This window comes from Sphingomonas sp. PP-CE-1A-559 (assembly GCF_004340965.1).
GTDB lineage: Bacteria > Pseudomonadota > Alphaproteobacteria > Sphingomonadales > Sphingomonadaceae > Sphingomonas.
Genome location: NZ_SLYA01000005.1, coordinates 1 through 54460 on the forward strand (window position 1 = coordinate 1; position 54460 = coordinate 54460).

General features: G+C 65.6%; 59 protein-coding genes and 1 tRNA gene (1 of these 60 cut by a window edge). 26 read left to right on the forward strand and 34 right to left on the reverse strand.

What is annotated here, in order from left to right; genetic code table 11:
• Window positions 1-106 precede the first annotated feature (106 nt).
• Window positions 107-838 (reverse strand): NAD-dependent deacylase, encoded by a 732-nt coding sequence (locus C8J42_RS15110; RefSeq protein ID WP_133020729.1) that lies wholly within the window; start codon window positions 836-838, stop codon window positions 107-109.
• Window positions 839-1009: 171 nt separating this feature from the next.
• On the opposite strand from C8J42_RS15110, the gene C8J42_RS15115 reads away from it, so the two are divergent.
• The 5 genes from C8J42_RS15115 to C8J42_RS15135 all read left to right on the forward strand — a co-directional run bounded on the left by C8J42_RS15115 (window position 1010) and on the right by C8J42_RS15135 (window position 5410).
• Window positions 1010-1423 (forward strand): hypothetical protein, encoded by a 414-nt coding sequence (locus C8J42_RS15115; protein ID WP_133020730.1) that lies wholly within the window; start codon window positions 1010-1012, stop codon window positions 1421-1423.
• Window positions 1424-1662: 239 nt separating this feature from the next.
• Window positions 1663-2457, forward strand: a complete 795-nt coding sequence (locus C8J42_RS15120) for a hypothetical protein (protein ID WP_207897150.1) — start codon at window positions 1663-1665, stop codon at window positions 2455-2457.
• Window positions 2458-2674: 217 nt separating this feature from the next.
• Window positions 2675-4192 (forward strand): fumarate hydratase, encoded by a 1518-nt coding sequence (locus C8J42_RS15125; protein ID WP_133020731.1) that lies wholly within the window; start codon window positions 2675-2677, stop codon window positions 4190-4192.
• A gap of 44 nt (window positions 4193-4236) precedes the next feature.
• Window positions 4237-4863 carry a hypothetical protein gene (locus tag C8J42_RS15130; RefSeq protein ID WP_243644486.1) on the forward strand — a complete coding sequence of 209 codons (627 nt, stop codon included), beginning with the start codon at window positions 4237-4239 and terminating at the stop codon, window positions 4861-4863.
• Between the two features lie 70 nt (window positions 4864-4933).
• Window positions 4934-5410: a DUF2501 domain-containing protein gene (locus tag C8J42_RS15135; protein WP_133020733.1), complete on the forward strand. Its 477-nt coding sequence runs from the start codon at window positions 4934-4936 to the stop codon at window positions 5408-5410.
• Window positions 5411-6095: 685 nt separating this feature from the next.
• Here C8J42_RS15135 and C8J42_RS15140 read toward each other — a convergent pair.
• Window positions 6096-6677, reverse strand: coding sequence for a hypothetical protein (locus tag C8J42_RS15140; protein ID WP_243644487.1), 582 nt, complete (start codon window positions 6675-6677; stop codon window positions 6096-6098).
• Between the two features lie 112 nt (window positions 6678-6789).
• On the opposite strand from C8J42_RS15140, the gene C8J42_RS15145 reads away from it, so the two are divergent.
• On the forward strand, window positions 6790-7167 hold the full coding sequence (locus C8J42_RS15145) for a PRC-barrel domain-containing protein (protein ID WP_056065550.1): 378 nt from the start codon (window positions 6790-6792) through the stop codon (window positions 7165-7167).
• Window positions 7168-7218: 51 nt separating this feature from the next.
• On the opposite strand, the gene uvrB is transcribed toward C8J42_RS15145, so the two are convergent.
• The gene (uvrB, locus tag C8J42_RS15150) at window positions 7219-9417 is read right to left on the reverse strand and encodes an excinuclease ABC subunit UvrB (RefSeq protein ID WP_056065553.1); all 2199 of its coding nucleotides are present in this window, start codon (window positions 9415-9417) and stop codon (window positions 7219-7221) included.
• Window positions 9418-9583: 166 nt separating this feature from the next.
• Between uvrB and C8J42_RS15155 the strand changes: the two genes are divergently transcribed.
• Window positions 9584-10414, forward strand: coding sequence for a ferredoxin--NADP reductase (locus C8J42_RS15155; protein WP_133020734.1), 831 nt, complete (start codon window positions 9584-9586; stop codon window positions 10412-10414).
• 167 nt (window positions 10415-10581) lie between these two features.
• Window positions 10582-10968 (forward strand): VOC family protein, encoded by a 387-nt coding sequence (locus C8J42_RS15160; protein WP_133020735.1) that lies wholly within the window; start codon window positions 10582-10584, stop codon window positions 10966-10968.
• A 301-nt stretch (window positions 10969-11269) separates the two neighbouring features.
• On the opposite strand, the gene C8J42_RS15165 is transcribed toward C8J42_RS15160, so the two are convergent.
• From C8J42_RS15165 to C8J42_RS15195, 7 genes are all read right to left on the reverse strand, one after another.
• The gene (locus C8J42_RS15165; RefSeq protein ID WP_133020736.1) at window positions 11270-12448 is read right to left on the reverse strand and encodes an MBL fold metallo-hydrolase; all 1179 of its coding nucleotides are present in this window, start codon (window positions 12446-12448) and stop codon (window positions 11270-11272) included.
• 62 nt (window positions 12449-12510) lie between these two features.
• Window positions 12511-12933 carry a DUF4345 domain-containing protein gene (locus tag C8J42_RS15170; protein WP_120301262.1) on the reverse strand — a complete coding sequence of 141 codons (423 nt, stop codon included), beginning with the start codon at window positions 12931-12933 and terminating at the stop codon, window positions 12511-12513.
• The gene (locus C8J42_RS15175; protein ID WP_056065567.1) at window positions 12930-13388 is read right to left on the reverse strand and encodes a DUF2721 domain-containing protein; all 459 of its coding nucleotides are present in this window, start codon (window positions 13386-13388) and stop codon (window positions 12930-12932) included. Before C8J42_RS15175 ends, C8J42_RS15170 begins: the two co-directional genes overlap by 4 nt.
• Before the next feature lie 111 nt (window positions 13389-13499).
• On the reverse strand, window positions 13500-15839 hold the full coding sequence (locus tag C8J42_RS15180) for a TonB-dependent receptor (protein WP_133020737.1): 2340 nt from the start codon (window positions 15837-15839) through the stop codon (window positions 13500-13502).
• A gap of 88 nt (window positions 15840-15927) precedes the next feature.
• Window positions 15928-17175 (reverse strand): MFS transporter, encoded by a 1248-nt coding sequence (locus C8J42_RS15185; protein WP_133020738.1) that lies wholly within the window; start codon window positions 17173-17175, stop codon window positions 15928-15930.
• Between the two features lie 347 nt (window positions 17176-17522).
• On the reverse strand, window positions 17523-18590 hold the full coding sequence (locus C8J42_RS15190) for an LLM class flavin-dependent oxidoreductase (RefSeq protein ID WP_133020739.1): 1068 nt from the start codon (window positions 18588-18590) through the stop codon (window positions 17523-17525).
• On the reverse strand, window positions 18587-19480 hold the full coding sequence (locus C8J42_RS15195; protein WP_133020740.1) for an aldo/keto reductase: 894 nt from the start codon (window positions 19478-19480) through the stop codon (window positions 18587-18589). The genes C8J42_RS15190 and C8J42_RS15195 overlap by 4 nt, the downstream gene beginning before the upstream one ends.
• 30 nt (window positions 19481-19510) lie before the next feature.
• Between C8J42_RS15195 and C8J42_RS15200 the strand changes: the two genes are divergently transcribed.
• From C8J42_RS15200 to C8J42_RS15210, 3 genes are all read left to right on the forward strand, one after another.
• A complete protein-coding gene (locus C8J42_RS15200) occupies window positions 19511-20599 on the forward strand; it encodes a Gfo/Idh/MocA family oxidoreductase (RefSeq protein WP_279388754.1) in 1089 nt (362 codons plus the stop codon).
• Window positions 20600-20641: 42 nt separating this feature from the next.
• Window positions 20642-21655 carry a zinc-binding alcohol dehydrogenase family protein gene (locus tag C8J42_RS15205; RefSeq protein WP_133020741.1) on the forward strand — a complete coding sequence of 338 codons (1014 nt, stop codon included), beginning with the start codon at window positions 20642-20644 and terminating at the stop codon, window positions 21653-21655.
• Window positions 21656-21768: 113 nt separating this feature from the next.
• A complete protein-coding gene (locus C8J42_RS15210) occupies window positions 21769-22758 on the forward strand; it encodes an aldo/keto reductase (RefSeq protein ID WP_243644489.1) in 990 nt (329 codons plus the stop codon).
• A 102-nt stretch (window positions 22759-22860) separates the two neighbouring features.
• On the opposite strand, the gene C8J42_RS15215 is transcribed toward C8J42_RS15210, so the two are convergent.
• Window positions 22861-22935, reverse strand: a tRNA-Thr gene (locus C8J42_RS15215).
• Window positions 22936-23024: 89 nt separating this feature from the next.
• Between C8J42_RS15215 and C8J42_RS20185 the strand changes: the two genes are divergently transcribed.
• Complete coding sequence (locus C8J42_RS20185; RefSeq protein WP_165895508.1) at window positions 23025-23162, forward strand: hypothetical protein; 138 nt, start codon at window positions 23025-23027, stop codon at window positions 23160-23162.
• Between the two features lie 6 nt (window positions 23163-23168).
• Here C8J42_RS20185 and C8J42_RS15220 read toward each other — a convergent pair whose 3' ends face one another.
• The gene (locus tag C8J42_RS15220) at window positions 23169-24968 is read right to left on the reverse strand and encodes an aminopeptidase P family protein (RefSeq protein ID WP_133020743.1); all 1800 of its coding nucleotides are present in this window, start codon (window positions 24966-24968) and stop codon (window positions 23169-23171) included.
• A 467-nt stretch (window positions 24969-25435) separates the two neighbouring features.
• Here C8J42_RS15220 and C8J42_RS15230 point away from each other — a divergent pair, with 467 nt between their 5' ends.
• Window positions 25436-27490 carry a S9 family peptidase gene (locus tag C8J42_RS15230; protein WP_133020745.1) on the forward strand — a complete coding sequence of 685 codons (2055 nt, stop codon included), beginning with the start codon at window positions 25436-25438 and terminating at the stop codon, window positions 27488-27490.
• Window positions 27487-27876 carry an acyl-CoA thioesterase gene (locus C8J42_RS15235; protein ID WP_165895509.1) on the forward strand — a complete coding sequence of 130 codons (390 nt, stop codon included), beginning with the start codon at window positions 27487-27489 and terminating at the stop codon, window positions 27874-27876. Before C8J42_RS15230 ends, C8J42_RS15235 begins: the two co-directional genes overlap by 4 nt.
• 151 nt (window positions 27877-28027) lie before the next feature.
• Here the strand turns inward: C8J42_RS15235 and ppc are convergent, their stop codons facing one another.
• The 3 genes from ppc to C8J42_RS15250 form a co-directional block, all read right to left on the reverse strand.
• A complete protein-coding gene (gene ppc, locus C8J42_RS15240; RefSeq protein WP_133020748.1) occupies window positions 28028-30703 on the reverse strand; it encodes a phosphoenolpyruvate carboxylase in 2676 nt (891 codons plus the stop codon).
• Between the two features lie 93 nt (window positions 30704-30796).
• On the reverse strand, window positions 30797-31171 hold the full coding sequence (locus C8J42_RS15245) for an EF-hand domain-containing protein (RefSeq protein ID WP_133020750.1): 375 nt from the start codon (window positions 31169-31171) through the stop codon (window positions 30797-30799).
• 25 nt (window positions 31172-31196) lie between these two features.
• Window positions 31197-31763, reverse strand: a complete 567-nt coding sequence (locus C8J42_RS15250; RefSeq protein WP_056052248.1) for an HNH endonuclease — start codon at window positions 31761-31763, stop codon at window positions 31197-31199.
• Between the two features lie 89 nt (window positions 31764-31852).
• Between C8J42_RS15250 and gluQRS the strand changes: the two genes are divergently transcribed.
• On the forward strand, window positions 31853-32707 hold the full coding sequence (gene gluQRS, locus C8J42_RS15255) for a tRNA glutamyl-Q(34) synthetase GluQRS (RefSeq protein WP_133020751.1): 855 nt from the start codon (window positions 31853-31855) through the stop codon (window positions 32705-32707).
• Between the two features lie 269 nt (window positions 32708-32976).
• On the opposite strand, the gene C8J42_RS15260 is transcribed toward gluQRS, so the two are convergent.
• Window positions 32977-33327: a DUF3147 family protein gene (locus C8J42_RS15260; protein ID WP_133020753.1), complete on the reverse strand. Its 351-nt coding sequence runs from the start codon at window positions 33325-33327 to the stop codon at window positions 32977-32979.
• A gap of 83 nt (window positions 33328-33410) precedes the next feature.
• Here C8J42_RS15260 and C8J42_RS15265 point away from each other — a divergent pair, with 83 nt between their 5' ends.
• The 4 genes from C8J42_RS15265 to egtD all read left to right on the forward strand — a co-directional run bounded on the left by C8J42_RS15265 (window position 33411) and on the right by egtD (window position 36680).
• On the forward strand, window positions 33411-33641 hold the full coding sequence (locus C8J42_RS15265) for a twin transmembrane helix small protein (RefSeq protein ID WP_056052241.1): 231 nt from the start codon (window positions 33411-33413) through the stop codon (window positions 33639-33641).
• A 160-nt stretch (window positions 33642-33801) separates the two neighbouring features.
• A complete protein-coding gene (locus tag C8J42_RS15270) occupies window positions 33802-34386 on the forward strand; it encodes a cob(I)yrinic acid a,c-diamide adenosyltransferase (protein ID WP_133020755.1) in 585 nt (194 codons plus the stop codon).
• Between the two features lie 48 nt (window positions 34387-34434).
• On the forward strand, window positions 34435-35703 hold the full coding sequence (egtB, locus tag C8J42_RS15275; RefSeq protein ID WP_133020756.1) for an ergothioneine biosynthesis protein EgtB: 1269 nt from the start codon (window positions 34435-34437) through the stop codon (window positions 35701-35703).
• Window positions 35703-36680 (forward strand): L-histidine N(alpha)-methyltransferase, encoded by a 978-nt coding sequence (gene egtD / locus C8J42_RS15280; protein WP_133020757.1) that lies wholly within the window; start codon window positions 35703-35705, stop codon window positions 36678-36680. Before egtB ends, egtD begins: the two co-directional genes overlap by 1 nt.
• Window positions 36681-36719: 39 nt before the next feature.
• Here egtD and C8J42_RS15285 read toward each other — a convergent pair whose 3' ends face one another.
• The 4 genes from C8J42_RS15285 to C8J42_RS15300 form a co-directional block, all read right to left on the reverse strand.
• Window positions 36720-36941 (reverse strand): hypothetical protein, encoded by a 222-nt coding sequence (locus C8J42_RS15285; protein ID WP_132833634.1) that lies wholly within the window; start codon window positions 36939-36941, stop codon window positions 36720-36722.
• 82 nt (window positions 36942-37023) lie between these two features.
• The gene (locus tag C8J42_RS15290; RefSeq protein ID WP_132833633.1) at window positions 37024-37263 is read right to left on the reverse strand and encodes a hypothetical protein; all 240 of its coding nucleotides are present in this window, start codon (window positions 37261-37263) and stop codon (window positions 37024-37026) included.
• A 209-nt stretch (window positions 37264-37472) separates the two neighbouring features.
• Complete coding sequence (locus C8J42_RS15295) at window positions 37473-37844, reverse strand: hypothetical protein (protein WP_120301281.1); 372 nt, start codon at window positions 37842-37844, stop codon at window positions 37473-37475.
• Window positions 37841-38530, reverse strand: a complete 690-nt coding sequence (locus C8J42_RS15300; protein WP_133020758.1) for an EI24 domain-containing protein — start codon at window positions 38528-38530, stop codon at window positions 37841-37843. Before C8J42_RS15300 ends, C8J42_RS15295 begins: the two co-directional genes overlap by 4 nt.
• 485 nt (window positions 38531-39015) lie before the next feature.
• Between C8J42_RS15300 and C8J42_RS15305 the strand changes: the two genes are divergently transcribed.
• On the forward strand, window positions 39016-40014 hold the full coding sequence (locus C8J42_RS15305) for an adenosine kinase (protein WP_133020759.1): 999 nt from the start codon (window positions 39016-39018) through the stop codon (window positions 40012-40014).
• A gap of 128 nt (window positions 40015-40142) precedes the next feature.
• Here C8J42_RS15305 and C8J42_RS15310 read toward each other — a convergent pair whose 3' ends face one another.
• The 8 genes from C8J42_RS15310 to hisB form a co-directional block, all read right to left on the reverse strand.
• A complete protein-coding gene (locus C8J42_RS15310) occupies window positions 40143-41753 on the reverse strand; it encodes an amino acid permease (protein WP_133020760.1) in 1611 nt (536 codons plus the stop codon).
• A gap of 111 nt (window positions 41754-41864) precedes the next feature.
• A complete protein-coding gene (locus C8J42_RS15315; protein WP_133020761.1) occupies window positions 41865-42242 on the reverse strand; it encodes a histidine triad nucleotide-binding protein in 378 nt (125 codons plus the stop codon).
• A 114-nt stretch (window positions 42243-42356) separates the two neighbouring features.
• Window positions 42357-42674, reverse strand: coding sequence for a phosphoribosyl-ATP diphosphatase (locus C8J42_RS15320; RefSeq protein ID WP_133020762.1), 318 nt, complete (start codon window positions 42672-42674; stop codon window positions 42357-42359).
• A gap of 32 nt (window positions 42675-42706) precedes the next feature.
• Window positions 42707-42883, reverse strand: coding sequence for a hypothetical protein (locus C8J42_RS20190; RefSeq protein ID WP_165895510.1), 177 nt, complete (start codon window positions 42881-42883; stop codon window positions 42707-42709).
• A gap of 4 nt (window positions 42884-42887) precedes the next feature.
• Window positions 42888-43661, reverse strand: a complete 774-nt coding sequence (gene hisF, locus C8J42_RS15325; RefSeq protein ID WP_133020764.1) for an imidazole glycerol phosphate synthase subunit HisF — start codon at window positions 43659-43661, stop codon at window positions 42888-42890.
• 220 nt (window positions 43662-43881) lie between these two features.
• Window positions 43882-44616: a 1-(5-phosphoribosyl)-5-[(5-phosphoribosylamino)methylideneamino]imidazole-4-carboxamide isomerase gene (gene hisA / locus C8J42_RS15330; RefSeq protein WP_133020765.1), complete on the reverse strand. Its 735-nt coding sequence runs from the start codon at window positions 44614-44616 to the stop codon at window positions 43882-43884.
• Complete coding sequence (gene hisH, locus C8J42_RS15335) at window positions 44613-45218, reverse strand: imidazole glycerol phosphate synthase subunit HisH (RefSeq protein WP_133020767.1); 606 nt, start codon at window positions 45216-45218, stop codon at window positions 44613-44615. The genes hisA and hisH overlap by 4 nt, the downstream gene beginning before the upstream one ends.
• Before the next feature lie 109 nt (window positions 45219-45327).
• Window positions 45328-45915, reverse strand: coding sequence for an imidazoleglycerol-phosphate dehydratase HisB (gene hisB, locus C8J42_RS15340; protein ID WP_133020768.1), 588 nt, complete (start codon window positions 45913-45915; stop codon window positions 45328-45330).
• A gap of 71 nt (window positions 45916-45986) precedes the next feature.
• Here hisB and C8J42_RS15345 point away from each other — a divergent pair, with 71 nt between their 5' ends.
• The 5 genes from C8J42_RS15345 (at window position 45987) to gmk (ending at window position 49335) form a co-directional block, all read left to right on the forward strand.
• The gene (locus C8J42_RS15345) at window positions 45987-46472 is read left to right on the forward strand and encodes a ClpXP protease specificity-enhancing factor SspB (protein WP_056489744.1); all 486 of its coding nucleotides are present in this window, start codon (window positions 45987-45989) and stop codon (window positions 46470-46472) included.
• A gap of 184 nt (window positions 46473-46656) precedes the next feature.
• Window positions 46657-48045 carry a class II fumarate hydratase gene (gene fumC / locus C8J42_RS15350; RefSeq protein ID WP_133020769.1) on the forward strand — a complete coding sequence of 463 codons (1389 nt, stop codon included), beginning with the start codon at window positions 46657-46659 and terminating at the stop codon, window positions 48043-48045.
• Window positions 48046-48202: 157 nt separating this feature from the next.
• Window positions 48203-48415: a hypothetical protein gene (locus C8J42_RS15355; protein ID WP_056052081.1), complete on the forward strand. Its 213-nt coding sequence runs from the start codon at window positions 48203-48205 to the stop codon at window positions 48413-48415.
• Window positions 48412-48612 (forward strand): hypothetical protein, encoded by a 201-nt coding sequence (locus tag C8J42_RS15360; protein ID WP_056052077.1) that lies wholly within the window; start codon window positions 48412-48414, stop codon window positions 48610-48612. The genes C8J42_RS15355 and C8J42_RS15360 overlap by 4 nt, the downstream gene beginning before the upstream one ends.
• A gap of 72 nt (window positions 48613-48684) precedes the next feature.
• On the forward strand, window positions 48685-49335 hold the full coding sequence (gene gmk / locus C8J42_RS15365) for a guanylate kinase (protein ID WP_056489738.1): 651 nt from the start codon (window positions 48685-48687) through the stop codon (window positions 49333-49335).
• 111 nt (window positions 49336-49446) lie between these two features.
• Here gmk and C8J42_RS15370 read toward each other — a convergent pair whose 3' ends face one another.
• Genes C8J42_RS15370 through C8J42_RS15380 form a run of 3 tightly spaced genes read right to left on the reverse strand, consistent with a single transcriptional unit; the run spans window position 49447 to window position 50998 of the window.
• Window positions 49447-50127, reverse strand: a complete 681-nt coding sequence (locus C8J42_RS15370) for an ATP12 family protein (RefSeq protein WP_133020770.1) — start codon at window positions 50125-50127, stop codon at window positions 49447-49449.
• Window positions 50124-50342 carry a hypothetical protein gene (locus C8J42_RS15375; RefSeq protein ID WP_133020771.1) on the reverse strand — a complete coding sequence of 73 codons (219 nt, stop codon included), beginning with the start codon at window positions 50340-50342 and terminating at the stop codon, window positions 50124-50126. The genes C8J42_RS15370 and C8J42_RS15375 overlap by 4 nt, the downstream gene beginning before the upstream one ends.
• Entirely contained in the window at window positions 50339-50998 is a 660-nt protein-coding gene (locus C8J42_RS15380; RefSeq protein ID WP_133020772.1) for an HAD-IA family hydrolase, read from the reverse strand. The genes C8J42_RS15375 and C8J42_RS15380 overlap by 4 nt, the downstream gene beginning before the upstream one ends.
• A 114-nt stretch (window positions 50999-51112) precedes the next feature.
• Here C8J42_RS15380 and C8J42_RS15385 point away from each other — a divergent pair, with 114 nt between their 5' ends.
• Complete coding sequence (locus tag C8J42_RS15385; RefSeq protein ID WP_133020773.1) at window positions 51113-51607, forward strand: DUF1440 domain-containing protein; 495 nt, start codon at window positions 51113-51115, stop codon at window positions 51605-51607.
• A gap of 363 nt (window positions 51608-51970) precedes the next feature.
• Here C8J42_RS15385 and C8J42_RS15390 read toward each other — a convergent pair whose 3' ends face one another.
• The 3 genes from C8J42_RS15390 to C8J42_RS15400 form a co-directional block, all read right to left on the reverse strand.
• Window positions 51971-53266, reverse strand: coding sequence for an RluA family pseudouridine synthase (locus tag C8J42_RS15390; RefSeq protein ID WP_133020774.1), 1296 nt, complete (start codon window positions 53264-53266; stop codon window positions 51971-51973).
• Complete coding sequence (crcB, locus tag C8J42_RS15395) at window positions 53263-53637, reverse strand: fluoride efflux transporter CrcB (RefSeq protein WP_056489728.1); 375 nt, start codon at window positions 53635-53637, stop codon at window positions 53263-53265. Before crcB ends, C8J42_RS15390 begins: the two co-directional genes overlap by 4 nt.
• 334 nt (window positions 53638-53971) lie before the next feature.
• On the reverse strand, window positions 53972-54460 hold the 3' portion of the coding sequence (locus C8J42_RS15400; RefSeq protein ID WP_243644491.1) for a hypothetical protein. Its footprint extends 243 nt past the window's final position; 489 of the gene's 732 nt are visible here — the last part of the coding sequence; its start codon lies beyond the right edge, outside the window; the stop codon is at window positions 53972-53974.

A 54460-nucleotide genomic window follows, 5' to 3' on the forward strand; every position in this document is an offset into this window, starting at 1 on the left:
CACGAGGTCAGGTCGACCCCGATCCAGGCATCGTACGTGAAGGGGCTGCAAATCTCATCTGCTGTCGAAATGCAGCCGCCGCGATACACCATCTTAGGGAACAAGCTTAGGACAGAAGCTCGTCCACCCAAGCCGGCACCAAGACCCCCGCCGCACCGATCCGCGTCTGCTCGAAGAACACGCTCCCCATCGACGGATCGAGGTTCAACTCGAGCGTCCGCGCCCCATGATACGCCGCGGTCTGCACGAACCCCGCCGCCGGATACACAGCGCCCGAAGTCCCGATCGAAACGAACAGATCGGCTTTCGCCAACGCCGCCTCGATCCGCTCCATCTGGTACGGCATCTCGCCAAAGAACACGATGTCCGGCCGCAACGCCGCCGCCCCGCACGCGCCGCACACCGACCCCTCCGGCAACGCCCCGGACCAAGGCTCGCGCGCCCCACAAACGGCACACAGCGCCGACAGCAACTCGCCATGCATATGCAGCATCCGCGTCGCCCCCGCCCGCTCGTGCAGGTCATCGACATTCTGCGTGACGATCAGCAACTCGCCCTCCCAAGCCGCATCCAACCGCGCCAGCGCGTGGTGCGCGGCGTTAGGCTCGACCGTCGCCAGAGCCGCGCGTCGCAGATCGTAGAACCGGTGCACCAGTTCCGGATCCGCCGCGAGCGCCTCGGGCGTGCAGACATCCTCGACCCGATAGCTTTTTGGAGCCAGATCATTTTCGTAAACATCCCAATAGGTTACGCCGCCCTTAGAGCGAAATGTCGGGACGCCGGACTCGGCGGAAACGCCCGCGCCCGTCAGGATTACAATGTTCTGGATATCACGCATGGCGACAGAATAGGCGAGTGACGGAATGTCGGAAAGTGGTGGAAAGCAGCCTTTCCGCTTTGGAGCGGGGCAATACCAAGTCTCGCCAACTCGGCGGCGGCAATACGCAAGTATTGTCGATAGCCCGCAATCAGGATAAGCTGAAAATATAAAATGTTCAGGGGAGAAGAAATGCGTAGAGTCCTGCTTGGTATGATTGTCTCAATCATCGCATCGGCGGCCGGAGTACAGGCTCAACAAGGGGGCGCGGGAGCGGGGCCGAACAACAGCGGTCCCGGAGACTTAAACCGTCAGCGGGTTTTCGAAGAGTTCCAAGTAGGCGTTGCCGACTCCAATCGATTGACGACGCGGCCTGTTCCGACTCTGCCGGGAGAAGTTAGGCAGGGGCTGGAAGTCCATGACTCAAAGGGATTGGTGATCGGCAAAGTCGAGTCCGTCGGTAAAAGCTTTGCGACGGTGTCGAGCGCGATCGGTAGCGTCGAGGTAGACTTCACCTCCTTTGCAAAAAACAAGAACGGGCTCTTGATCAATATGCCCAAGAGCAAGATCGACGTGCTGATGGCGCGGGGTCATCCGGCATCGTGAGGGGCCGATAGGCTCAGCCCCGGCCGTCGCCTCTTCACAGGGCCAAGTGTCCCCCGCCGCGCTGACGTTCGACTTTGTAAAAGCGGACCGGCCGCAATCGCGTGATCCGATCGGACCGATGCGTCCGGTTTCCCCCATCGGACGTTGAGCAGCATCGACCACGCCACCATGGCCGTGCGCGACCCGTTCGCAGGTGCCATGTCGGCGTCTAGGCCGGTAGAACTGAAGGATCCGATGCGATGTTGACGAAGAAACTGGTGCTGCTGAGCGGCGTGGTCGCGGTCCTTGGCGGCTGTGGTCAGACGACTTCGACCGACTCGAACACCTCGACCGTAAACATCGCCATGGGCAACACCAGCGCCGCGGCGAGTGCGACCCCGGCCGTAAACCGCGTCCGCGGCGTCATCACCGCGATCGGCACCGACGCGCTGACCGTCCAGACCTATGACGGCAAGTCGGCCACCGTGCCGCTCGACGCCACCACCAAGTTCGCCTGGGTGGTGAAGTCGGACCTGTCGACGCTCAAGGACGGCGACTTCATCGGCACCGCGACGACTGGTCCCGACAATGCGTTGCGCGCGGTCGAACTGGTCATCTTCCCCGAGGCGATGCGCGGCACTGGCGAGGGGCATTATCCCTGGGACGTCCCCGGCGCGGTAGCGGCTGCAGGCGGCGGCATGAGCGGGTCGAGCGCCATGACCAACGGCACCATCGACGGGCAGAGCGCGATGACCAACGGCACCGTCGATGGCCAGAGCGCGATGACGAACGGCACGGTGGCGCAGCAGAGCGGCATGACCAACGGCACCGTTACCGGCGGCGCAGGCAAGCCCGGCGAGACCAAGCTGAGCATCTCGTACAAGGGCGGCAAGGCCCAGGTCGTCGTTCCCGTCGGCACGCCGATCGTCCGGTTCGAGCCGGCCGAGCGCACCGTCCTCGCCAAGGGCCAGAAGCTGTTCGCGATCGTTGCGACCGACTCCAAGGGCGCCAAGTCGGTCGCCGTTGGCAAGGACGGCCTGACGCCACCGATGTAATCGCACTAACGCTTTGAGATAACTAGAAAAGGTTGGGGTGGCGCCAACGCCATCCCGGCCTTTTCCGTTTGGGGGCATCGGATACGCGAGGGCACGTTGGTGTGACCTTATCGTAACCTTTGGCCGTTTGCGCGCCGATCACCGCAACGGCCCCGTCTTCAAAAATCGCACGATCGCCGCTAAGACGCTTGCAAACCTGTATCCGTAAAGGCGCTGCATGACCGTCATCACCGAAGCCGACCTGATCGAAAGCGTCGCCGACGCACTCCAGTTCATCAGCTACTACCACCCGATGGACTATATCCGCGCGCTGGGCGTCGCGTACGAGGCCGAGCAGAGCCCCGCCGCCAAGGATGCGATCGCACAGATCCTCACCAACAGCCGGATGTGCGCGGAGGGCCATCGCCCGATCTGCCAGGACACCGGGATCGTCACGATCTTCGTCAAATGGGGCCAGGATTGCCGCCTCGAGTCGACCCGCAGCTTGCAGGAAGTCGTCGATGAAGGCGTGCGGAAAGCCTATCTCAACCCCGAGAACAAGCTGCGCGCGTCGATCCTCGCCGACCCCGCCTTCACCAGGCGGAACACCAAGGACAACACGCCGAGCGTGATGCATGTCGAGATGGTGCCCGGCAACACCGTCTCGATCGACGTCGCGGCGAAGGGCGGTGGCAGCGAGAACAAGTCGAAGTTCAAGATGATGAACCCGAGCGACTCGATCGTCGACTGGGTGCTCGAGATGATCCCGCAGATGGGCGCCGGCTGGTGCCCGCCCGGCATGCTCGGCATCGGCATCGGCGGCACCGCCGAGAAATCGATGATCCTCGCCAAGCAGTCGCTGATGGGCTCGATCGACATGGCGCAGCTGAAGGCGCGCGGGCCGAAGAACGACATCGAGGCGCTGCGGATCGAGATCTACGACAAGGTCAACGCGCTCGGCATCGGCGCGCAAGGCTTGGGCGGGTTGTCCACCATCCTCGACGTGAAGATCTTCGACTGGCCGACGCACGCCGCATCGAAGCCGGTCGCGATGATCCCCAACTGCGCCGCCACCCGCCACGCGCATTTCGTGCTCGACGGCTCGGGCCCGGTGTATCTGGAAGCGCCGAAGCTGGAGGAATGGCCCGACGTCAACTGGACGCCCGACAAGGCCGCGATCCGCGTCGACCTCGACACGCTGACGCCCGACGTCGTGCAGACGTGGAAGCACGGCGACCGCCTGCTGCTCAACGGCAAGATGCTGACCGGGCGCGATGCGGCGCACAAGCGGATCAAGGACATGCTCGATGCGGGCGAGCCGCTCCCGGTCGATTTCAAGGGTCGTGTGATCTATTACGTCGGGCCTGTCGATCCGGTCGGGGAGGAAGTTGTCGGCCCGGCGGGACCCACTACGGCGACGCGCATGGACAAGTTCACGCGGATGATGCTCGACCAAGGCCTTCTGGCGATGGTCGGCAAGGCGGAGCGCGGCGGCGATGCGACCAAGGCGATCGCCGAGGCCAAGTCCGCGTATCTGATGGCGGTCGGCGGCGCGGCGTATCTGGTCGCGCGCGCGATCAAGGGATCGAAGGTCGTTGGCTTCGCGGATCTCGGGATGGAAGCGATCTACGAGTTCGAAGTCAGCGACTTCCCGGTGACGGTCGCGGTCGATTCCGCGGGCGAGAACGTCCACCAGCTTGCACCGCTGGTTTGGCGCGAGAAGATCGCGCGTGAAGGCTTGCTGACGCCGGCATGACGACGCGCGCACGCAGAAGGGGGCAGGGCCCCGTCCGGTGGGTCGTGGCCATCTTCCTTCTGCTTGTCGTCGCGGTCGTCTACGCGCCGCAGTTGCTCGCGTTTCCGTATAAGCAGCAGATCGGCACCGTCACCGTCTATGCCGAGCGTCCGATCGATCCTCGGATCGCCAGCGAACTGGCGCGTGCCGAGGGCTTGTTGCGCACCAGTCCGCTCTACACCGGTCCGCTCGATCGCTCGCTGTTCCTGACGGACGGTGGCTGGCGCTGGAGGCTTCTGGCGATCCAGTCGCCGGGCGCCTTCGCGTTCCGCCGGCCGTTCAGTTCGGCGATCGTTTTCAACCGCAGCGACGTCACCACCGACCGCGTGACGAACGGTCGTGCGATCGGTGGTACCCGGACGCTGTCCGGCGTGATCGCGCACGAGACGACGCACATCATGATCGCCAACCATCTTGGCGAAGTGCGCAGTGCTATGCTCCCGACCTGGCAGCAGGAGGGGTATGCGGATCATGTCGCGCGCGAGAGCAGCCTGACGGACGCGGAGGCCGCACGCCTTCGCAAGACCGATCCGGTCGCGCCGGCGCTGGTATATTACGATGCTCGCCGACGGGTGACGGCGGCGTTGGGCGCCAAGCGCGGATCGGTCGACGCGTTCTTTGCGGGCGGCTGAACGACGCCGAGTTCGGAACGCACCCCGGCCAGTCCTGTTGGTAATACGACCTTATCGGAGCACGCTCATCATGCCCAAGACCGCAATCGCCCTCGTCGCCGCCTTCGCCCTTGCGACCACAGCCTCGGCCCAGACCACCGCGCCACAATCGGCGTCGACTCAGGGTGGCCTCGGGGGACTCGGCGGTCTGCTAGGTGGCGCGTTGCCGAACGTCGGATCGATCGGCGCGGGCAATGCTGCCGGGTTGCTCGGCTATTGCCTGAAGAACAATCTGCTCGGGCAAAGTGGTGCACTTAGCGCCTTAACCGGCGGGCGGAATGCAGCGTCACGAACGGGCAGCGCGAAGGCCCCGGCCACCGGCGCGCAGTCGATCCTCCAGCGTCTGACCGGACGTCAGGGCGTGCAGACGTCGCCGGGCTATGCCGCGGGACAGGAAGGCGAAGTGCAGGCGCCGAACGGCCAGGCGTTTTCGCTCGACGACCTCGGCGGGCAGGTGAAGACGCGGATGTGCAGCATCGTCCTCAATCGGGCGAAGTCGTTCCTGTAGGGCGGCGGTCTTGGGCAGTCGGCGTCTCTACGGGGCAAAGCGCAGCGTGTGTACCTGAACCAGCATGTTTCCCCACGAAGGCGGGGACCCAGACTGGGCTCCCGCCTTTGCGGGAGAACAAAGACGTGAACTGCCCCTTCGATCTGTCACGGACGGCGGCGTGCCAAACGTCCCGGAATCTCTGGATAGTTTCGGCCATACAATGCCGCAAAACTTAACCGATCAAGTACGTAGCGCTGTGGAGTCTGGAACTGGTCTCACATTAGGCGGCGCGGGCCGGGCAATGGGTTTGCCCCCGAGCGCAGCATGCCAACACGCCCCGTAGTTTTCACAAACGAAAAGAGGCTGCCGGATCGTCTCCCGACGAACCGACAGCCTCCTGACATGGTCAGCGGCCGGAGAGCTCCAGCCCGGAGGACCATGCGTACCGCTTATCCTGTGACACACGCGTTGACTGGGAGAGGATACTCCCCACGCACGTCGGCGGCGTTAGCGGTGCGTCCCCCGAACGAACCGAACCGAACTCACTGCTGAACCATGAGACATCGGATCACCTCCTTTCGCTTGTTGAAACAACGCGGCCAAGCCTGACCGCAACGCCAATGTGTGCCGACCGCGCCTGCGATACAAGCCTTGTTTTACGGAAGTTTTCGGTCAATCCTGTCCGACTGCCGGTTCGTCGAAATCAGCCGCGGCAATCCTCGGTGACGCGCTCGATCTCGGCCCAGGCGGGCACGACGAGCGGCGGCAGTCCGGCCTGCTGGACGACGAACCGCCCGCGACTGAACCCCATCGCCTCCAGCAACGAATCGTTCGGCATCAGCGCAGCCGCGACATAGGGCGGCGTGCCCCCGGTCGGTTGTACGGACACGGCGCGCGTGACACTCGACGTGCGGATCGTGAGCGGCGTCGCCGTGCTCCCCGCGCGCGACAGGTAGACCTGGCGCGCCGCGGTGTCGCACCGCACCGTCAGCGAGGCGTCGGCATTGGCAGGCCCGAACAACGCGATCGAACCGCGCGCATCGCGGCGATACACCCACGTCCCCGGCGAATACGGCCAGTCGCGCCAGTCGGCAGCGATCGGTGCCGGACGCGGCTCCGGGGCAGGGGCCGGGGCGACGGTGCGCGGCGGGGGCGGCGCTTCCGCACGCGGAGGCGGCACGCAGCCCGCGATCGACGCGAGCGTCGCCAGACCGGCAAGCCGCGCCAGGACCAGAGGGCGGGCAAGCGATCGCAAGCCGACGAGGTGAGGGGACGGAGTGCGCATCGCATCGCTATGCGGCACGCCCGGCGGTCGCTCAAGTACGACGAAGCGCGCCCGGCGGGAACCGCCGCACGGTGATACCGGTTCAACGACGGAAGAAATCAGGAGAACGTCCATGTCCGATACCGCCGCCCAGACGCCAACCCAGCTGCTCGTCCAGTCGAACATCTCCGGCACGATGAAGGTCGAGAGCCGCGACGGCGACAATGTCGGCTCGGTCCACGCGTTCATGGTCCACAAGGGCACCGGCCGCGTCACCCACGCCGTCCTCAGCCTCGGTGGCTTCCTCGGCATGGGCAAGAGCTTCTACCCGCTGCCGTTCGCGCTCCTCCAGTTCGACGCGGTCCGCGACCTCTACGTCGTCACGATCGACAAGCGCGTCCTCGAAGGCGGCCCGAGCTGGGCGAACAACGCGCCGGTGTTCGACCAGGCCTATGCCGACCGCGTCGCAAGCTATTACGGGTCGAGCAGCGAGGACCTTGTCGTCGGCTAAGCTCCATGTCGACCGGTGCGGGTAAGTTGCCTGCACCGGTGACGTCCGCGATCACCGCGACCGCGATCCCCCCATCCGCATTTTCTGGCTCTTGCCGTAACGCGTTTTCCGCGTGCCGGGCTTGCCCTCGTTCGAACGTCCCATGACCGGCGCCTTCTGCTGGTCGACCGGCAGGCCCAGTTCCTCGTTCTCCAACTGCCGGATCTCGTCGCGAAGTCGCCCGGCGGTCTCGAACTCGAGATCGCTAGCAGCCTTGCGCATCTGCTTTTCGAGGTCCTCGATATACGCGCGCAGGTTGTGGCCGACCATGTGCGGGCGGTCCTCGTCGATCGGGATCGTCACCTGATCCTGGCTCGCCACGTGCGCGATGATGTCGCCGATGTTGCGGCGGATCGTCGTCGGGGTGATGCCGTGTTCGGTGTTGTACGCGACCTGTTTCTCGCGGCGGCGCGACGTCTCGTTCATCGCGCGTTCCATGGATCCGGTGACGCGGTCGGCGTACAGGATCACGCGGCCGTCGACGTTGCGTGCCGCGCGACCGATCGTCTGGATCAGCGACGTCTCGGAGCGCAGGAAGCCCTCCTTGTCCGCATCGAGGATCGCGACCAGCCCGCATTCGGGGATATCCAATCCCTCGCGCAACAGGTTGATGCCGATCAGCACGTCGTACACGCCGAGCCGTAGGTCGCGGATCAGCTCGATGCGCTCCAGCGTCTCGACGTCGCTGTGCATGTAGCGGACCTTGATCCCCGCCTCGTGCATGTACTCTGTGAGATCTTCGGCCATCCGCTTGGTCAGGGTGGTGACTAGGGTGCGGTAGCCGAGCGCGGTCGTCTTGCCGACTTCGACGATCAGATCCTGGACTTGTTCCTCGACCGGCTTGATCTCGACGGGCGGATCGATAAGTCCGGTCGGGCGGATGACCTGTTCGGCGAACACGCCGCCGGTCTGCTCCATCTCCCAGCTGCCGGGGGTCGCCGAGACATAGGTCGTCGGCGGGCGCATCGCGTCCCATTCGTTGAAGCGCAGCGGGCGGTTGTCGATCGCGGACGGCAGGCGGAAGCCATACTCCGCGAGCGTCAGTTTGCGACGGTGATCGCCGCGCGACATGCCGTTGATCTGACCGATCGTGACGTGACTCTCGTCGACGAACAGCAAAGCGTTGTCCGGGAGATATTCGAACAAAGTGGGCGGAGGCTCGCCCGGCATGCGGCCGGTGAGGAAGCGCGAGTAATTCTCGATCCCGGCGCAGGAGCCAGTCGCGGCGATCATCTCGAGATCGAAGTTCGTCCGCTGCTCAAGCCGCTGCGCCTCCAGCAGCTTGCCCTCCAGCACCAGCTCCTTCAGGCGCTCGGCCAGCTCGTGCTTGATCGCCTCGCCCGCCTGCTTGAGCGTCGGACCGGGCGTCACGTAATGCGAGTTCGCGTACACGCGCACCGAGTTCAGCGACGCGACCTTCTTGCCAGTCAGCGGATCGAACTCGATGATCTCCTCGATATCGTCGCCGAAGAACGAGATGCGCCATGCGCTGTCCTCGTAATGCGACGGGAAGATCTCGAGCGTGTCGCCCTTCACGCGGAAATTGCCGCGCTGGAAGGCCGCGTCGTTTCGCTTGTACTGGAGCGCGACGAGTTTGCGCACGATCTCGCGCTGGTCGACGGTCGTGCCCTTCTTGAGGTCGAAGATCATCGCCGAATAGGTCTCGACCGAGCCGATGCCATACAGGCACGACACCGACGCGACGATGATGACGTCGTCGCGTTCGAGCAATGCGCGGGTGGCCGAATGTCGCATTCGGTCGATCGACTCGTTGGTCGACGACTCCTTCTCGATGTAAGTGTCGGAGCGCGCGACATACGCCTCGGGCTGGTAATAATCGTAATAGCTGACGAAATATTCGACCGCGTTGTCGGGGAAGAACGACTTCATCTCGCCGTATAGCTGTGCGGCCAGGATCTTGTTCGGCGCGAGGATGAGCGCGGGGCGTTGGACGCGGTTGATGACGCTGGCCATCGTGAAGGTCTTGCCCGAGCCGGTGACGCCGAGCAGCACCTGGTCCTTCTCGCCGTCGCCGATCGCGGAGACGAGTTCGGCGATCGCGGTGGGCTGGTCGCCCGCGGGTTCGTACTCGCTGACGAGGTTGAACCGCTTGCCGCCCTCGACCTTGTCGGGGCGCGCGGTCGGGCGGTGCGGGACGAAGCTTTCGCCGGTTTCAGGCTCGGCGAGGCTGGTGCGGATCTGAATGGCCATCGAGGGGGAATATGGGGAACATGGCCTGAGTCGGCAACGGCCACGGGACCTGTTTGGCCGATGCCAAGTTTAGCTGTTGTTGACCCGTCCGGCTCGCGCCCATAATGCGACCGTTTCGCAAGCCATCGATCCGCCAGCGCCCGCGCGTAGGCCAAGGAATAGACGCATGACCGCCCCGACCGTCGAAGCAACCCGCGCGCCCGCGCTGATCCCCGAGACCCCCGCGTTCCTGAACGCCAAGGTGCTGTGGGTGCGTCACTGGAACGAACATCTGTTCAGCTTCGCGATCGAGCGGCCCTCGACTTTCCGCTTCCGCTCGGGCGAGTTCGTGATGATCGGCCTGCCGCAGGAAGGCGGCAAGCCGATCATGCGCGCCTATTCGATCGCGTCCCCGCATTATTCGGAGGAACTGGAGTTCCTGTCGATCAAGGTCGAGGACGGCCCCCTGACCTCGAAGCTCCAGCTGATCCGGCCCGGCGACGAAGTGTATCTCGGCAAGAAGCCGACGGGCACTTTAGTGCTCGACGCGCTGCTGCCGGGGAAGCGGTTGTTCATGTTCTCGACCGGCACCGGCCTCGCGCCGTTCCTCAGCCTGATGCGCGATCCCGACGTCTATGCTGCGTATGAGCAGGTGATCGTCGTGCACAGCGTGCGGCGCGTGAGCGATCTCGCCTATCACGACGAGATGGTCGGGCTGCTGGCGGAGGACCCGCTGATCGCCGACGAGGCGCAGACTCAGTTCCACTACATCCCGACCGTGACGCGCGAGCCGTTCCGCACCACGCGGCGGATCGGCGCGCTGATCGAGGATGCGTCGCTGTTCGGCCACCCGGTCCGCGGCGAGCAGAAGCTCAACCCCGAGACCGACCGCGCGATGCTGTGCGGATCGACCGAGATGATCAAGGAATTCGCGGTGATGCTCGAAGCGCAGGGCTTCGAGGAGGGCGCGAATTCGAAGCCGGGTACGTTCGTGATCGAGCGCGCCTTCGTCGGCTGATGGCGTTGCGCTTTGGGTTCCCCCGCGAACGCGGGGGCCCAGGGATTACTGCACCGTCGCATGCCGGGAGGGTTCGGGCCTGGGCCCCCGCCTTCGCGGGGGGACAGCTAGTCGCGTCCCCCGCGTAACCCGCCGATATCGCTCCTTATTCATAAGAGGAGAGACCCATGATCGGTTACGCGACGCTCGGCACCAACCACATCGACTCAGCGCTTGCGTTCTACGATGCGCTATTTGCGACGGTGGGCGGCAAGCGCCTCATGCAAATGCCCGACGCCCGCCAGCTCACCTTCTACGGCGCGGGCCCCGACAAGCCGATGCTGGTGATCGGCAAACCCTATGACGGCGCGGCCGCCACCGCGGGCAATGGTACGATGGTCGCGCTAGCGGCGGATTCGCGCGAGCAGGTCGACCAGGTCTACGCCAAGGCGATCGAACTCGGCGGCGCGGACGAAGGCGCTGCCGGCACGCGTGGACCCGAGGAGATGGGCTTCTACGGCGCGTATTTCCGCGATCCCGACGGCAACAAGCTCTGCGTATTCAAGATGGGGTGAAGCGCCCCCGGTCACTCCGGCAGTGTTCGGCACCTATCGCGTCCTAGCAGGTACACCTCCCCGGCGAAGGCCGGGGCCTAGTTGGGGAACGTCGCTAACTGAACGCCGTCTTTCGTTACTTCGACCTTCCAACTGGGCCCCGGCCTTCGCGGGGGTGGTAGTGTGCAGATTCGGCGTTACTCTTCTCTCTCGTTGTTCTCCCGCGAAGGCGGGAGCCCAGTCTGGATCCCCGCCTTCGCGGGGAAACAGGCTTACTCGCTCGAAGAGAATACACGTCGAACAGCCCGAGGTGATCGAAAATCTAGCGTAAAGCCCGAACCGCCGGCGTATCGAGACACTTTAGCAGCGCCTCCCGCGACATCGTCACACCCGCCGCCGGCTTCACATACCCCGCAACCTCCGTTGGCCGCCCGAGCGTCACCGGCGCAAACCCAGTCTGCCCCGTACACCGCATCGCCGCCGCGAGCAGCTTCGGCGGCGTGTCATACCCTTCGAACGACAGCCGAAACGTTCCCCAGTGGATCGGGATCCCGTGTGCCGCGCCTAGCCGTCGATAGACCTCGACGGCGTCGACCGGCCCGATATGGCTGCCCGACTCCATCTGCCCATCGACGAACCGGAACGCACCGATCGGGATCAGCGCCAGCCGGACCGGCCCGAGCGCCGCCGCTTCGACCGGCCATTGGCCGTCACCCATCCCGGTATCGCCCGCAAAGAACACGTTCCCGCCCGGCAGCGTCACGACGAAGCTCGACCACAGCGTGCGATTGCGATCGGTGAACCAGCGGCTGCCCCAATGATGGTTTCGCGTCACGGTGACAGCAACGCCTGGCTTGATCGCCACCCGCTGCCCCCAGTCGAGCGCGGTCGCCTCCGCACCGGTCTGGCCGATCACGCTGTCGTTGCCCAAGCTGGTGACGATCCGCGGCCGATCGCGCTCCCAAAGTCGTTTCAGCGTCGCCTCGTCGAGATGATCGTAATGATTGTGGCTGACCAGAACGACGTCGATCTTCGGCAACGCATCGAACGCGATCCCCGGCGCGGCGACACGACGCGGACCCGTGCCGAGCGGCCCGGCCTTCTCCGCCCAGACCGGATCGGTGAGGATGTTGAGCCCCTGCGTCTGGATCAGCACGCTGGCATGGCCGACCCACGTCACGACCATCCGCTCGCCCTCGACGCGGGCGGGCGGCGCGATGCGGTTCACCGCGACCGACTTGGGCCACGCAGGCCGGCCATCGCTGCCGGTGAAATACTTCCAGAAGAAGCTCGCCCGACCACCGCCGCTGCCCTTGGGCTGGATCTGCTTGATATCCGCGTCGCCGTCAGGATTGAAGAACCGCGCACCGTCGAAATGGCTCGACGTCGACCCACGATAATAGATCCGGTCGAGGAATTGCGGCACGATCGTCACGATCAGCGCACCGATCACGACCAGCAACAGGATGGCACCGCCGACGATCTTCAATAGTCTCGTCACGGCGTTCCTGTCTGCACGGGATTGGATGTCGCCCTAACGCACGCTGGCGATCATCGTTCAGATCAAGCGCGCAATGCGGTCCGCCGCGCGAAATTCCGCCGCGCGAAATTCCATTGCCACAGCATCAGCAACGGCACGACGATCGTCTCCATGCCCAAGCCAAGGACATGACCCTGCGATGGCACGCCGACCGCGATCAACGATATAAGCCGTGATACGCCCCCGACGAAGATCAGCCCGCCGAGCAGCCGGAACCGCGGTCCCTTGCGCTCGATATTCGGGATGCAGCTGACGAACCCGAGCCCGGTCGCGAAGAATATCCCCGAGATATACCGGAAATGGCTGTCAAGATCCCTCGGCACATCGGCCAGATGCCCGAATGGCGCAGGTCCGTGCAGGACGCCCTGGCCGCCGACGATCAGCGGCAACAGGCACGCCACCGCAATCACGGCCTGCAACAGGCGCTTCTCGATCGAGCTGGTCATGGCAAGGGCCTCAGCAATTCTGGGCGGATACGAAATGCGCGGAGCGAAATCCGCACCTCGAAGATGAACGAGATCAGCGCCGCGATCAGCAGGATCATCGCCAGGATGAAGCACACCGCGACGTAGGTCCCGAAGTGCAGCTTCGCGAGTTCGGCGATGAACAGCAGCGCGATCAGGATACACGTCATGATCGCACTGGAGACCGCGAGGAACAGCGCAGCGTTGATGATCGTCATCCGGCGGTCGAGCAGGCGCAGTTCCCAGACGAAGCGGACATGCTCTGGCCCGGTGCTGCTCGCGTGCAAATGTTCCAGTTTCCGCGCGCGGTCGATCACTCGAGACAGGCGGCCGGCCAGCACGTTGAGCAACTGGCCGATACCCGCCAGCATGAACACGGGCGCTAGCGAAAGCTGGATCGTCTGGGCGATCGTCGAGACGGCGGGGATCGTCGGCATGCGGGCACCATGTGGTAAAACGCGCTCGATAGGAAGAACGCGCGTACCGCATGGCGCCGCAATTACAGCGGCTTGCCGCTGCTTGCCTCGCGCAGGCCTCCAGGGCGGCGGTCAGAAGTCCTTGCGCAGCAGCAGCCCGGCATAGCGCTTGTCGTCGCGCGGCACGAACCGCACCGTGCCCGCAAACGTGCCCGCGGTGAGGAACGACGAATAGGACGTGTTCGTCAGGTTCTTCACATACGCGCGCAGCTGCCAGCCGGAGGTATCGCTCAGCACCGCGACGCTCGCGTTCCAGATCGCGTAGGATGGCTGGACCGTGCTCGGCGTCTCGGCGAGCGAATATTGCACCTTGCTGCTGAACGTCACGTCGGTCTGCAACTCAAGCGCCAGCGTGTCGGTCAGCCCGAACTTGTACGCCGCATTCTCGTACAACTTGATCTTCGGCGCATAGGGGAGCGGCTGGCCGTTGATGTTGCAGCTCGTCGGCGCGCCGGTCGGGCAGAGGAAGTTGCGCACCGTCGCGTCGGTATAGGCGGCGGAGATGTCGAGCGTCAGGCCCTTGGTCGGGCGCAAGGTCACATCCGCCTCGACCCCGCGCGAGCGGACCGATCCGGCGTTGATCAGCCGGCTGACCTGCGCCCCCGCGACGACGTCGTTGAAGCTCGCCTGATACCCGTCGAAATTGGTCGTGAACGCCGCCAGACTGTAGCTCAGCGCACGGTTCGCAGTGCTGCCCTTCAGCCCGATCTCATAGGAATTGGACGTCTCCGGGCTCAACGGCACTTCGTCGAGCGGCGTCGTCGCGTTGAGCGAGCGCATGTTGAAATACACGTTGTACGCCGGGCCCTTATAGCCGTGCGAATAGGTGAAATAGGTCTGCGCATGCTCGCCGAGATCGTACTGGAGCCCGAGGCGATAGCTGTCGCCGCGCTTGTCGATCCCGCCGGTCGCGTTGTGATAGGCGCGAACGCCGGGCCGATCGAGCGCCGCCGCGCCGGTGTTGAGCGGATCCGCGGTCGACGTGCGGACGTGGTAGAAATCCAGGCTGTCCCAGGTCGAGCGATAGCCCGCGATACCGCGGAATTTCGGCGTGAAATTGACGTTGGCCTCACCGAACAGCGCGTAATTGTCGTTGGTGATGCCGTAGTTTGCAACGCCCGTGGTCGTCGTTTGCGCGCCGCCGGCCGCGAGCGACGTCAGCGTGCGCTGATACTGCTCGTCGGTCGTCGCGTGCAAATAATAGGCGCCGACGACGTAGTCGATGAGGCCACCCTTGGGCGACGTCAGCCGCAGTTCCTCGGAGAATTGCTTGGTGTTGACGCTACCTGCATCTTGCCCCGACGGGAACGCGGTCGAGAGCGCGGCGACGCTGTCGTAATCCTGGCGCTGGTTGTTGAGCCATTGCCGCCAGCCGGTGATCGAGGTGATGTGGTAGTCGCCAAGCGCGAGTTCGCCGGTGAACGACCCGCCGTAATTCTCGTCCTTCACGTCGGTGATCGAATTGTTGTTGGTCCGGCGATTGCTCGGTCCGGCGACGATCCCGCTTGCCCCCAGCGCGGCGGCGAGGTCGGGCGAATTGGTGACGACACCGGTCGGATACGCGGTGCGGCTGGTGGCGGCGTAGACGCTGGTCGGGGTGGTATCGTGTGAGTTGAGGTAATCGCCGATGATCGTGAACTTCAGGGCGTCGGACGGCGTCACGACCAGCTTGCCGCGCGCGCCATAACGCCGGTAGCCGTTGACGTCCTGGTTGCGTGCGACGTTGCGGACGTTGCCCTGATAGTCGTCGTACAGCCCGCCGATCAGGGCTTGCACCTTGCCGGGGACGAGCGCGCCAGAGATGCCGGCCTTGATCCGGTATTCCTCGTCGGAGGTGATGCCGGCCTCGCCGAACGCGCGGAATTCGTCGGTCGGGTTGCGGGTGACGATGTTGACCACGCCCGCCGAGGCGTTCTTGCCGAACAACGTGCCCTGCGGTCCGCGCAACACCTCGATCCGCTCGACTTCGCCGAGGTCGAGCGTCGATTGGCCGGGGCGGGTGAGGACGACGCCATCGAGCACGGTCGACACCGATGGCTCGACGCCCGGCGAGGTCGTGATCGTGCCGACGCCGCGGATGAAGATCGTGCGATCCTTGTTCGACGCGCCGCTGCGGAAGCCGACCGACGGAATCGTCGCGGCGATGTTCTCGACCGTGTTCAACTGGCGCTCGGCGAGCGACTGACCGCTGACCGCGGTGATCGCGATCGGCACCGACTGGAGCGTCTCGTTGCGATAGCGCGCGGTGACGATGACCTCGTCGCTCTGGGCAGCCGGGGCGGGCGCGGTTGTCGACGCCGTTGCCGGTGTCGTCGCGGGAATATCCTGCGCAGTCGCCGGAGTGGCGAGCGCAACGAGTGCGGTGCCGGCGAACAACGCGACATGGCGCCGCTGGATGCGTGGGTCGATCATGGGTTCCCTCCCCGAAATTGATGCCGCCTTGTAAATCCCATTCGCGCGATGGGTATAAAGAACGATATGCAGGTGCGTCGTGTCAGCTTTAGCGCGGCTCGACTGGTCGCAGCACCGGCAGCAGCAGCTGGATCCACCCGATCGCGAGCAGGTACGATACGCTGGCGAACAGGAACAACGGGAGATACCCGAGCCCTGCGGTCAGCACGAGCCCCGCAACTTTGGCGATCACCATGCCGCCGACATTGCCGCTGAACGATCCGAACGCGGTCACCCGGCCGAGTTTGTCCTGTGGCACGACGTCGGCGATCAGCGCGAAGAGATTGGTCGAAAATGCCTGATGTGCGGCGAGCGTGAGCGCCATGAGCCCGATCGTGACCGCGTAATTGCCCGCGTAGAGCACCAGCGGGATCGGCAGAACGCAAAGCGCGGCGACCAGCAAGATGCCTTTGCGCACCGCATTGATGCTGTAGCCAAGACTTAGCAACCGCGTTGAAACGCCGCCGCCGAGCAACGACCCGACCGCCGCGCCACCATAGGCAATGGCGAGCGGCACGCCGAGTGCGACGCCGGTCAGCCCATATTGCCGGTGGAAGAAGTCGGGGAGCCAGAACAGCAACAGCCACCACGTCGCATCCGACAGTATCTTGGCGACCGCGATCGCCCAGGTCTGGCGGTTGCGCAGGATCGGGCCGTAGTCGGTCGGTGGCGCCGCGTCGATCTCGACCGGACGGGGCGGCGAGAACGTCACGCGTCGCGTCGCGATCAGCCAGACCGCCGCCCACACCAGCCCGAGCGCGCCCGCCGCGACGAACGTCCCGCGCCACCCGACCAGCAGTGCCACACCCGGGATCGCCAGCGGCGCCAGAATCGCGCCGATGCTGTTGGCGGCATTGGTCGCGCCGAATCCGCTCGATCGCCAGTTCTTCGGCAACACCGACGCGATCGTCTTGATCCCGGTCGGCGTCCCCATCGCCTCGGTCGCGCCGAGGCTGACGCGGATCATCACGAACTCGGTCATCGACCGCGCCCAACCATGCGCCATCGCCGCGATGCTCCACGCCGCGACGCCGATCGGGTTCGCCCATTTGACGCCGAGCTTGTCAACGATCCACCCGGTGAACAGGAACGCGAACGCCGCGCCGCCCTGGAACCACGCGGCGAGCGTGCCGTAGTCGTCATCACTCCAGCCGAGGTCGGTGGCGATGATCGGCTTCAGGACGGAGATGATCTGGCGGTCGACGAGGTTGAGGATGCCGGCAGTGACGACGAGCGCGAACAACAGCGCGCGCGCACGAGCGCTGAGTTGCGCGACGGTCTTGGTAGGCTTGGTCATACGCGCTTAGCATGGACGAGGCGCGCGCGGTGGCCAGCCAGTTTCTCTTCGCGGAGCCGGTTATTTGGTTGCAGGGGGTGGGGCTCACTCCGGATTGGCTTGGCAGCCATCTCCTTCGAGCACCCTTGGATCCCCGCCAAGGCGGGGATCCAGACTGGGCTCCCGCCTTCGCGGGAGAACAAGGAAGGGGACGGGGAAAGGGCATCGCCAACCCAATGCCACCCCGGCGGAGGCCGGGGCCCAATTGGAACGTCCCCAGTAACGACAGACCTTCCTACGTTACTACCGTCCCCCAATTGGACCCCGGCCTTCGCCGGGGTGGTCGATTGTTGGAGGGGTCGAGTTGCTCAGATCACCAAAGGCCCATGCGCGATCCGCGGCAACACATGCCGCGCAAACAGATCCGCCTCAGCCGCATGTGGATAGCCGGAGAGAATAAACGCATCGATCCCCTCCGCCCGATACGCGTTCAGTTTCGCCAGTACCTGATCCGGATCGCCGACGATCGCCGCGCCGCAGCCCGAGCGGCCTCGGCCGATCCCGGTCCAGAGGTTCGCCTCCGCGTAGCCGTCGTCCGATCCTTCGCGCAGCTCGGCCTGGCGGCGGACGCCCGCGGATTGCGAATCGAGCGAGCGTTCGCGGATCGCACGACCTTCGGCGTCGTCGAGCTTCGACAACAGCCGGTCAGCCGCTGCCCGTGCCTCCGCCTCGGTCTCGCGCACGACGACATGGACGCGGTAGCCGAACTTCAGCGTCCGACCATGCTTAGCCGCCCGCGACCGCAGATCCGCAATGATCGCCCGCACCGCGTCCATCGTATCCGGCCACATCAGATAAACGTCGGCATTGGTCGCCGCCGCATCGCGCGCAGCCTCCGAAAGCCCGCCGAAATACAACGCCGGGCAGCGTCCCGACACCGTCGTAACCCGAGGCGGATCGACCTTCAGCTTCCAGAATTCGCCGTCATGATCGAGCGGCTTCCCGTCGAGCAACGTCCGCAGGATGTGCATCGCTTCGACCGTGCGCGCGTATCGCGGCGCGCTTTCCAGCTTCTCGCCCGGCAGGTCGCTCGAGATGATGTTGATCGCCAGCCGCCCGCCCAACATCCGGTCGATCGTCGCGATCTGGCGCGCGAGCTGCGGCGGCCAGCTCTCGCCGATCCGCACTGCCATCAGCAACCGCAACCGCTTGAGCATCGGCGCGATCCCCGCAGCGAACGCGGTCGTGTCGATCCCCAGCGCATAGCCCGACGGCAGCAGGATATTGTCATACCCCGCGGTCTCCGCCTGCATCACGATGTCGCGACAATGCTCCCAGCTCGATTTCAGCGCCGCATCGGGCAAACCGAGAAACTCGTAATCGTCGTCGCACAGCGCGGAGAACCAGCTGATCTCGCAAGGGGGCAGGACCGTCATGGCAAATTCTCACCCATCCCGGCCTGCAGAACCGCATACCATTCGGCCCGCGTCCACTCGACCTTGTAAGCATCCGCCGACGCAGCGATCCGCGCCGGATTCTGCGACCCGACGATCGGGATGATCCGCGCGGGATGCGCCATGATCCACGCCAGCGTAGCGGTCGCCGCATCGACGCCGTAGCGTGCGCCATGCTCGGCGAGCAGCTTGGCCGCCGGATGATCGCCCTGCGCCAGCCGACCGCCATCGAGCGGCGACCACGCCATCACCGCGACGTCGAGCCGCATCGCGTGGTCGAGCGTCCCGTCGAACAGCGGCGCAGTGCGCAGCGGCGAAAACTCGGGCTGCGTGCTGACGATCGGCTGGCCCAGGAAGGCCTGCAACGCGTCGAACTCGTCCACGCTGTAGTTCGACACGCCGATGCTGCGGATCTTGCCCGCCTCGACCATCCGGGTCAGCGTCTCGGCGACCTCGTGCGGATGCGTGAGAAAGTCGCGACGGTGGATCTGGTACAGGTCGACCTGCTCCACACCGATCCGCGTCAGCGACGCGTCGAGCGCATCGGCAAGATACGTCGCGCTCGAATTATACGGGATGCCCGGACGGATGCCCGCCTTGGTCGCGATCACCATTTTCGCACGCAACGACCGGTCTTCGGCCAGCGCACGCCCGAACAGTTCCTCCGCCGAGCCAAACCCGGCGGGCACGTCGCAGCCATAGATGTCGGCGGTGTCGAAGAAGTTGATCCCGGCCGACAGCGCGGCTTCGATCATCGCGTGAACCGGCGCGACCTCTCCGGCCAGCCGCCACATGCCCCAGGCTATCGGCGAAACAAGGATTTCGCTCTTGCCGAGCGGGCGAAGGTCGTTGGAAAGGCGGATCGTCGTCATGCAGGCGGCCATGGCATAGGGAATGACAGCTTGGTAGCCACGATCAGATACGGCGTCGTCGGAACGGGCATGATGGGCGTCGAACACCTTCGCAACCTGGCGATCCTGCCGGATGCGGAGATCGTCGCGATCGCTGATCCGGTCGCGACCTCGATCGATTGGGCGACCGATGCGCTTGGCGACCGCGCCGCCAATGTCGCACGGTTCGACAGCGTCGAGGCCTTCGCAAAAGGCGCCGACGTAGACGCGATCGTCATCGCCTCGCCCAACAACACGCACCGCGACGTGCTGGAACGGCTGTTCACCATGGACGCGGCGATCCTGTGCGAGAAGCCGCTGGCGACGACGATCGACGATGCGCGCTGGATCGTCGAGCGCGCTGCCACTCACGCAAAGCCGTTCTGGACGGGGATGGAGTATCGCTTCATGCCGCCCGCCGCCGCGTTCATCGAACAGGTCCACGCAGGCCGCATCGGCCGGCTCCAGATGCTCTCGATCCGCGAACACCGCTTCCCGTTCCTCCCCAAGGTCGGCGACTGGAACCGCTTCTCCGCCAATACCGGCGGCACGATGGTCGAGAAATGCTGCCATTTCTTCGACCTGATGCGACTGATCGTCGGCTCCGAAGCGGTCCGCGTATATTGCTCGGGCGCGATGGACGTGAACCATCTCGACGAACGTTATGACGGCCAGCGGCCCGACATCATCGACAACAGCTTCACGACCGTCGACTTCGCCAACGGCGTGCGCGCGATGCTCGACCTTAGCATGTTCGCCGACGGTGCCGAGAACCAGGAGGAGATGTCCGCCACCGGCGATGCCGCCCGCCTCGACGTGCTGATCCCCGCAGGCGAACTGGTCTACTCCCCCCGCGTCGGTTTCCTGAACCCGAAGCAGGTCGAGCGTGCCCACGTTGCTGTAGACCCCGCTGCCAAGGCCGCCGGCTCGCACGAAGGCGCGACCTATTACCAGCACGCTGCGTTCGCCGCAGCGGTCCGCGGGGAGGGGCCGGTCCAGGTCACCGCGGAGGATGGCCTGCGCGCCGTCGCGATCGGCACTGCCGCCGAGATCAGCGCACGCGAGCACCGCGTCGTGCAAATGACCGAACTGGGGCTATAGGATCTACTCCGACAAACCATCGCCACGCCGAGGAAGACCGTCATGAAATCGTTGGTTTGCGCCGCGCCGGGATCGCTCATCGTCACCGACCGGCCAATGCCCCGTCGCGAGGAGGGCGACGTCCTGATCAGGATGCGCCGTGCCGGGCTCTGCGGGACGGACTATCACATCTATGCCGGGACGCAGCCTTATCTGTCCTATCCGCGCCTGATCGGCCACGAGCTGGCGGGCGAAGTCGTCGAAGCACCGACCGGCTCCCGCTTCACGCCCGGACAGATCGTTACGGTCAATCCGTACGGGGCTTGCGGTCACTGCATCGCCTGCCGCCGCAACCGACCGAATTGCTGCGTCAACATCGCGGTGCTTGGCGTTCATACCGATGGCGGCATGTGCGAATGGCTCGCCGTTCCCGAGGCATCGGTCGTCGATGCGCAGGGATTGTCGCTGGACCAGGCAGCGATGGTCGAGTTCCTGGCGATCGGCGCGCATGCGGTACAGCGCGCCAAGCCCACACCCGATGCGCGGATATTGGTCACGGGGGCAGGCCCGATCGGTGTCGCCACCGCGCTGTTCGCCCGGATCATGGGCGTCGCGTCGGTCACTTTCCTCGATACGCGTGCAACCCGGCTGGCGTTCGTTCGTGACCAACTGGGTTTCGAGACCATCGTGGTCGCCGACGACGGCGCGACCGAGGCTCTCCGCGCAACGACCGATGGCGACATGTTCGATGTCGTGTTCGACGCCACCGGCAACATCCACGCGATGCGCGGCGGCCTGATGCACGTGGCGCACGGCGGCACCTATGTCCTGGTCGGACTGTGCAAGGACGATCTGGTCTTTTCCGATCCGGAATTCCACAAGCGTGAGACGACGTTGCTCGCCAGCCGGAACGCGCTGTCGAGCGATTTCGACCACGTCATCGCCAGCATCCGCGACGGGTCGATCCCGACTTCGGTCCTGCAGACGCACGCGTTGACGCTGGAGGACGCACCACGGCGCGTTCCAGCCTTGATCGCCGAAGCGGACAGCGTGATGAAGGCGATCATTTCGATCTAGCCTGGCCATGCTTCGAGAGGCATGGTTTCGATAGATCCGGAGCGCGAGAGGAAGTGTCGATCTCCCCGAACATGTGCATCGCTTCTCGTCCCGTCGGCGGTACCGGACTGTCCGTGGCCGAACTCGGGTTTGGTTCGGCAACGCTCGGTAATTTGTACGATCCGGTATCCGACGCCGACGCACAGGCCGCCATTGCCGCGGGACTGGAGGCAGGTCTGCGCTATTTCGATACCGCGCCGCATTATGGTCGCGGCCTGTCCGAGCGACGGCTCGGAAACGGATTGCGACAGCAGCGCGACGTCACCGTGTCGACCAAGGTCGGTCGGTTGATGACGCCGGACGCGAGCATCGGTGACGACCGCGAACGCGACGGGTTCCGATCGCCGATGCCGTTCCGCATGGATTATGACTATAGCCACGACGGCATCCTGCGCAGCCACGACCACAGCCTGCAGCGCCTGGGCCTCGCGCGGATCGACCTGCTCTACGTCCACGACATCGGCCAACGGACCCACGGCGAAGCTGCGGCGCATTATTGGGAACAGCTGACGGCCGGCGGCGGTTTGCGGGCGCTCGATCGCTTGCGGACGGAAGGGCTAATCTCGGGCTTCGGCGTGGGCGTCAACGAGATCGCCATATGCCTGGACGTGATGCGCGAGATGCCGATCGATGTGATTTTGCTGGCCGGACGATACACGTTGCTGGAGCAGGATGCGCTGGACGCGCTTTTCCCGGCGTGCGCGGAAGCGGGAACGTCGATCGTGATCGGCGGGCCGTACAACAGCGGCATACTCGCGACCGGCACGAAGGCGGGCGGTCCGCTTAATTACGACTATGCCGCCGCACCCGACGGCGTGATTGCGAAAGTCCGCGCGATCGAGGCGGTCGCGGATCGGCATGCGGTTCGCTTGCCCGCCGCGGCGTTGCGCTTCTGCCTTGCCCACCCACGCGTCGCAAGCGTCATTCCCGGACTCGGAAGCGTGCAGCGGGTCGCCGAGACCATCGACCTCTACCACGAGGTCATTCCCGACGATTTCTGGCTAGAGTTATGCCATCTGAACCTGCTGCGCGAGGATGCACCGGTGCCTGTCGCTGCAGCTTGAGATCAGGCGATCGTCGCGTCGCCAGCGCCGGAGTTTTACCGACCCCGACCAAGTCGGTTTCCCCGCAGGGAATGGTCGTCACGGTGACATACAGGAAGAAAATGGTGCTGCCGGTGAGGATTGAACTCACGACCTCAGCCTTACCAAGGATGCGCTCTACCACTGAGCTACGGCAGCACTCGCTGGCATCGCTGCCGGCGGAGTGGGGCTAAGAGACGAGGGCGGGGCGGTTGTCAAGCTGTCCCGCCACAATGTAGGGCGAAATTATGGATGATCGGGATCGAAAGGCGGCGGAGAAGGCCGAGCGCATGGCCGCTGCGCTGCGCGAGAATCTGCGGCGGCGGAAGGCGCAGGCGCGGGCCGTTGGGGCAGCGCCTGCGACCAAGGATGATTCCTCTAGTTGACCGCCCTTAAGACAATGGCGCGCATTTGGCGGTCAGCCAGGCGCGATCCTCCGCGTCGGTCATTTCCGGCGCCAGCACCGCCAGCACCTGTGCGTGATAGTCGTCGACCCATTGGCGCTCTTCGGTCGTCAGCAATGCCGGCTCGATCAGCGTGCGCTCGATCGGGCAGAAGGTGAGCGTCTCGAAGCCCAGCATCTCGCGGTCGGCGCCGGGAATGGCGCGCGGTTCGATCAGGATCAGGTTCTCGATGCGGATGCCGTATTCGCCGGCCTTGTAATAGCCGGGCTCGTTGGAGAGCATCATGCCGGCGCGCAGCGGCTCCATCGCCGCGCCGCCGGGATAGTTGGGCGAGGCGATCCGCTGCGGACCCTCGTGCACCGCGAGATACGCGCCGATTCCGTGGCCGGTGCCGTGCGCGAAATCGAGGCCGGCTTCCCACAGCGGACGGCGGGCAAAGGCATCGATCTGGCCACCCATCGTGCCGTCTGGAAACACCGCGGTGGCGATGCCGATATGGCCCTTCAGGACGCGCGTGAAGCGGTCGCGCATCTCGTCGGTCGGTTCGCCGATCGGGATCACGCGCGTCACGTCGGTGGTGCCGTCGGCATACTGGCCGCCGGAATCGATCAGGTAGAGCTGGCCGGGTTCGATCGGCGCGTTCGACTCCTCGGTGACATGGTAATGCGGGCTCGCGCCGTGCGGACCGGTGGCGGAGATCGTGTCGAACGAGGTATCCTTCAGCAGGCCGGTCTGTTCGCGGAACGCGAGCAGCTTGGCGGCGGCGCTGAGTTCGGTTTGCCCCCCCCTCACGCATTCGCTTTCGACCCAACGCAGGAAACGCGCGAGTGCGGCGCCGTCGCGTGTGGAGGCGGCACGGTGGCCGCTTATCTCGACCGGGTTCTTGATCGCCTTGGCGAGCACGACGGGATCGCGCAGCGGCAGGATCTTCGCGCCGCCGGCCTGGAGCGCTTGCGTGATCGCGGCGACCGCGCGTTCGGGATCGGCGGCGACGCGCTTGCCGGCATAGGTGCCCAGCGCAGCGGCGAACGCGGTGCGATCATGGAGGCGGACGGCGTTGCCAAGATGCTGGCGGACCGCGTCGTCTAGCTTGTCGGGCGCGACGAACAGGTCGGTGGTGCCGTCCGCGCCGACGATCGCGTAGGACAGCGCGACGGGCGTGTGATCCACGTCGCCGCCACGGACGTTGAGCGCCCACGCGATCGAATCGAGCGCTGACAGGACTACCGCGTCGGCATTCTGCTCAGACAGCCAGTCGGCGATCTTCGCGCGCTTTTCGGCAGACGAGGCGCCGGTGAACTCGTCCGGCTGTACGGTCAGCTTGGCAGGTGAGGGGGCTGGGCGATCGGTCCAGATCGCATCGATCGGGTTGATCTCGACCGCGACCAGCGTCGCGCTGCGGTCTGCTAGGGCGGTGGTGGCGTCGGCGACCCAGGTCCCGGTGTGCAGCCACGGGTCGTAACCGATCCGACCGCCCTCGGGAGCGTATTTGCCGAGCCACGCGGCGGGGCTGGTCTGCGGCACGGGCTCATAGTCCCACTGCGCACCATCGACCTGCTCGCGGACCTGGATCGTGTAGCGCCCGTCGGTAAAGATCGCAGCACGGTCGGCCAGCACGACTGCCGTGCCCGCTGATCCGCCGAAACCGGTGAGCCAGCCGAGGCGCTGCGCGTAGCCGCCGACATATTCGCTCATGTGTTCGTCGGTGAGTGGGATGACGAAGCCGTCGAGGTTTTGCGCGGCGAGTTGGGTGCGGAGGGCGGTGAGGCGGTCGGTCAGCGGGGGCATGTCTTGGGTCTCTCGTTGGGGCCGAAGTTCACAAAGTTCACAGTTTGGCGAGGTTGCGATGCGCGTCCCGTTGGTATTGCAGCGGGGTTTGCCGGGTCATGCCGGGCGTTGTGGCAGAAACGCGGTTTGTAGGACAGCGGCGAGGGGCGACACCTCGCCGGACGCACATTCGCTAGACTAGCAAATCGATTTCACCGCCCCCCTTGTTCTCCCGCGAAGGCGGGAGCCCAGTCTGCGTCCCCGCCTTTGCGGGGAAGCAAGCTTGGTGTAGGTTCGCAGGACCAGCCGCCCCCCCGGCGAAGGCCGGGGCCCAATTGGGGGACGATGGTAACGAGGGATTGCGCGCCGTTACTGCGACCTTTTCAATTGGGCCCCGGCCTTCGCCGGGGTGGTGGTTGCGGCGGGGATCGGTTCTTGCCAATACCACAGCGTTTGGCATCCTCCCCCCGCACGGCTAACACACCGGCATGACCACGCCCCCCATTGCCGAACAGCGGCCGCACAGCTTCACCACGCATGGCGTGACGATCGAGGATCCGTATGCGTGGCTGAAGGATTCGAACTATCCGGAGGTCGATGACGCCGACGTGCTCGCGTATCTCGCTGCCGAGAATGCGTATTTCGAAGCGCAGATGGCGCCGCACGAAGCGCTCACCGACACGATCTACGAAGAGATGAAGGCGCGCATCAAGGAGGACGAATCCTCGGTGCCGCAGAAGGATGGCGACTGGCTCTACTGGACCGCGTACGAGACCGGCGGGCAGTACAAGAAATGGTGGCGCAAGCCCGTCGCGGGCGGTGACGACGAGTTGTTGCTCGACGAGCCGGCGCTGGCGGAGGGGCACGAGTATTTCCGGCTCGGGGCGTTCTCGATCAGCAATGACGGGCGCTATCTGGCGTATGCGATCGACGACAACGGGAGCGAGCGGTTCGAGGTTCGGGTCAAGGACCTGGATACCGGCGAGCATCTGCCCGACGTGATTCCGGGGATGCTCAGCGAGATCGTCTGGACCGCGGACGATGCGGGCTTCCTGTACGGGCTGGCGAACGAGCAGTGGCGGACCGACAATGCACGGTTCCACCGGCTGGGGACGCCGATCTCCGAGGACGTTGTGCTGTTCCACGAGGAAGACGAGGGCTTTCGCGTCGGCGTCGGCGAGACGAGTTCGCGCAAGTGGATCGTGATTGCGACCAGCGATCATGTGACGAGCGAGCTGTACCTGCTGCCTGCGCACGAGCCTTTGGCGGTGCCGATCCTCGTTTCGGCGCGGAAGGTGGGCCGCGAATATGATGTGGACGAGCATGACGGGACGCTGTTCATCCATACCAACGACGTCGATCCGAATTTCCGGCTTTGCACCGCGCTGGTCGAGGAGCCGGATGCGTGGAGCGAGCTGATCCCGGCCTCGCCGCATTTCTATATGACCGGCGTGGAGTGTTATCAGGACTTCTTCGTGGTCGATGGGCGCGAGGACGGTCTCGATCAGATCGCGATCCACCGGTACGAGACGCCGACCGAGGGCAAGCGGATCGACTTCCCCGAAGCGAGCTATGTCGCCGGGCTGGGGGATAATCCCGAATACGACATGACGGTGTTGCGGCTCGGGTATGAGTCGATGGTCACGCCGGGGACGGTGTACGACTATGACGTCGATACCGGTGAGCGGACGATGCTCAAGGTGCAGGAAATCCCTAGCGGCTATGACGCGGCGAAATACGCGACCGAGCGGTTGAAGATCACCGCGCGGGATGGGACCGAGATTCCGGTCTCGATCGTGTATCCGGCGGGGTTCGTGCGCGACGGGTCTGCGCCGTTGTTCCTCTATGCGTATGGCGCGTACGGCTATGCGATCCCGCCGGGCTTCTCGACCGGGCGGATGAGCCTGCTCGATCGCGGGTTCGCCTATGCGATCGCGCATATCCGCGGTGGCGATGATCTGGGCCAGCAATGGTATCTCGATGGCAAGCTGGAGAAGCGCGCGAACACGTTCAACGATTTCGTCGATGTGGCGAAAGCGCTGGTCGACGCGCAGTGGACGTCGGCGGGGAAGATCGCGATCGCCGGGCGGTCCGCTGGCGGCGAGCTTATGGGAGCGGTGGTCAACTCCGATCCCGAGCTGTGGGGCGCGGTGATCGCGGACGTGCCGTTCGTCGACGTGCTCAACACGATGCTCGACGAGAGCCTGCCGCTGACGCCGGGCGAGTGGCCGGAGTGGGGCAACCCGATCGAGGATGAGGCGGCGTTCGAGTTGATCCGCTCCTATTCGCCGTACGACAACGTCAAGGCGCAGGCTTATCCGCCGATGTTCATTAGCGGCGGGTTGAACGATCCGCGGGTGACCTATTGGGAGCCGGCGAAGTGGGCGGCGAAGCTGCGGTTGATGAAGACCGACGATAACGTGCTGTTGCTCAAGACCAACATGGGCGCGGGGCATGGCGGCAAGTCGGGGCGGTTCGAATCGCTGCGCGAGGGCGCGGAGGAACACGCGTTCGTGCTGTGGCAGCTGGGCGTCGCGGGGTGAGCCGGTTCACGCTCTCGATCACGGCGCAGGACGCGGATATCGACGAGCTTGGGCATGTGAACAATGCGGTCTGGGTGCAGTGGATCCAGGCCATCGCGACCGCGCATTGGGAGGCTGTGGCGCCGGCTGAACACAAGCTGGCGTATGTGTGGGTCGTGACGCGGCATGAGATCGACTACCGCGGGAGTGTCGTTTCGGGGGAGACCGTGACGGGCGAGACGTGGGTCGAGGGGGCGCCGAAGGGGGCTCGATTCGATCGGCATGTGCGGTTTGTTGGTGACGGGAAGGTAAAGCTCGAGGCGGTTACGACCTGGGCTTTGCTGGACCGCGCGACTGGGCGGTTGATGAGGGTGCGCGAAGATGTCGCTGCGCCGTTTTACTCCTAGTCCCTCTCCCCTGCGGGGAGAGGGAGGGAGCGACGCAGGAGCGGAAGGGTGAGGGGCGTTGGGATGAACCGCCCCGAGCCTCACGCCCCTCTCCCTTCCCACCGCAAGCGCGGCGGGCCCCTTCCCTCTCCCCGGAGGGGCGAGGGAGTTTTTAGCCGCTGTTTCTCAGGGCCGTGGCGATGGCGTTGATGGATAGGAGGATGCCTTCGCCTATCCGCGGGTCGTCCTCGCCTGCTCGGCGGCGTTTGATCAGTTCGATCTGGAGCAGGTTGAGCGGCTCGATATAGGGGAGGCGGAGGCGGATCGAGGCGTCCAGCGCGGGGTGCTTTTCGAGCAGGCGCGACTGACCGGTGACCTGCAAAAGCCCGTCGTGGGTCTGGTGCCAGCCGTCGCGGATCGTGGTGAAGATTTCGCGGAGTTTGTCGTCCTCGACGAGCCCGGCATAACGTTCGGCGATGCCGATGTCGGACTTGGCGAGCACCATCTCCAGGTTCGCCAGCGCGGAGGCGAAGAGCGGCCAGCCTTGCGCCATGTCCTTCAGCAGCGCCTTGTCCTCGAAATCGGCGATTGCGCGACCGACCCCGTACCAGCCGGGGAGCATGACGCGCGCCTGCGCCCAGCTGAACACCCAGGGGATCGCGCGGAGGTCTTCGATGCGGTCGGACTTGGTGCGGCTGGCGGGGCGGCTGCCGATCTTGAGCCCGGCGATCTCGGCGATCGGCGTCATCTGGCGGAAGAAGGTGCGGAAGCCTTCCGTACCGTAGACGAGGTCGCGGTAGCTGTGGAATGCGGTGTCGCTGAGCGTGTCCATTGCGGCGGAGAAGCTGGCGTTGTCGGCGTTGGACAGGCGTTCGGGTTCGAGGCTTGCGAGCAGCGTGGCCGACGCGATCGCTTCGAGATTGGTCATCGCAGCGTCGCGCGTGCCGTATTTCGCGGCGATCACTTCGCCCTGTTCGGTGATGCGGATGCGGCCCTGGACGGTGCCCGAGGGTTGCGCGCGGATAGCACGGAAGGCGGAGCCGCCGCCGCGCCCGACCGCGCCGCCGCGGCCGTGGAACAGCTGCATGCCGACGCCGGCTGCCGCGAAGACGGGTTTTAGCGCGGTCGAGGCTTTCGACAGCTGCCAGGTGGAGGTGAGATATCCCCCGTCCTTGTTACTGTCCGAGTAGCCGATCATCACTTCCTGATGGCCGCGTGCCTTGGAGATCGTCGCGATCTCGGGGAGCGCGAACCAGGCGGTCATGACGGCGGGGGCGGCTTCGAGATCGCCGATCGTCTCGAACAGCGGGACCGCCATGATCGCCGCGGTCGGGGTTTCGCCGGGGCGATAGAGGCCGACTTCCTTGAGCAGGAGGTTCACTTCGAGCAGGTCGCTGACCGATTGCGCCATCGAGACGATGTAGTTGGTGATGCACGCCGGGCCGTAGGCGGCGTGCGCGTCGGCGGCGGCCTGGACGATCGCGAGTTCGCCGGCTGTTTCCTCCGAATATTCGGCGAAGCGCGAGGTGAGGGGGCGGGCGTTGGCGAGTTCGCGGCGGAGCAGCGCGATGCGGGCGTCCTCGTCTAGCGCGAGGTAATCATCCTCGACGCCGGCGACTTTCAACAGTTCGGCGACGACGCGTTCGTGGACGGCGCTGTTCTGGCGAAGGTCGAGCGTTGCGAGGTGGAAGCCGAACGTCTCGACCGCGCGGATCAGTCGGCCGAGCGCGCCGCCGGTCTTGAGCGCGATGCCGAGGCCATGCGCGAGTGTGACAAGATCGGCGCGGAAATCGGCGGGGCTTGCATAGGGTTCGCCGGTGAGGCGACCGGGGCGGGGGGCGTGCTTGCCGGCAAGTGCGTCGTGCGTCGCGGACAGGCGGGCGTAGATGCCGGAGAGCGCGCGGCGATAGGGTTCGTCGCTGCGGCTGGCGGCATCGTCGCCGCTGGCGTCGGCGAGCGCCTGCACCGCGGCATCGGCGGGGGCGTGCTCGGTCGAGATCGAGAGTTCCGCGCCGAGCGTGTGTACGGCGTCGCAATAATAGCCGAGCACGGCCTCGCTCGCCTTCGACAGTGCGGTCTTGAGCGAGTCGGCGGTGACATAGGGGTTGCCGTCGCGGTCGCCGCCGATCCAGCTGCCGGGGCGCAGGAAACTGGGCGTGCGTTCGCCGAGTGCGCGGTCCCAGCGCTGGTAGAGCGCGGGGAGCGCGGGGAGGAACACGTCGCGGAGATAGCTGAGCGCGGTGTCGACCTCGTCGGTGACGTAGAGGCGGTCACGGCGCAGGACGCGCGTCTGCCATAGGAGCGCGATCTGGCGGAGGATGGCGTCGTCGACGCTGTCGCCATCCGGCGTGGTGTCGCGGTCGAGATCGCGCAACGCCATCAGTTCGGCGATGCGGTTGCGGTGGTCGATCATGCTTTTGCGCCGCACTTCGGTCGGGTGTGCGGTGAGTACGGGAGCGATCAGTGCGTGGTCGAGCAACGTGCGGATCTGGGCGCGGTCGATGCCTTCGGATTCGAGCTGGGCGATCGCGGAGGCGAGGTCGGCGCCGTCCTCCGCGGCGATGCCCTGGCGGTCCTCGGCGAGATTGGCGAGCATCGAGAACAGCATGAAGCCGCGGACGAAATCGAGCGTCTCGTCCAGGCTGAGCTTTTCGAGGCTGAGGTCGACCGCGCGGTCGTCGCGCGCCTTGCCCTCGGAGACGTCGCGGTGACGCTCGACCGACGCCTTTCGGATCGTCTCGGTCGCCTCGAACAGACGTTCGCCGCCATAGGCGCGGATGACGTCGCCGAGCAGTTTGCCGAGGAACCGGATGTCGGAATTGTTCGCGATTGCGGGGAGGCTTGCCATGACTCCCTGCTGCGCTGCGGCAGGGATCAGGTCAACCTCATGCGGTATATTTGTCGCGTCGAACCGGTCGTCGTCGACACTTAATTGCGCTGATCAGCGCTTGCGCGACTCCGCCCGCTCTTCCGACGTCACCGTGCCGTCGTGGTTCAGGTCCATCCGGTCGAACCAGGCGAGCGTGCCTTCGCTCCATTCGATCGCAGTGATGATACCGTCCTTGTTGCGGTCGAACGCCTTGATCCGTGCATTCGGCGAAGGCAGTTCGTCCTTGGTGATGCGGTCGTCGCCGTTGCGGTCGAGCGTACGGAAACGCCGTTCCATGCTGGCGCCGAAATCGAGCCGCGAGGTGACCGATGGCGGGACGAAGCCGGCCGCATTGCGATCAGCCTGCGCGCGCTGCGCGTCCTTGTCGCTGCACGCGCACACCAGAATTCCCGTCGCGGCGAGCGCCGCTACCAGTTTCACCTGCATAGAATCTCCCGTCGTATCGATGCCGTCAGGCCTCGAGTTCGATGTCCCAATAGAGCCAGTCGTGCCACGTGTCGTGCAGGTAGTTGGGTGGGAAGCTGCGGCCGTGTTCTTGGAGGTGCCAGTTGGTCGGGCGGATCGCTTCGATATGCAGCGGCATCGCCGCCTGTTTCGGCGTACGCCCGCCCTTTTTGAGGTTGCAGGGCGAGCAGGCGGTGACGACGTTCTCCCACGTGGTACGCCCACCTTGCGCGCGGGGGACGACATGGTCGAAGGTGAGATCGCGCAGCTTGCCGCAATATTGGCAGGTGAACTTGTCGCGCAGGAACAGATTGAAGCGAGTGAAGGCGGGAAATTGCGACGGTCGGACGAACTGCTTGAGCGCGATCACCGAGGGCAGCTTCAGCGCGAAATTGGCGCTGCGGACTTCGCGTTCATAGGTGGCGACGATGTCGACACGGTCGAGAAAGACAGCCTTGACCGCGGTTTGCCACGGCCAGACACTGAGCGGATAGTAGGAAAGCGGCGTGTAATCGGCATTGAGCACAAGCGCCGGACAACCATCCGGATGACGCATCAGATCGGGGTGAAACACGGCTCCTCCCACTCAGGCTTCGCAGAGCGCCCTATGGACGACAGCGATGACGTCTGCATGACAGCACGGCGCGTGGCGGTCGGTCAAGCATGCTGAGCGACGGACCGGTCGAAACGCGGTTCGCGCCGAGCCCGACGGGGCGGTTGCACCTGGGCCATGCGGTGTCTGCAATCCGCGCGCACGACTATGCGCGGGAGCGGGGCGGGCGGTTCCTGCTGCGGATCGAGGATATCGATGGGACGCGGAGTCGGCCTGAATTCGTCGCGGGGATATTGGAAGATCTGACGTGGCTTGGGTTACGGTGGGACTCGCTGGTGTTTCAGTCGGAGCGGTTGGCGACATATGAGGCTGCGCTGGAGGCGTTGAAGGCGCGCGGGCTGGTTTACCCCTGTTTCTGTACGCGGGCGGAGATCGCGGCGAGCGCGTCGGCGCCGCAGGGGGATGTCGGGCCGGTCTATCCGGGCACGTGTCGCGGTCTGAGCGCGGAGGAGGTCGCTGCGCGTGCGCATCTGGCGCATTGCTGGCGGCTCGATATGGCGAAGGCTGGGGCGATTACCGGCGTGCTTTCGTGGCACGATGCGATTGCGGGGACGGTTGTTGCCGATCCGTTGGCGCAGGGGGATGTCGTGCTGGCGCGGAAGGATGCGCCGGCGAGCTATCATCTGGCGGTCACGCTGGATGATGCGGCGCAGGGGGTGACGGATGTGGTGCGCGGGGTGGACCTGTTCGCGGCGACGGATGTGCACCGGGTTTTGCAGGCTTTGCTGGGGTTGCCGGTGCCGCGCTATCATCATCATGCGTTGGTGGTGGATGCGGCGGGGCGGCGGTTGGCCAAGCGGGATGGGGCTTTGTCGCTGGCTGAGATGCGGGCGGCGGGGGAGGATGGGGTGGTGCTGGCGGCTCGGGTGCGGGGTGGGGTGATCGCGGCCGTCTCACGCTGCTGATCGTCAGCGTCCGAGTCAGAAGCAAGGTGTGCTAAGAAACGGATCTCAGCCTATGCCTCCTTGTTCTCCCGCGAAGGCGGGAGCCCAGACTGGGTCCCCGCCTTCGCGGGGAAACAAGGAGGAGGGTACGCCGCCCGTAACGCGGCACCACCCCGGCGAAGGCCGGGGCCCAGTTGGGGAACGTCGCCAACTGATCGCTGCGCTTCGTTACTGCGACCTTTCCAACTGGGCCCCGGCCTTCGCCGGGGGGCGCTCTGAGTTGGAATGGGCTACAGCTCGATCCCCAGCCTTGGCGCCGCCCAGGTCATCGCCGCGTACAGCGCGATCGTCAGGACGCACCCTGCCGCCAGCGATACCCAGAACGGCGCGCCGTGGCGGAGCAGCGCCGGGATCAGCAGGAACATCGGCAGCGACGGCAGCACGTACCAGAAGGTCGCGCCGGCGTGCGCGGCCATCGTCCGTGGATCAGGTTTGTCGCGCCAGAGCCAGATCATGCCTAGCACCGACACCAATGGCAGCGAGGCGACCAGCGCGCCAAAGCCGGGATAGCGCTTGGCGATCTCCGAGGCGGCGGCGATAAGAATGCCGGAAATCAGGGCTTTCAGCGTCAAGTATAACATGCAGCATTTGCACGCATCACGAAGGGTTCCGCAACACTGCTACAGCCATTGCTAGCGACAGCCGGTGCGCTTACATTCCGTTCATGAACACATTCCTCGTCATCCTCCTGATCGCGGCGATGATCGCGACCGTCGTGGCCCTGGTGCGGGGCGTCGTGTCGTTCCTGCAGGAGGGGACGGCGCAGGTCCGCGACGGCAATGGCCCGAGCGCGGCGTCGCTGAAATCGAATCGGATGATGCAGCAGCGGATCTTCTTCCAGGCGCTGGCGATCCTGATCGTCGTCGTGATCCTGTTCGCGGCGGGGCGGAACTAGGGAAAGAGGCTGCGCCCACCTACGCGGTTCGGTCGCTGCTGGCGTTGATATGCGTCCGTCATCCTGACGAACGTCAGGATCCAGAGTAATTGCAGATGCGCTCTGGGCTCTGGTTCCTGACTTTCGTCAGCACGACGGGTCTTGGTGTTGGTGGATAAAAATGGTCAAGCTCAACAAGATCTATACGCGAACCGGTGACGACGGCACGACGGGGCTGGTCGACGGCTCGCGGGTGTCGAAGGCCAGCGCACTGATGCAGGCGATCGGCGATGTCGACGAGGCGAACTCCGCCATTGGTTTGGCGGTAGTGGCGCTCGGCGACGATCCGCTCGCCGCTGCGCTGGAGCGGATCCAGAACGACCTGTTTGATCTTGGCGCCGACCTCGCGACGCCTGCGACCGACGACGGATTTGCACCGTCGGAGATGGTGCTGCGGATCGTTCCGGCGCAGGTCGAGCGGCTGGAACGCGAGATCGATGCGATGAACGTGCACCTCGCGCCGTTGCGGAGTTTCATCCTGCCGGGCGGATCGCCGCAGGCCGCCGCGCTGCATCTGGCGCGGGCGATTTCTCGGCGCGCGGAGCGATCCGCGGTTGCGGCGACTCACGATATGCCGCTGAATCCCACGGCATTAGCGTATGTTAACCGGCTATCGGATTTCCTGTTCGTGGCGTCGCGGGCGGTGAACCAAAACGGGGCCGGCGACGTTCTATGGCGACCGGGGGCTACGCGCGCGCAGGCGTGATCGGCGTTCGCGCGTTGCGGTACTGGGCGACGCATTGAAGGATGACCGATGCCGCAGCCTATTCGTCCCGATCTCACCCCCGCTCCTCCGTCGGATTTGAGCGAACGCTTCTCGACCGTACGCGCGTTGACGCTGGCGCTCGCCGCGCCGCTGTCGGATGCAGATGCGACGGTGCAGTCGATGGACGACGCGTCGCCGACAAAGTGGCATCTGGCGCATACGACGTGGTTCTTCGAGACGTTCGTGTTGCGCGATCATGTCGCCGGTTATGCGCTGCACGACGAGCGGTTCCCGTTCCTGTTCAACAGCTATTACGAGGCCGAGGGGCGGCGCCATGCGCGCGATCGGCGCGGGATGGTGACGCGGCCGTCGCTCGACGAAGTGCGGGCGTACCGCGCGCATGTCGATGCGGCGCTGCTCGATGCGTTGCCGGGGTTGTCGGCGGATGCGCAGGCGTTGGTTGCGCTCGGGTGTCATCACGAGGAGCAGCACCAGGAATTGCTGGTGACCGACATCCTCCACATGTTTTCCGAGAACCCGCTGGAGCCGGCGATGTGGCCGGCACCGCGGAAAGTGCCGGTCGAGATGCCGGGGCCGATCGGCTGGATCGCGCGCGAGAGCGGGATCGTCGAGGTCGGGCATGACGGCGACGGGTTCGCGTTCGATTGCGAGGGACCGCGTCACGCCGCCCTGCTGGTGCCGCATGCGATCGCCGACCGGACCGTGACGAACGGCGAATGGGCGGCGTTCATTGCCGACGGCGGCTACAGCGAAGCGCGGCATTGGCTGGCGGATGGCTGGGCGTGGGTGAAGGCCGAGGGCATCGTCGCGCCGCTGTATTGGGAACAGGGCGAGGCGGGCTGGACGCGGTTCGGGCTCGACGGGCGGCGCGCGATTGATCCGGCGGCACCGGTGACTCATGTGAGCTTCTTTGAGGCGGATGCGTATGCGAGCTGGGCTGGCGCAAGGTTGCCGATCGAGTTCGAATGGGAGGCTGCGGCGGCGTCGCATGACGCGAACGGTGGCAACCAGATGGACGTGGCGGGGCCTGTCGAGCCTCGGCCGGCGGCGAATGGCCCGGCGTTCTTCGGCGACGTATGGGAGTGGACCGGCAGCGCGTACCGGCCGTATCCTGGGTTCGTGACCGCGGCAGGTGCAGTCGGCGAATATAACGGTAAGTTCATGAGCTCGCAGTTCATCCTGCGCGGGGGCAGCTGTGCCACGCCGCGTGGCCATACCCGGCCTAGCTACCGCAATTTCTTCTATCCGCACCAACGGTGGCAGTTTACCGGCGTGCGTCTCGCGAAAGATATCTGATGTTAAAGCCTGAGATCGAGGACGGCCAGCAGACGCTCGCCGACCCGCAATTCCGCGCGGACGTGCTGGACGGCCTTGCCCGGCGCCCGCGGGCGATCCCGGCGCGCTGGTTCTACGACCGGCGCGGCTCGGAACTCTTCGAGAAGATCACCGATCTGCCCGAATATTATCCGACGCGGACCGAGCGTTCGATCCTCGAGACGGCCTGCGCCGAAGTGGCGACGCTTGCAGGCGAAGGGCGTGCGGTCGTCGAGTTCGGCTCGGGATCGTCGACCAAGACGCCGATCCTGCTCGATGCCGTAGCGCCGTCGGTATACGTTCCGATCGACATCTCCGGCGATTTCCTGCGGGAGTCATCGAAGGTGCTGGGCGATCAGTTCCCCGACCTGTTGGTACTGCCGTTCGAGGCGGACTTCATGCGGCCCCTGAGCCTGCCGAAGACGATCGCGGATACGCCGAAGCTCGGGTTCTTTCCGGGATCGACGATCGGCAACATGATTCCGCTGATGGCGGTCGACCTGCTGCGCGCGATGCGGTCTTCGCTTGGTGTCGGCGCGATGCTGTTGATCGGGATGGACCGGATCAAGGGTGAAGACGTGCTAGTGCCCGCGTATGACGATGCGCAGGGCGTGACGGCGGCGTTCAACCTGAACCTGCTAGAGCGGATCAACCGCGAACTGGACGGCGACATCCCGGTCGACGCGTTCCGACACAAAGCCGTGTGGAACGACGATCGCGCACGGATCGAGATGCACCTCGAGGCGACGCGGGACGTCGCGTTTACCGTCGACGGGCGATCGTTCGAGATGACTGCGGGCGAGACGATCCACACCGAGAACTCGCATAAATATGGCGCGCGGGATGCGCGGATCCTGCTGCGGTCCGGTGGATGGACGCCGGTGGCGGCGTGGACCGATCCCGAGGGGCTGTTCGGCGTGTATCTGGCCGAGGCCCAGGTGGAGCGCCCCGCGCCCTGAGGCAGGGCCTGTTCCGGACGAGTTACCCGCCACCTAGGCTCAGCCGGGAATACCCCAGTTGGCCTCATTGTCAGCCGATGCGGCGGTGCGGACAAGATGCTCGACATAATGCTGGAAAATCGGAACCGTGAAGGTGACCAGCGTCGGCTCGCCCCCCGGTTCCTTGAACGTGAGCACGACGAAGCGCTGGCCGTCTTCGTCGAGAATCAGGCCAGCTTCCATCGCGCCGGGGCCGCTTGGGGTAATGACGGTCGCTGCCATGATCTTCTTTCACTATCGGGTCTTCGGGCGCCATAACGCTCAGCCGCGCCGAGTCCAGAACCGGCTGGACGTTTGACGTTCGTCAGGCCGTGGCACTCTTGGCATCGGCACGTCGCAGGTCCCGAATTTCCTCCCAGGTGATCGGCCGGTCGCGGCCCGCGCACTGGATGATCAGGCCTGCCGCTTCGGCGTCGTCATAGCCGTCGAAAGCCCGGACCATCTCCTGCAGCGAGCCGCTGGCAACCGACTTGCCGATGTCCTCTTCATTCGCCGCATGCTCGCGCACTACCTTTGCGGGCATATTCCACATGGTCTTCAACACGATTACTGACTCCGGCCCCCCGGTGGATCACCGTCGTGAGCCGTGGCGGCGCGGTCGTCCATAGGGCCGGCCGGCGGTATGCGATCGCTTTGGGCGGCGGCGCGGTGAACCGATCTCATGAACCTGTTGCTCCATCCGAGCGGCTGATGCGATCGATCGTTACCGCATACGTCCTATGCGGAAACTTCGCCGGACGGCGCGACCGTGCGTCACTTTCCGCCTTCCCGTCGCGTCAGCGCCGCGACGCAACTCGCACGATCGATCGTGCTGCCGTCGGGTTCTCTTGCGTCGAGATACGTCACGCGGGGGGCATCGGATCCCTTGGGATAGAGATATGCATCGAGCACGCAGATCCCGCTCTGGAACTGAAGCTTTCGCGCGCTGCCTTCGCGAACGTCGGCGTCGGGTTGGCCGAACAGCTTGGTCAGGCCGGCGGCATCCTGGCCGAGCACGCGTTCCAGGCCGACGCTCGTATACGGGATCGCCGGGCGTCCGACCGCAGGTTTCGCGATCGGTGCGGCGCAGCCTGCCAGTCCGCTACCGAGTGCCAGCGCGATGGCTATAGTGGTCAATCGCGTCATGGTCGGCCTTTGCGAGAATACTGGCTGTGGAAGTAATGCGTTGCCATCGCGGCCCCCAGCACTGGCGCGGCGATGTTGAGGACCGGAACCACGAACAGCCCGGTGTTCGCAAGCCCCAGCACGAACCGGCTCCCCTTGGTCGTCGCACGCCAGCCTCGCATCGCCGTTGCGTCCATGTGTCGTGCCGCAACCATGTCACCAAGATCGCGTCCCAGCAGCCAGCCATTGACGACGAAAAACGCGGCCGCGGTCCCGACCCCGGTGACGAGCAGCGCGATGTAGATGGGCAGCATCACCAGGTTGACGAGCACGACGCGCGCAGCGGAGCGTAACCCCATCGCGAGGCTCCGTGCGAACGGCACGGGCCGGGCGGTGCGCAGCGCGTCGGGATAATGCCGAGCCTCGACCGCCTCCACGACCTCATCCGCGAAGATCCCGACGACCGCGATCGCGACCGCTCGGAACAGCAGCCACAAGGCCAGGATCGTGACGAACAGCGCGAACACGGCCGCGAGTCCGCCGGAATGCCAGTCGAGCCACGCGGCCAGTGCGGCTTGCGTACCCCACCACGTGCCAACGCCGAGCAGCGCGAAGACAACCAGCGTGACGACCATCGACTTGACGAACACCCGGAGCACGGGCGGATCGGTAAGTTGGCCGAGCGAAAGGAGGAGCGCGCGGAGCATCGGCTCGGGATGGCGCGAGGGCAGGGGAAGGTCAACGCGCGTTTCCGCCGTGCCTCCGTCGTTTTGGCTGTTCGACAGCCCGACCTTGTCTTGTTCCCCCGCGGACGCGGGGGCCCAGCTAAACCACGAGCACCGCCCGACACCCTGGCCCCGCGTTCGCGAGGGAACAGCAGGGCGCGGCGTTATCACGGCTTATCCAAACCGCCGAACCGCCGAACCGCCTAAGTTTTGAACCCAAACCAAAGCCACCACCCCGGCGCAGGCCGGGGTCCAATTGGAAAGGTCGTCGTAATAAGGCGCGGCCCGTCGTTATCACCGTCCCCCAATTGCACCCCGGCCTCCGCGGGGTGGTGGTCTTTCCCAGCTATCAATCGTCGCTTCGATCATGCGTTCGTTGCGTCGACCTATCGCCCACCCCCCACACCAGTTGCACCAATCCCCCCCGCGATTTACGGCAGGGCTTTCCCGCATCCCCGGAGTTTCCCTTGAGCACACCCACTTACGACGTCGTCGCGATCGGCAATGCCATCGTCGACATCCTCAGCACCGCCGACGACGCCTTCATCGCCGAGATCGGCGTCGCCAAGGGCTCGATGCAGCTCATGTTCTCGTCGGAAGAAGCCGACGCGCTCTACGCCAAGATGGGCCCGGGCATGGAGATCTCCGGCGGCTCGGCCGCCAACACCGTCGCCGGCATCGCCGCGCTCGGCGGCAAGTGCGGGTTCATCGGCCAGGTCGCCGACGACCAGCTCGGTCAGGTCTTCGCGCACGACGTCCGCAGCATCGGCATCGAGTTCGCCACGCCCGTCCGCGCAGGCGACCCGACCACCGGCCGCTGCCTGATCTTCGTCACCCCCGACGGCCAGCGCACGATGAACACCTTCCTCGGCGCAGGGCAATTCCTTCCCGCCGCCGCGATCGACACCGTGATGATCGCCGACAGCGCGATCTTGTATCTCGAAGGCTATCTCTGGGATCCCGAAGAGCCGCGCGCCGCGATGCGCGCCGCGATCGATTGCGCACGCGGGGCAGGGCGGAAAGTCGCCTTCACGCTCAGCGACGTGTTCTGCATCTCGCGCCACGGCGGCGATTTCCGCCAGCTGCTGTCGGACGGCCTGATAGACATCCTGTTCGCCAACGAGAGCGAACTCGCCGCGCTCGCCGAGACTGACGACTTCGACGCCGCCGTCGCCAAGATCTCGGCGCAGGTTCCGACGCTGGTCGTCACCCGCGGCGAGCACGGCGCCTGCGCGATCCAGAACGGTGCGCGGGCCGAGGTCAAGGCCGAGCCGATCGCCAAGGTCGTCGACACCACCGGCGCCGGCGACCTGTTCGCGGCCGGCTTCCTCCACGGCCAGGCGCAGGGCTACGACCTGCACGCATCGCTGAAGCTCGGTGCGGTCTGCGCGGCCGAAATCATCAGCCACGTCGGCGCCCGCCCGATGGTCGACATGAAGGCGCTCGCCGCCAAGCATATCGGCTGAAGCATGTGTCCCCGCGAAGGCGGGGACCCAGACTGGGCTCCCGCCTTCGCGGGAGAACAAGCTTTCTACCAGACACAAAAAAGGGCCGCGGGAGTTTCCTCCCGCGGCCCTTTTTTCGTTGGACTCGATCAGTGGCTGGCCGGAGGTGCTCGATCATCCTCGGCTACACCATCGTCGAGCCCAAGCCCGACATGACTGCGCGAGCGGCTATACAGGAAGTATATCGCCAACCCGATCGCGCCCCAACCCGGCAGCACCAGCTTGGCAGTCAGCGGCAGTGACAGGTACAGCCCGACGCAACCGATGATCGCGAGCGGCGCGACGATGTACACCGCCGGCGTGCGGAACGGACGCTTGCGTGCCGGATCGGTCTTGCGCAGCACCATCACCGAGATCGCGACCATCATGAACGCGAACAGCGTGCCGGCATTCGAGTAATCGGCGAGCTTGCCGACCGGCAGCACTGCCGCCGCGATCGCTGCAGCGATGCCCGTCACGACCGTGACCACATGCGGCGTCCGGAACTTCGGGTGGATCGACGCGAGCTTTGCCGGAAGCAAACCATCACGCGCCATCGTGAAGAACACGCGGGTCTGGCCGAACATCATCATCAGCACCACCGACGGCAGCGCCAGCACCGCCGCAAGCCCGACCAGGCGACCCATGATCGGCCAGTTGATGACCTGAAGCACATGGACGAGCGCTTCCTTCGAACAGACCAAAGGCTCCATCGCGCCGCCCGCGACGATCGCCGCGCAACGCCCGGCCATCTCGGCCGAGCCCGGCGCCAGCACGCCGCCATCGGCGGTCGTCACCGGGTTAGCACCGATCGCACCGATCGCGCCCGACGCGACCAGCAGGTAGAACAACGTACAAATGCCGAGGCTGGCGATCAGCCCGATCGGCACGTTGCGCTGCGGATTCTTGGTCTCCTCCGCCGCCGTCGAAACCGCGTCGAAACCGACATAGGCGAAGAAGATCGACGCCGCTGCGCCCAGCACGCCGACACCCGACGAGCTCAGCGGATTGCCGACGCCATAGGGCAGGAACGGATGAAAATTGTCCGCCTTGAGCACGGGAATCGTCAACGCAATGAACGCGGTCAGCGCGGCGATCTTGATCAGCACGAGCACCGCGTTGACGCGCGCGCTCTCGGTCGTCCCGACCACCAGCAGCCAGGTGACGAGCGCAATGACGATGACGGCGGGCAGGTTCATGAACCCGCCGACGGTCATCGCGGTCTGCAGATCGGCGTTGGGCGTCGCGCCGAACGCGACCTGGACGTTCGCCATCAGCGCGTCGGCGTTGCGCAACCCGTTGGGAATGTGGAACCCGATCCCGTCGAGCAGCCCGGCCAGATGGTTCGACCACCCCACCGCGACCGCGCTCGCGCCGACCGCATATTCGAGGATCAGCGCCCAGCCGACCATCCACGCCAGCAACTCACCCGTGACGGCGTAGGTATAGGTGTAGGCCGAGCCCGACACCGGCACCATCGACGCGAGTTCGGAATAGCAGAGCGCCGCAACCGCGCAGACGAAGCCTGCGACGACGAAGCTCAGCAACATGCCCGGCCCGGCCTTCTGCGCGGCTTCGGACGTCAGCACGAAGATACCCGTGCCGATCACCGCGCCGACGCCCAACAGCGTCAGCTGGAACGCGCTGAGCGTTCGCGCCAGACCCTTTTTCTCTGCCGTCGCCAGAATGGCATCCAGCGATTTTACGCGACCAAAAATCAACGCGGTGTCCCCCGGGGATAGCGAGGGCCGGGTCAAATGGCCCCCTTGCTCAATCCCGCGAGCCTAATGGCAATTTTATTACGCGCAATCCTTTAGTGCGGTGAAGCTGGCCTATCGCGCCAGCATCGGTCCGAGCGGGCGCCCGCCAAAGACATGAACATGCAGATGCGGCACCTCTTGGTGTCCGTCCTGCCCGATGTTCGCGAGCAGTCGATAGCCCGGTTCGACAAGGCCCGCGGCGCGCGCGACGGTGCCCACCGCGCGGATGAACCCGGCGATCTCGGCGTCTGGCGCGCGCGCGGAAAAATCGTCCCAGGACACGTATGCCCGCTTGGGGATCACGAGCAGGTGCGTCGGCGCCTGCGGATTGATGTCATGAAAGGCGATCGCAAAGTTATCTTCGTACACCCGCTTCGACGGGATCTCGCCGCGCAGGATTTTCGCGAAGATATTCTGGTCGTCATAAGGCTGGGTGGCGTCGATCGGCATATATTCCCCTCCCGCTTGCGGGAGGGGTTAGGGGAAGGGCTGGCCATCCCGATCCCGGCGGAGCATGTGCGTCATGCCCTCCCCCGACCCCTCCCGCAAGCGGAAGGGGGCAGGTCAGCCCGTCCGCCCGGCCTTCTCGATCAGCCCGCCAACACCCTCGCGCCGCTCCAACTCAGCGCGCACGTCGTCCAAACTCAACCCCGCATCCGCCAACAACACGGCCAGATGGAACATCAAGTCGGCCGCTTCCGGCACGATGCTCGCCTGGTCGCCCGAGCACGCCGCGATCACCGTTTCGACGGCTTCCTCGCCAAGCTTCTGCGCGATCTTCGGGCGGCCCTTGGCGAACAGGCTCGCGGTGTAGCTGGTGTCAGCGGGCGCATCGCGCCGCGCGCGGATGGTCGCCTCGAGGCGGTCGAATACGGGGTCCATGCGCGGCGTGCTGGAGCAGGTGCGCAGGCGGGTCAATCCTCTGCGGGTCGTTTGGTCTTCGCGAACCGCTTCCGCAACGCCCGCCGCACCAGCCACACGCCGATCGCTGCAAACCCGAAGAGTGCGATGTCCGACAGTTCGGGCCCGGTGCGGGGATGAACGATACCACTATGTCCCGACTGCACCGCGAGAAGGGGCAGGGCGATCATCGGATCAAGCTGACCGAACCGGCGAGCGCACTGGAATCCCCGCCGCCGCCAGCGCAGCATGTGCGTCGCTGATCGACGCCTGCCCGAAATGGAAGATCGACGCTGCCAGCACCGCGCTCGCATGCCCGTCGCGGATCCCTGCGACCAGATCGTCTAGGCCGCCGACGCCGCCGCTAGCGACCACCGGTACGCTCACCCGGTCAGATATCGCCCGGATCAGGTCGAGATCGTAGCCACTCCGCGTCCCGTCACGATCCATCGAGGTGACGAGCAGTTCGCCCGCCCCCAATTCGGCAAGCTTCAGCGCATGCGTGATCGCATCGATCCCGGTCGCGCGCCGACCGCCATGCGTGAACACTTCCCACCCTTCACCGGAACGCCGCGCATCGACACTCGCGACGCAGCACTGGCTGCCGAACCGCTCCGCAATATCCGCGACCAGTTCCGGCCGCTCGACCGCCGCGGAGTTCACGGCCACCTTGTCCGCCCCCGCGAGCAACAGCGCCCGCGCATCGTCTGCGGTCCGCACGCCGCCGCCAACCGTCAACGGCATGAAACACACCGCCGCGGTCCGTCTCACGACGTCGAGGATCGTACCCCGACCCTCATGGGATGCACCGATATCGAGGAAACACAGCTCGTCCGCCCCGGCCGCATCATACGCTCGCGCCTGCTCGACCGGATCGCCGGCGTCACGCAGCTCGACGAAGTTCACGCCCTTCACCACGCGCCCGTCGGCGACGTCGAGGCACGGAATGACGCGCGCGCGGACCGTCATGCGCTGTGCCGAAGGTTTTGTTCACGCGGAGACGCGGAGACGCGGAGACGCGGCAAAGCCGCTAAGAAGAATATTTCGCGCAGAGGCGCAGAGGCGCTGAGAGAGAGGAAGGGAGCAAGGCCTGACTTCTTGCTCTCCGCGCCTCTGCGCCTCTGCGCGAACAAGTTTCTGCCTGCGGCGCTCAACCTCTCTCCGCGTCTCCGCGTCGCCGCGTGAACCATCATGCGGCCTTAGCCACACTCAATGCCGCCGCGAGATCGAGCCGCCCGTCGTACAACGCCCGCCCCGTAATCACGCCCTCGACCCCGTCCCGCACATGCAAAGCCAGCACGTGGATCTCGGCAATCCCCTTGACCCCGCCGCTGGCGATAACCGGAATGTCCACCGACCGCGCCAGATCGACCGTCGCGTCGACGTTGCACCCCTTCAGCATCCCGTCGCGCCCCACATCGGTGAACAGCAGCGACGCCACCCCCGCATCCTCGAACCGCCGTGCGAGATCGACCGCGCTCGTCGTCGACACATCCGCCCACCCCTTGGTCGCGACCATGCCGTCCTTGGCATCGACCGCGACGACGATCCCGCCCGGAAAATCCTTCGCCACGCCGCGCACGAAGTCGGGGTCCTCCAGCGCCGCCGTCCCGATCACGACGCGCGAGACGCCCAGGTCGAACCAGCCCTCGACGCTCGCCCGCGTCCGGATCCCGCCGCCAAGCTGCACGTGCCCCGGAAACTGCGCGACGATCGCCCGCACCGCATCGCCATTGACCGAAGCCCCCGCAAACGCGCCGTCGAGATCGACCACGTGCAGATGCTCCGCCCCGGCATCTGCGAACAGCATAGCCTGAGCAGCAGGATCGTCGCCGTAGATAGTCGCCCGGTCCATATCGCCCTCGGCGAGACGCACCACCTGACCCGCCTTGAGGTCGATTGCGGGAAAGATAATCAGGCTCACGGCCGCCACTCCAGGAAACGTTCGAGCAAGGCCAGGCCGTAGCGCTGGCTCTTCTCAGGATGAAACTGCACGCCGATCATCGTGTCGCGACCGATCGCCGCGGTGACCAGGCCGGCATGGTCGGTCGTCGCAAGCACGTCGGCGCCTTCGAACGCGAAGCTATGCAGGAAATACGCCTCGCCCGGCTCGATCAGCGGATGCGCTAGGGAAGGAACGACATCGTTCCAGCCCATATGCGGCACCTTCGCCTCCATAGTCCCCGGCTCCAGTCGTCGCACGCGCCCGGCGACCCAGCCAAGCCCGGCATGAGTCCCCATCTCTTCCCCCGCATCGGCCATCAACTGCATGCCGACGCAGATCCCGAGAAACGGCGCACCCTCGTCGCGAACCCGCCGGTTCAGCGCCTCGACCATCCCCGGCACCGCGCGCAAAGCCGCCGCACACGCGCCATACGCGCCGACGCCCGGCAAAACGATCCGGTCAGCCTTCGCCACCACGTCGGCATCCGAAGTCACGACCAGATCGACACACCCAGCAGTTCGTAATGCGTTTTCGACCGAATGCAGATTGCCAGCGCCGTAATCGATCAGGGCGAGCGTCAAATTCCCCTCCCGCTTGCGGGAGGGGTTAGGGGAGGGAGTGACATAGCCACGAGTCCGACGATCGAGGTCAGGCCCTCCCCCGACCCCTCCCGCAAGCGGGAGGGGAGCATCAGAGAATCCCCTTGGTCGACGGAATCGCGTCGGCCTTGCGCGGATCGATCTCGATCGCCGCCCGCAGCGCACGCGCGACGCCCTTGAACGCCGCCTCGGCGATGTGGTGGTTGTTCGAACCGTACAGCGTCTCGACGTGCAGCGTGATCCCGGCCGCCTGCGCGAAGCTGTGGAAGAAATGCTCGAACATCTCGGTATCCATCCCGCCCAGGCGCTTCTGCGAGAACAGATCCTTCCACACCAGCCACGGCCGCCCGGAAATATCCAGCGCCACCCGCGTCAGAGTCTCGTCCATCGGCGACAGCGCATCGCCGTACCGCGCGATGCCGCGTTTATCGCCGAGCGCCTGCGCGAACGCCTGGCCGATCGCGATCCCGGTATCCTCGACGGTGTGGTGCTCGTCGATGTGCAGGTCGCCCTTGGTCCGCACGCGGATGTCGATCAGCGAGTGACGCGACAATTGTTCGAGCATGTGATCGAAGAAACCGACCCCGGTCTCGACGTCGTATACGCCGGTCCCATCGAGGTTCACGGTGACGTCGATCGCCGTCTCGGCGGTGGAGCGGGTGATCGTGGCGGTGCGCATGCCACCTCCCATAACGTCCGCCACGACGCATGCAATCTTGACCGGCATCCGAATGACGCTACCCAAGGGACATGACCGATGGACTGCCCGATAGCCTGATTCCGTACGACGAGATCGTACAAGAAGCCCTGCGTGCCGTGGTCGGCCGCGTGCTCGGCTCCGTCGCGGAGGCTGGTGGGCTCCCCGGCGAGCATCATTTCTACATCACCTTCAAGACGCAGGCGCCCGGCGTCGACATCCCCAAGCGGCTGATCGAGCGCTTCCCGGACGAGATGACGATCGTCATGCAGAACCGCTACTGGGACCTGATCGTCGACGACGAGCGCTTCTCGATCGGGCTCAGCTTCAACCAGGTGCCGTCGAAGCTGGTGATCCCATACTCGGCGATCACGGCGTTCCAGGATCCGGCGGTAAGCTTCGAACTCCGCTTCCAGGCGCAGGAAGGTGCGGAAGACGCACTCGGCGACCACGACGAAGCGGAAAACGACGGCCCGACCGCGGTCCCGATCGAAGACGGCTCGAACGTCGTAGCCGTGGATTTCAAACGGAAGAAGTGACCCAAACTCCCTCGCCCCTACGGGGAGAGGGAAGGGGCCCGCCGCACTTGCGGTGGGAAGGGAGAGGGGCCTGAGGCTCGGAACTGAACCCCAAAACCCCTCACCCTTCCGTCGCCTGCGGCTCCTCCCTCCCTCTCCCCGAAGGGGCGAGGGACCCACGCAAGCTCCGGAAGGTTCTCCCCGCATGACCACCCGCACAGAAACCGACACGATCGGTCCGATCGAAGTCCCCGCTACCGCCTATTGGGGCGCCCAGACCGAACGCTCGATCGAGAATTTCCCCTTCGCCCCCCGCGAACGCATGCCGATCGAGATCGTCCATGCGCTCGCGCTCGTCAAACAGGCGGCCGCCCGCGTAAACCGCTCCCACGGCCTCGACGAAAAAATCGCCACCGCGATCGACTCCGCCGCACAGGAAGTCATCGACGGCAAGCTCGACGACCAGTTCCCGCTCGTCATCTGGCAGACCGGCAGCGGCACGCAGTCGAACATGAACGCCAACGAAGTCATCGCCGGCCGCGCGAACGAGGTCCTCACCGGCACCCGCGGCGGCAAGTCGCCCGTCCACCCCAACGACCACGTCAACATGAGCCAGTCGTCCAACGACAGCTTCCCGACCGCGCTCCACATCGCCGCCGCGATCGCCACCACTAACCGACTCATCCCCGCGCTCGATAAGCTCCACGCCGCGCTCGACGCGAAGGCCAACGCCTGGGACGACATCGTCAAGATCGGTCGCACCCACCTCCAGGACGCGACGCCGCTGACGCTCGGCCAGGAATTCTCCGGCTACGCGAACCAGCTCTACCGCTGCCGTCACCGTATCGAGCCCGCGATCAGTCACGGCATGGTCATCCTCGCGCAGGGCGGCACCGCGGTCGGCACCGGTCTCAACGCCCCCGCCGGCTTCGGTGACGCGATCGCGCATGAACTCGCCGAGATCACCGGCCTGCTATTCGCCAGCGCGCGCAACAAGTTCGAGGCGCTGGCGTCGAACGACCCGCTCGTCCACCTCTCCGGCACGCTCAACACGCTGGCGGTCGCACTGACCAAGATCGCCAACGATATCCGCCTGCTCGGCTCGGGCCCCCGCTGCGGCTTCGGCGAGATCGACCTCCCCGCGAACGAGCCCGGCAGCTCGATCATGCCGGGCAAGGTCAATCCCACCCAATGCGAAATGCTGACGATGGTCGCCGGCCAGGTAATGGGCAACCACGTCGCGGTCACCGTCGGCGGGATGCAGGGCCATCTCGAGCTGAACGTGTTCAAGCCGCTGATCGGCGCCAATGTCCTCCGCTCGATCGACCTGCTGGCGACGGCGATGGAAGGGTTCGCGGAGCGCTGCGTCGACGGCATCGAACCCAATCGCGGGCGGATCGCGGAACTGCTCGACCGCTCGCTCATGCTGGTGACGGCGTTGGCCCCGGAGATCGGCTACGACGCCGCTGCGAAGATCGCCAAATACGCGCACGCCGAGGGACTGACGCTGAAGGAAGCAGGCCTAGCGCTCGGCCTGGTCGACGCCGAAACCTTCGACCGCGTTGTCAAACCCGAATCGATGCTCGGCCGCTAACGCCCGCATCGCTCCGCCCTCCTTCCGTTCGTGCTGAGCGAAGTCGAAGCACCCCCGCTTGGGGCACACCCTTCGACTTCGCTCAGGGCGAACGGGTGTGGGTTGGAACTCAATCGCCCCTCGCGCGCTAACCCGCCACACGGACAGGAGAAATTACGTGGGCGCAACGACCATAGGCGCGCTGATCGGCGCAGGCATCGACTCGCTCAGCGGCGACGACGGCAACGCGGACGGCGCGATCATCGGTGCGATCACCGCCAACGTACTCAAGATCGTCGTGCCGCTAGCCGTGACTTACGCGATCGGCTGGGCAGTGCTGCGCGGTGCAGCGGAACTCAAAGACCAGGTTTTCGGAGAGTCAGAAGCATGATCGGACGTATTATCAGTGCATTGGTCGGCCGCGAGATGGGCCGTCGCGACGGTTCGGGCGGCGCCTCGGGCGCAGTAAAGGGCGTCGTGGCGATGGGCCTGATGCGCCGCATGGGCCCGCTCGGCATGATCCTCGGCGGCGGTTATGCAGCCAAGAAGGCCTACGACCGCAACAAGGCGCGCAAGGCCGGCTATTAATCCGCCATCGTAATACCACGCGCGGGCCGCGCATGGGTTGACGCCCATATGCGGTCCGCGGCAAGGGCGCGCATGCCCCACACACTTCCGTCCGACCCGCATGGTTTCCGTCGTCGCGGAGTCCTGTTCGTCCTGTCCTCGCCGTCCGGTGCCGGCAAGTCGACCATCGCGCGCAGATTGCTCGCGGACGAACATGAACTCGAAATGTCGGTCTCGGTCACGACCCGGTCGGTGCGACCTGGCGAAGTCGACGGCAAGGATTACCATTTCACCGATCTCGAGGGCTTTCGCGACATGGTCGCGAAGGACGAGTTTCTCGAATGGGCGCACGTCTTCAACCACCGCTACGGCACGCCGCGCGCGCAGGTCGAGGAACTCCTCGCGGCCGGCAAGGATGTGCTGTTCGACATCGATTGGCAGGGTGCCCAACAGCTGTTCCAGATCGCCGGCGGCGACGTCGTCCGCGTCTTCATCTTCCCGCCGTCGATGGAGGAGCTGCACCGCCGCCTCACCAGCCGCGGCACCGATTCGGAAGAGGTTATCGAAGCCCGCATGTCGCGCGCGGCGAACGAGGTGAGCCACTGGGACGGCTATGACTACGTGCTGGTCAACGACGACGTCGACAGCTGCATCCGCGGCGTGAAGACGATCCTGGCCGCTGAGCGACTCAAGCGCTCGCGCCAGACCGGGCTGATTGGCTTCATCCGCCGCCTGACGCGCTAGTCTTCCCCCCTCCCTGAAAGGGAGGGGCCGGGGGTGGGTCGGCTGCTGGGGGATCGTCGCGTCAGCCAACAGGCCGACCCACCCCCAACCCCTCCCTTCCAGGGAGGGGGGCTAAAGCAGTCCCAGAAACGTCACCCCAACTCCAAACTCCTTGCGCTTCAACTCGCGCAACTGAGTCGCCTGCCAGTCCTCGCCCCACATCTCGACCGACCAGTCCTCGTCGATCCCCGCGGCAGCCCAGGCCGCGTCTGCGTCGATCTCGCCCTCGATCAGCGCCAGCCCGATCACCAGCGACCCGGTCAGCGTCACCACCGGCGACAGCCCGGCCAGCCGGAAATCGTCATACGCGGCGACCGCCTCATGCAGCCGCGCGATCGTCGCGTCCGGTTGCGCGACGTGCATCACGCCCGCCGTCACCGCGAACGTCACGTCATACCGCCCCCGCGCCCACGCCAGCAGCGGATCCCAAGACGCCGCCTGTCTCTCGACGAGCAGCGGCGGCCCCTCCGCGCGGTAGCAGAGCAAATCGCTCTCGCCATACGCCGCCAGCCGCGCGGCAAACTGCGCAGGGTCGTTCGCGATCGGATCGGTCGCCGCATTGGCGAGCCCGGTCAGCGGCATCGTCCGCGGATCGATCGTTTCCCCGACCGCGCGCCATTCCGCCGCGACCGCCTCGGCCAGCGCATCGCTCGGCAACGCGAGCGGCCGCCGCCCGGGCGTCCGCACCGGCTTGCCGTCGAGCGTCACCACCTGGTCAGCATCGATCGCAACGTTTGTCCAGAACCGCTTCACGCTTCAGGACTCCGCCAGCGATGTGCAAGACTGCGTGGCACGATCGCGATCATCGCCATCGCCGACAGCACGATCGCCGTCCCGAGAATTTTCGGCCCGAGATCATGCGCGCGCGCGATCAGGATCAGCCCGAGCAGTGCGCCCGCGACCCCCGCCAGCCGTACACCGACCAACACGAACCAGCGTCGCTGCGCCAGCTTGTCCGCATCGGTCATCGTGGCGCCACCATATGCAGCAGGTCCGGCACCGTTGTCGCGACGACGTCCGCCCCCGCGTCTGAAAGCTCGTGCACGTCGTGATACCCCCATGCGACCCCGACGGCGCGCACACCGGCCGCGCGGGCCATCGCCATGTCGAAGCTCGTATCGCCGATCATCGCGGTCGTCTCCACGGCAGCACCTGCCTCCGCGATCGCCGCCAGCAGCATCGCCGGATCGGGCTTCGACGGATGCCGGTCAGCGGTCTGAAGCGTCACGAACCGATCGGTGATCCCGTGCGCGGCGAGGATATGCGCGAGACCCCGGTCCGACTTCCCCGTCGCCACGCCGAGCAGCCAGCCGTCTGCGGCGAGTGTCTCGATCACCTCGGCAATCCCGTCGAACAACGGCTCGTCGGCCAGCTCGCCACTCGCCCGCATCGCATGGAACGCGTTCTTGTAGTCGGTGGCGAGCGACCGGTGCAGCGCCTCGTCCGCCTCCGGCAACAGCACCTGCATCGCCTCGACGAGACTCAAGCCGACGATCCGCCGGATGTCCGCGCGGGGCGGCGGGATCAGGCCGGCGCCCTCGAAAGCGCGTTCGCACGCGACGCAAATATTCGCCTGGCTGTCGACAAGCGTCCCGTCGCAATCGAACACGGCAAGACGGATCATGAGATTTTCCAACGCATCGCCGCCTCGTAGATCACGCATGCACGAGAGGGAACGCCAAACCGGAACGCGCTCGCCTACGAACGGTTCGTGTCGGATACCTCTGGAGACTCAACGATGGCGCACGCACAGACCGACACTCCGAACATCTGGGCCGCCGCCGCTGCGGGTCTGGTCGCAGGTCTCGCCGCCTCGTTCGTCATGGATCGCTTCCAGGCCGGCGTCGCCGCGCTGTCCTCGTCCGAGAGCGATGCCGAGCCCGCGACGGAGAAGGCGGCGGACAAGGTGTCGCAGTTGGTGGTCGGCCACGACATCCCCGACGATCGCAAGCCGCTCGCTGGGCAGGTCGTGCATTATGCGCTCGGGGCAGGGCTGGGGATCGCCTACGCGGTGGCAGCGGAATACCGGCCTTCGGTGACAGCCGGCTACGGCACCGCGTTCGCTGCGGCGACGACGGCGTTGCTCGACGAGGCGGCGGTGCCGGCGGCGGGTCTCGGCGACGCGCCGTGGAACACTGCACCGACGACGCATCTGTATAGCGCGGCGTCGCATATCGTGTTCGGGACGGTGACGGAGGGTGTGCGGCGGTTGCTGCTGGGGTGGCTGAAGTAGGGCGCTACCTGCGCTCACCTAGTTCCCCCGCGAAGGCGGGGGCCCAGGAATCAAGTAGCTCTACGGTCGTGGCCCTGGACCCCCGCCTTCGCGGGGGAACGGAACGTGCCGATAACCCACCGCCAACCAGTGCCTCCACCCCGGCGAAGGCCGGGGCCCAGTTGGAAAGGTGGCAATAACGGAGCGCTGCCCTTCGTTAGCAACGTCCCCCAACTGGGCCCCGGCCTCCGCCGGGGTGGGGCAGTATGGGAAGGCTGAGCGCACAGTTTACCTACTTAACCCTCTCCCCTCGGGGGAGAGGGGAGGGGCCCGCGGCCGTTTGGCCGTGGGAAGGGTGAGGGCACGTTAAGCGGCAGTCACCAATTACCGAGTCCCAGGCCCACTCCGAGGCCCAGGCTTCCCAGCCCCACCCGGACGCCCGCGCCCAGCAGGCTTGGCGCCTTCAACCCGAGGCCCGCTCCGCGGCGCCCCGAACTTCGACCCAGCCCCGGTCCGAGGCCCACCCGTCTTCGGCGCAGGCTTGCCCGTCGCCTTCTCCTCGACAACCCCACGTCCACGCCGCTCACCTTTACGGTCTTTCCGCACCGACTTCGCATGCGCCTTAGCCCGCGACTTCATCTGCTCGCGCGTCGGCGCGGTCTTCTCGTCGAGCACCAGGTCGTCGCCCAGCTTCTCCTCGAAGCCCAATTGCTTGAGGCTCTCGGCGAAATGCGTCGGCAGTTCCGCGGTCACGTCGATCGATCCACCATCCGGATGATCCACCTTGATCCGCCGAGCATGCAGATGCATTTTCCGCGAGATCCCGCCGGTCAAAAACGCCGCAGCCCCGCCGTATTTGCCGTCGCCAACGATCGGATGCCCGATCGCCGCCATATGCACGCGCAACTGGTGAGTCCGCCCCGTAAACGGCTGCAACTCGACCCACGCAGCCCGGTTGCCCGCGCGCTCGATCACGCGGTACCGCGTCCGCGCCGGCGCACCCTCGGCCTCGTCGACGTGCATCTTCTCGCCGCCGGTGCCCGGCTGCTTCGCGATCGGCAGCTCGATCATGCCGTCCTCGATCGACGGCACGTCGACCACCAAAGCCCAATAGACTTTCCGCGCGGTCCGCCCCGAAAACGCCTTGGCGAAGAACGCCGCAGCCCGCGACGTCCGCGCCACCAGCAGCGCGCCGGACGTATCCTTGTCGAGCCGGTGGACCAGCTTCGGCCGCCCCTCGTTGTCGTACTGAAGCCCATCGAGCAGCCCGTCGACATGCTGCGTCGTCTTGGTCCCCCCCTGCGTGGCGAGACCTGGTGGCTTGTTCAGCACGAACGCTTGGAAATCCTTGTGGATGACCATGGACTGCGCGAGTTCGGTTTCCTCGTCCGACAGGATCACACGTTCGCGGACGCGCCTGGGCTTGTCGACGTCGGCGGCGGCCTTGTCGGCCTCGGGCGGTGGCACGCGGAGCATCTGGCCCGCCGCGATCCGGTCGCCCGGGGTCGCACGCGCGCCGTCGACGCGGAGCTGCCCGGTGCGCGCCCACATCGCCACCGTCGTGAAGCTCGTATCCGGCAGATGCCGCTTGAACCATCGGTCCAGCCGGATGCCGTCATCGTCGAACCCGACGTTGAACTCGCGGAAACCCGTATCGCTATCGCTTTTGCCCGCAGTCATGCGACGGCCCTTACTGCGGAGAGACCCGCGAACAACGCGGCGACCGAACCGATCACCGACACCAAAACATACCCGAACGCGACGCCGATCGCGCCGCGTTCGATCATCGTGACGACGTCCAGCGAGAACGCCGAAAACGTCGTGAATCCCCCCAACACGCCTACGCCAAGCAACAGCCGCCACGTTTCCGACGCGGTATTGCGGGCAAGCACGCCAACCAGCACGCCCATCAGCAACCCACCGATCAAATTCACAGCGAGCGTACCAAAGGGATAGTCAGGGCCGAGCAACGACAGCATCGCGCGGCCAGTCAGATAGCGCGCGCCGGACCCGACCGCACCACCGACCATGACATAGAGAAGGGGAAGCATTCTCGCGCCCTAGCGTGAATCGGGCAAAACTGAAAGGTGGGGTTGGTGGGTAGGGGTGTGCGCTTCGTCAGGATTACTTCGAGATCACCGTGTGAGCCTGTCCCAAAGTGTTTCCCCGCGAAGGCGGGGACCCAGTCTGGGTTCCCGCCTTCGCGGGAGAACAAGGAGGGAAGAGATCCCGCTACCCCAGCACGCCACCACTCCAATCACCACCACCCCGGCGAAGGCCGGGGCCCAATTGGGGGACGTCGCTAACGGAGCACGGCGCTCAATTACATTAGCCTTTCCAATTGGGCCCCGGCCTCCGCCGGGGTGGTGCCTCTAGCTGGCGAACTCACCGCCCAGCGTTGGAAACCAGATCCACATCGCTCCCGCCACCAGCCCGCGCCGTCACATACACCACATAAGCGTCGTTCCCCCGAACCCCGCCCAGCACATGCTGCTTGCCGTCCGTGCTATGCCCAGCCGAATACCCAGCCGCAGTCGCCTTCGTGAAATACCAGTCGAGCATCTTCTGCATCGGCGCAGCGCTCGCGAAACTCACCACGCGCAACCGACACCCGTCCCGATCTGCTCCAGCAGCCTCGGTCAGACGCGCCGCCGGATACAGCGGCAGGTCCGCCGGCAACCGGTTAGCCCACCCCGCCGAATAGCCGATCTTCTTCGCGCAAGCCCCCGCATCCGGCGTCGTCTGCCGCTCCGCCAGTGCCCCCAGCGTCAGCGCGCCGTTCGCGGTCTTGCACTCCGGACAGTCGTTTGACGCCGCTGGCGCGCGCTTCAGCGTCCGCGGATCGACCGGATCGGCCTTCAGAGGACCTTCCGG

What these genes read in the sequence shown, in the direction of transcription:
- C8J42_RS15110 (WP_133020729.1), bottom strand. Translation starts at nt 838, where the DNA reads ATGCGTGATATCCAGAACATTGTAATCCTGACGGGCGCGGGCGTTTCC.
- C8J42_RS15115 (WP_133020730.1), top strand. Translation starts at nt 1,010, where the DNA reads ATGCGTAGAGTCCTGCTTGGTATGATTGTCTCAATCATCGCATCGGCG.
- C8J42_RS15120 (WP_207897150.1), top strand. Translation starts at nt 1,663, where the DNA reads ATGTTGACGAAGAAACTGGTGCTGCTGAGCGGCGTGGTCGCGGTCCTT.
- C8J42_RS15125 (WP_133020731.1), top strand. Translation starts at nt 2,675, where the DNA reads ATGACCGTCATCACCGAAGCCGACCTGATCGAAAGCGTCGCCGACGCA.
- C8J42_RS15135 (WP_133020733.1), top strand. Translation starts at nt 4,934, where the DNA reads ATGCCCAAGACCGCAATCGCCCTCGTCGCCGCCTTCGCCCTTGCGACC.
- C8J42_RS15140 (WP_243644487.1), bottom strand. Translation starts at nt 6,677, where the DNA reads ATGCGCACTCCGTCCCCTCACCTCGTCGGCTTGCGATCGCTTGCCCGC.
- C8J42_RS15145 (WP_056065550.1), top strand. Translation starts at nt 6,790, where the DNA reads ATGTCCGATACCGCCGCCCAGACGCCAACCCAGCTGCTCGTCCAGTCG.
- uvrB (WP_056065553.1), bottom strand. Translation starts at nt 9,417, where the DNA reads ATGGCCATTCAGATCCGCACCAGCCTCGCCGAGCCTGAAACCGGCGAA.
- C8J42_RS15155 (WP_133020734.1), top strand. Translation starts at nt 9,584, where the DNA reads ATGACCGCCCCGACCGTCGAAGCAACCCGCGCGCCCGCGCTGATCCCC.
- C8J42_RS15160 (WP_133020735.1), top strand. Translation starts at nt 10,582, where the DNA reads ATGATCGGTTACGCGACGCTCGGCACCAACCACATCGACTCAGCGCTT.
- C8J42_RS15170 (WP_120301262.1), bottom strand. Translation starts at nt 12,933, where the DNA reads ATGACCAGCTCGATCGAGAAGCGCCTGTTGCAGGCCGTGATTGCGGTG.
- C8J42_RS15175 (WP_056065567.1), bottom strand. Translation starts at nt 13,388, where the DNA reads ATGCCGACGATCCCCGCCGTCTCGACGATCGCCCAGACGATCCAGCTT.
- C8J42_RS15180 (WP_133020737.1), bottom strand. Translation starts at nt 15,839, where the DNA reads ATGATCGACCCACGCATCCAGCGGCGCCATGTCGCGTTGTTCGCCGGC.
- C8J42_RS15185 (WP_133020738.1), bottom strand. Translation starts at nt 17,175, where the DNA reads ATGACCAAGCCTACCAAGACCGTCGCGCAACTCAGCGCTCGTGCGCGC.
- C8J42_RS15190 (WP_133020739.1), bottom strand. Translation starts at nt 18,590, where the DNA reads ATGACGGTCCTGCCCCCTTGCGAGATCAGCTGGTTCTCCGCGCTGTGC.
- C8J42_RS15195 (WP_133020740.1), bottom strand. Translation starts at nt 19,480, where the DNA reads ATGACGACGATCCGCCTTTCCAACGACCTTCGCCCGCTCGGCAAGAGC.
- C8J42_RS15205 (WP_133020741.1), top strand. Translation starts at nt 20,642, where the DNA reads ATGAAATCGTTGGTTTGCGCCGCGCCGGGATCGCTCATCGTCACCGAC.
- C8J42_RS20185 (WP_165895508.1), top strand. Translation starts at nt 23,025, where the DNA reads ATGGATGATCGGGATCGAAAGGCGGCGGAGAAGGCCGAGCGCATGGCC.
- C8J42_RS15220 (WP_133020743.1), bottom strand. Translation starts at nt 24,968, where the DNA reads ATGCCCCCGCTGACCGACCGCCTCACCGCCCTCCGCACCCAACTCGCC.
- C8J42_RS15230 (WP_133020745.1), top strand. Translation starts at nt 25,436, where the DNA reads ATGACCACGCCCCCCATTGCCGAACAGCGGCCGCACAGCTTCACCACG.
- ppc (WP_133020748.1), bottom strand. Translation starts at nt 30,703, where the DNA reads ATGGCAAGCCTCCCCGCAATCGCGAACAATTCCGACATCCGGTTCCTC.
- C8J42_RS15245 (WP_133020750.1), bottom strand. Translation starts at nt 31,171, where the DNA reads ATGCAGGTGAAACTGGTAGCGGCGCTCGCCGCGACGGGAATTCTGGTG.
- gluQRS (WP_133020751.1), top strand. Translation starts at nt 31,853, where the DNA reads ATGCTGAGCGACGGACCGGTCGAAACGCGGTTCGCGCCGAGCCCGACG.
- C8J42_RS15260 (WP_133020753.1), bottom strand. Translation starts at nt 33,327, where the DNA reads ATGTTATACTTGACGCTGAAAGCCCTGATTTCCGGCATTCTTATCGCC.
- C8J42_RS15265 (WP_056052241.1), top strand. Translation starts at nt 33,411, where the DNA reads ATGAACACATTCCTCGTCATCCTCCTGATCGCGGCGATGATCGCGACC.
- C8J42_RS15270 (WP_133020755.1), top strand. Translation starts at nt 33,802, where the DNA reads ATGGTCAAGCTCAACAAGATCTATACGCGAACCGGTGACGACGGCACG.
- egtB (WP_133020756.1), top strand. Translation starts at nt 34,435, where the DNA reads ATGCCGCAGCCTATTCGTCCCGATCTCACCCCCGCTCCTCCGTCGGAT.
- egtD (WP_133020757.1), top strand. Translation starts at nt 35,703, where the DNA reads ATGTTAAAGCCTGAGATCGAGGACGGCCAGCAGACGCTCGCCGACCCG.
- C8J42_RS15285 (WP_132833634.1), bottom strand. Translation starts at nt 36,941, where the DNA reads ATGGCAGCGACCGTCATTACCCCAAGCGGCCCCGGCGCGATGGAAGCT.
- C8J42_RS15295 (WP_120301281.1), bottom strand. Translation starts at nt 37,844, where the DNA reads ATGACGCGATTGACCACTATAGCCATCGCGCTGGCACTCGGTAGCGGA.
- C8J42_RS15300 (WP_133020758.1), bottom strand. Translation starts at nt 38,530, where the DNA reads ATGCTCCGCGCGCTCCTCCTTTCGCTCGGCCAACTTACCGATCCGCCC.
- C8J42_RS15315 (WP_133020761.1), bottom strand. Translation starts at nt 42,242, where the DNA reads ATGCCGATCGACGCCACCCAGCCTTATGACGACCAGAATATCTTCGCG.
- C8J42_RS15320 (WP_133020762.1), bottom strand. Translation starts at nt 42,674, where the DNA reads ATGGACCCCGTATTCGACCGCCTCGAGGCGACCATCCGCGCGCGGCGC.
- C8J42_RS20190 (WP_165895510.1), bottom strand. Translation starts at nt 42,883, where the DNA reads ATGATCGCCCTGCCCCTTCTCGCGGTGCAGTCGGGACATAGTGGTATC.
- hisF (WP_133020764.1), bottom strand. Translation starts at nt 43,661, where the DNA reads ATGACGGTCCGCGCGCGCGTCATTCCGTGCCTCGACGTCGCCGACGGG.
- hisB (WP_133020768.1), bottom strand. Translation starts at nt 45,915, where the DNA reads ATGCGCACCGCCACGATCACCCGCTCCACCGCCGAGACGGCGATCGAC.
- C8J42_RS15345 (WP_056489744.1), top strand. Translation starts at nt 45,987, where the DNA reads ATGACCGATGGACTGCCCGATAGCCTGATTCCGTACGACGAGATCGTA.
- fumC (WP_133020769.1), top strand. Translation starts at nt 46,657, where the DNA reads ATGACCACCCGCACAGAAACCGACACGATCGGTCCGATCGAAGTCCCC.
- C8J42_RS15360 (WP_056052077.1), top strand. Translation starts at nt 48,412, where the DNA reads ATGATCGGACGTATTATCAGTGCATTGGTCGGCCGCGAGATGGGCCGT.
- gmk (WP_056489738.1), top strand. Translation starts at nt 48,685, where the DNA reads ATGCCCCACACACTTCCGTCCGACCCGCATGGTTTCCGTCGTCGCGGA.
- C8J42_RS15375 (WP_133020771.1), bottom strand. Translation starts at nt 50,342, where the DNA reads ATGACCGATGCGGACAAGCTGGCGCAGCGACGCTGGTTCGTGTTGGTC.
- C8J42_RS15380 (WP_133020772.1), bottom strand. Translation starts at nt 50,998, where the DNA reads ATGATCCGTCTTGCCGTGTTCGATTGCGACGGGACGCTTGTCGACAGC.
- C8J42_RS15385 (WP_133020773.1), top strand. Translation starts at nt 51,113, where the DNA reads ATGGCGCACGCACAGACCGACACTCCGAACATCTGGGCCGCCGCCGCT.
- C8J42_RS15390 (WP_133020774.1), bottom strand. Translation starts at nt 53,266, where the DNA reads ATGACTGCGGGCAAAAGCGATAGCGATACGGGTTTCCGCGAGTTCAAC.
- crcB (WP_056489728.1), bottom strand. Translation starts at nt 53,637, where the DNA reads ATGCTTCCCCTTCTCTATGTCATGGTCGGTGGTGCGGTCGGGTCCGGC.